The sequence below is a fragment of the Mangrovibacter plantisponsor genome, assembly GCF_003182475.1.
Classification (GTDB): domain Bacteria; phylum Pseudomonadota; class Gammaproteobacteria; order Enterobacterales; family Enterobacteriaceae; genus Mangrovibacter; species Mangrovibacter plantisponsor.
The window spans coordinates 1-57,671 of record NZ_QGTS01000016.1; the positions used below are offsets into that span (position 1 = coordinate 1).

Annotated in this window: 48 protein-coding genes and 1 pseudogene (1 of these 49 running past the window's edge); 8 read left to right on the plus strand and 41 right to left on the minus strand. The window is 53.3% G+C overall.

The genetic code is table 11. From position 1 onward, the window contains the following. The 27 genes from DES37_RS20950 to DES37_RS21080 all read right to left on the minus strand — a co-directional run. Nucleotides 1-3,536, minus strand: a 3,536-nt coding sequence (locus tag DES37_RS20950) for a DUF6531 domain-containing protein (protein WP_110027739.1), incomplete at its 3' end; no start/stop codon positions are given. Nucleotide 3,537: 1 nt separating this feature from the next. Continuing rightward, nucleotides 3,538-3,981, minus strand: a complete 444-nt coding sequence (locus DES37_RS20955; protein ID WP_110027740.1) for a DcrB-related protein — start codon at nucleotides 3,979-3,981, stop codon at nucleotides 3,538-3,540. Nucleotides 3,982-4,044: 63 nt separating this feature from the next. Then, entirely contained in the window at nucleotides 4,045-4,611 is a 567-nt protein-coding gene (locus tag DES37_RS20960) for a hypothetical protein (RefSeq protein ID WP_110027742.1), read from the minus strand. Next, nucleotides 4,608-5,450: an N-acetylmuramidase domain-containing protein gene (locus DES37_RS20965; protein WP_110027743.1), complete on the minus strand. Its 843-nt coding sequence runs from the start codon at nucleotides 5,448-5,450 to the stop codon at nucleotides 4,608-4,610. Before DES37_RS20965 ends, DES37_RS20960 begins: the two co-directional genes overlap by 4 nt. A gap of 56 nt (nucleotides 5,451-5,506) precedes the next feature. Beyond that, nucleotides 5,507-5,887: a DcrB-related protein gene (locus tag DES37_RS20970; RefSeq protein ID WP_110027745.1), complete on the minus strand. Its 381-nt coding sequence runs from the start codon at nucleotides 5,885-5,887 to the stop codon at nucleotides 5,507-5,509. Between the two features lie 156 nt (nucleotides 5,888-6,043). Then, a complete protein-coding gene (locus DES37_RS20975) occupies nucleotides 6,044-7,969 on the minus strand; it encodes a type VI secretion system Vgr family protein (RefSeq protein WP_110027746.1) in 1,926 nt (641 codons plus the stop codon). Nucleotides 7,970-8,222: 253 nt separating this feature from the next. Beyond that, complete coding sequence (locus tag DES37_RS20980) at nucleotides 8,223-9,650, minus strand: serine/threonine protein kinase (protein ID WP_110027748.1); 1,428 nt, start codon at nucleotides 9,648-9,650, stop codon at nucleotides 8,223-8,225. A 32-nt stretch (nucleotides 9,651-9,682) separates the two neighbouring features. Beyond that, a complete protein-coding gene (gene tssH / locus DES37_RS20985; RefSeq protein WP_110027750.1) occupies nucleotides 9,683-12,316 on the minus strand; it encodes a type VI secretion system ATPase TssH in 2,634 nt (877 codons plus the stop codon). Between the two features lie 74 nt (nucleotides 12,317-12,390). Then, nucleotides 12,391-13,455: a type VI secretion system baseplate subunit TssG gene (gene tssG, locus DES37_RS20990; RefSeq protein ID WP_110027752.1), complete on the minus strand. Its 1,065-nt coding sequence runs from the start codon at nucleotides 13,453-13,455 to the stop codon at nucleotides 12,391-12,393. Beyond that, nucleotides 13,452-15,323: a type VI secretion system baseplate subunit TssF gene (gene tssF / locus DES37_RS20995; RefSeq protein ID WP_110027754.1), complete on the minus strand. Its 1,872-nt coding sequence runs from the start codon at nucleotides 15,321-15,323 to the stop codon at nucleotides 13,452-13,454. The genes tssG and tssF overlap by 4 nt, the downstream gene beginning before the upstream one ends. Nucleotides 15,324-15,325: 2 nt before the next feature. Beyond that, a complete protein-coding gene (gene tssE, locus DES37_RS21000) occupies nucleotides 15,326-15,898 on the minus strand; it encodes a type VI secretion system baseplate subunit TssE (RefSeq protein ID WP_036113825.1) in 573 nt (190 codons plus the stop codon). After that, nucleotides 15,891-16,715, minus strand: a complete 825-nt coding sequence (locus DES37_RS21005) for a type VI secretion system accessory protein TagJ (RefSeq protein WP_036113828.1) — start codon at nucleotides 16,713-16,715, stop codon at nucleotides 15,891-15,893. Before DES37_RS21005 ends, tssE begins: the two co-directional genes overlap by 8 nt. Before the next feature lie 23 nt (nucleotides 16,716-16,738). Next, nucleotides 16,739-17,716 carry a hypothetical protein gene (locus DES37_RS21010; protein ID WP_110027756.1) on the minus strand — a complete coding sequence of 326 codons (978 nt, stop codon included), beginning with the start codon at nucleotides 17,714-17,716 and terminating at the stop codon, nucleotides 16,739-16,741. 21 nt (nucleotides 17,717-17,737) lie between these two features. Further along, nucleotides 17,738-18,532: a PP2C family protein-serine/threonine phosphatase gene (locus tag DES37_RS21015; RefSeq protein ID WP_036113834.1), complete on the minus strand. Its 795-nt coding sequence runs from the start codon at nucleotides 18,530-18,532 to the stop codon at nucleotides 17,738-17,740. Further along, nucleotides 18,529-20,496 (minus strand): type VI secretion system-associated FHA domain protein TagH, encoded by a 1,968-nt coding sequence (gene tagH, locus DES37_RS21020; protein WP_110027757.1) that lies wholly within the window; start codon nucleotides 20,494-20,496, stop codon nucleotides 18,529-18,531. Before tagH ends, DES37_RS21015 begins: the two co-directional genes overlap by 4 nt. 165 nt (nucleotides 20,497-20,661) lie before the next feature. Beyond that, nucleotides 20,662-21,018: a T6SS amidase immunity protein Tai4 family protein gene (locus DES37_RS21025; RefSeq protein WP_110027759.1), complete on the minus strand. Its 357-nt coding sequence runs from the start codon at nucleotides 21,016-21,018 to the stop codon at nucleotides 20,662-20,664. Nucleotides 21,019-21,353: 335 nt separating this feature from the next. Continuing rightward, a complete protein-coding gene (locus DES37_RS21030) occupies nucleotides 21,354-21,719 on the minus strand; it encodes a T6SS amidase immunity protein Tai4 family protein (protein WP_110027761.1) in 366 nt (121 codons plus the stop codon). A gap of 104 nt (nucleotides 21,720-21,823) precedes the next feature. Next, a complete protein-coding gene (locus DES37_RS21035; RefSeq protein ID WP_036113859.1) occupies nucleotides 21,824-22,306 on the minus strand; it encodes an Hcp family type VI secretion system effector in 483 nt (160 codons plus the stop codon). A 185-nt stretch (nucleotides 22,307-22,491) separates the two neighbouring features. After that, nucleotides 22,492-23,988, minus strand: a complete 1,497-nt coding sequence (tssC, locus tag DES37_RS21040) for a type VI secretion system contractile sheath large subunit (RefSeq protein ID WP_036113868.1) — start codon at nucleotides 23,986-23,988, stop codon at nucleotides 22,492-22,494. A 3-nt stretch (nucleotides 23,989-23,991) separates the two neighbouring features. Next, nucleotides 23,992-24,516: a type VI secretion system contractile sheath small subunit gene (tssB, locus tag DES37_RS21045; RefSeq protein WP_036113871.1), complete on the minus strand. Its 525-nt coding sequence runs from the start codon at nucleotides 24,514-24,516 to the stop codon at nucleotides 23,992-23,994. Nucleotides 24,517-24,590: 74 nt separating this feature from the next. Then, nucleotides 24,591-25,622 (minus strand): type VI secretion system protein TssA, encoded by a 1,032-nt coding sequence (gene tssA / locus DES37_RS21050; protein ID WP_110027763.1) that lies wholly within the window; start codon nucleotides 25,620-25,622, stop codon nucleotides 24,591-24,593. A gap of 10 nt (nucleotides 25,623-25,632) precedes the next feature. Continuing rightward, nucleotides 25,633-26,343, minus strand: coding sequence for a type VI secretion system-associated protein TagF (gene tagF, locus DES37_RS21055; RefSeq protein ID WP_110027764.1), 711 nt, complete (start codon nucleotides 26,341-26,343; stop codon nucleotides 25,633-25,635). Between the two features lie 16 nt (nucleotides 26,344-26,359). Further along, nucleotides 26,360-29,986 carry a type VI secretion system membrane subunit TssM gene (gene tssM / locus DES37_RS21060; RefSeq protein ID WP_110027766.1) on the minus strand — a complete coding sequence of 1,209 codons (3,627 nt, stop codon included), beginning with the start codon at nucleotides 29,984-29,986 and terminating at the stop codon, nucleotides 26,360-26,362. A 3-nt stretch (nucleotides 29,987-29,989) separates the two neighbouring features. Then, entirely contained in the window at nucleotides 29,990-31,228 is a 1,239-nt protein-coding gene (locus DES37_RS21065; protein WP_110027768.1) for a DotU family type VI secretion system protein, read from the minus strand. A gap of 20 nt (nucleotides 31,229-31,248) precedes the next feature. Further along, nucleotides 31,249-32,592 carry a type VI secretion system baseplate subunit TssK gene (gene tssK / locus DES37_RS21070; RefSeq protein WP_036113889.1) on the minus strand — a complete coding sequence of 448 codons (1,344 nt, stop codon included), beginning with the start codon at nucleotides 32,590-32,592 and terminating at the stop codon, nucleotides 31,249-31,251. Nucleotides 32,593-32,616: 24 nt separating this feature from the next. Then, nucleotides 32,617-33,120, minus strand: a complete 504-nt coding sequence (gene tssJ / locus DES37_RS21075) for a type VI secretion system lipoprotein TssJ (RefSeq protein ID WP_082917870.1) — start codon at nucleotides 33,118-33,120, stop codon at nucleotides 32,617-32,619. Nucleotides 33,121-33,146: 26 nt separating this feature from the next. Then, nucleotides 33,147-33,644: a hypothetical protein gene (locus tag DES37_RS21080; RefSeq protein WP_110027769.1), complete on the minus strand. Its 498-nt coding sequence runs from the start codon at nucleotides 33,642-33,644 to the stop codon at nucleotides 33,147-33,149. A gap of 1,061 nt (nucleotides 33,645-34,705) precedes the next feature. On the opposite strand from DES37_RS21080, the gene DES37_RS21085 reads away from it, so the two are divergent. Both DES37_RS21085 and emrD read left to right on the plus strand, forming a co-directional pair. Continuing rightward, complete coding sequence (locus DES37_RS21085) at nucleotides 34,706-35,167, plus strand: GNAT family N-acetyltransferase (RefSeq protein WP_110027771.1); 462 nt, start codon at nucleotides 34,706-34,708, stop codon at nucleotides 35,165-35,167. Between the two features lie 169 nt (nucleotides 35,168-35,336). Then, complete coding sequence (gene emrD / locus DES37_RS21090; protein ID WP_110027773.1) at nucleotides 35,337-36,524, plus strand: multidrug efflux MFS transporter EmrD; 1,188 nt, start codon at nucleotides 35,337-35,339, stop codon at nucleotides 36,522-36,524. 20 nt (nucleotides 36,525-36,544) lie between these two features. Here emrD and DES37_RS21095 read toward each other — a convergent pair. The 6 genes and pseudogenes from DES37_RS21095 to ibpA all read right to left on the minus strand — a co-directional run. Beyond that, nucleotides 36,545-37,573 (minus strand): annotated as a pseudogene (locus tag DES37_RS21095) (cellulase family glycosylhydrolase); the annotation flags it as partial. A gap of 126 nt (nucleotides 37,574-37,699) precedes the next feature. Continuing rightward, entirely contained in the window at nucleotides 37,700-38,065 is a 366-nt protein-coding gene (locus DES37_RS21100; RefSeq protein ID WP_110027775.1) for a DUF202 domain-containing protein, read from the minus strand. Next, on the minus strand, nucleotides 38,058-38,402 hold the full coding sequence (locus DES37_RS21105) for a YidH family protein (RefSeq protein ID WP_036113910.1): 345 nt from the start codon (nucleotides 38,400-38,402) through the stop codon (nucleotides 38,058-38,060). The genes DES37_RS21100 and DES37_RS21105 overlap by 8 nt, the downstream gene beginning before the upstream one ends. 113 nt (nucleotides 38,403-38,515) lie before the next feature. Next, complete coding sequence (locus DES37_RS21110; RefSeq protein WP_110027776.1) at nucleotides 38,516-40,174, minus strand: putative transporter; 1,659 nt, start codon at nucleotides 40,172-40,174, stop codon at nucleotides 38,516-38,518. A gap of 179 nt (nucleotides 40,175-40,353) precedes the next feature. Next, a complete protein-coding gene (ibpB, locus tag DES37_RS21115; protein ID WP_110027778.1) occupies nucleotides 40,354-40,782 on the minus strand; it encodes a small heat shock chaperone IbpB in 429 nt (142 codons plus the stop codon). Nucleotides 40,783-40,899: 117 nt separating this feature from the next. Beyond that, a complete protein-coding gene (gene ibpA, locus DES37_RS21120; protein WP_036113941.1) occupies nucleotides 40,900-41,313 on the minus strand; it encodes a small heat shock chaperone IbpA in 414 nt (137 codons plus the stop codon). 310 nt (nucleotides 41,314-41,623) lie between these two features. Between ibpA and DES37_RS21125 the strand changes: the two genes are divergently transcribed. Then, complete coding sequence (locus DES37_RS21125) at nucleotides 41,624-41,947, plus strand: YceK/YidQ family lipoprotein (protein WP_110027780.1); 324 nt, start codon at nucleotides 41,624-41,626, stop codon at nucleotides 41,945-41,947. Between the two features lie 33 nt (nucleotides 41,948-41,980). Here the strand turns inward: DES37_RS21125 and DES37_RS21130 are convergent, their stop codons facing one another. The 6 genes from DES37_RS21130 to dnaA form a co-directional block, all read right to left on the minus strand. Next, nucleotides 41,981-43,246 (minus strand): YidR family protein, encoded by a 1,266-nt coding sequence (locus DES37_RS21130; protein WP_110027781.1) that lies wholly within the window; start codon nucleotides 43,244-43,246, stop codon nucleotides 41,981-41,983. Nucleotides 43,247-43,314: 68 nt separating this feature from the next. Beyond that, on the minus strand, nucleotides 43,315-44,133 hold the full coding sequence (gene yidA, locus DES37_RS21135) for a sugar-phosphatase (protein ID WP_036113953.1): 819 nt from the start codon (nucleotides 44,131-44,133) through the stop codon (nucleotides 43,315-43,317). Between the two features lie 137 nt (nucleotides 44,134-44,270). Beyond that, on the minus strand, nucleotides 44,271-46,688 hold the full coding sequence (gene gyrB, locus DES37_RS21140) for a DNA topoisomerase (ATP-hydrolyzing) subunit B (RefSeq protein WP_110027783.1): 2,418 nt from the start codon (nucleotides 46,686-46,688) through the stop codon (nucleotides 44,271-44,273). 27 nt (nucleotides 46,689-46,715) lie between these two features. Continuing rightward, a complete protein-coding gene (gene recF / locus DES37_RS21145) occupies nucleotides 46,716-47,789 on the minus strand; it encodes a DNA replication/repair protein RecF (protein ID WP_110027823.1) in 1,074 nt (357 codons plus the stop codon). Nucleotides 47,790-48,099: 310 nt separating this feature from the next. Beyond that, on the minus strand, nucleotides 48,100-49,200 hold the full coding sequence (gene dnaN, locus DES37_RS21150; RefSeq protein ID WP_064597262.1) for a DNA polymerase III subunit beta: 1,101 nt from the start codon (nucleotides 49,198-49,200) through the stop codon (nucleotides 48,100-48,102). A 4-nt stretch (nucleotides 49,201-49,204) separates the two neighbouring features. After that, the gene (gene dnaA, locus DES37_RS21155) at nucleotides 49,205-50,587 is read right to left on the minus strand and encodes a chromosomal replication initiator protein DnaA (protein ID WP_036113956.1); all 1,383 of its coding nucleotides are present in this window, start codon (nucleotides 50,585-50,587) and stop codon (nucleotides 49,205-49,207) included. A 612-nt stretch (nucleotides 50,588-51,199) separates the two neighbouring features. Between dnaA and rpmH the strand changes: the two genes are divergently transcribed. The 5 genes from rpmH to mnmE all read left to right on the plus strand — a co-directional run bounded on the left by rpmH (nucleotide 51,200) and on the right by mnmE (nucleotide 55,076). Beyond that, nucleotides 51,200-51,340 carry a 50S ribosomal protein L34 gene (gene rpmH / locus DES37_RS21160; RefSeq protein ID WP_000831330.1) on the plus strand — a complete coding sequence of 47 codons (141 nt, stop codon included), beginning with the start codon at nucleotides 51,200-51,202 and terminating at the stop codon, nucleotides 51,338-51,340. Between the two features lie 14 nt (nucleotides 51,341-51,354). Continuing rightward, nucleotides 51,355-51,714, plus strand: coding sequence for a ribonuclease P protein component (gene rnpA / locus DES37_RS21165; protein WP_036113957.1), 360 nt, complete (start codon nucleotides 51,355-51,357; stop codon nucleotides 51,712-51,714). Next, nucleotides 51,678-51,935 carry a membrane protein insertion efficiency factor YidD gene (yidD, locus tag DES37_RS21170; RefSeq protein WP_072006999.1) on the plus strand — a complete coding sequence of 86 codons (258 nt, stop codon included), beginning with the start codon at nucleotides 51,678-51,680 and terminating at the stop codon, nucleotides 51,933-51,935. Before rnpA ends, yidD begins: the two co-directional genes overlap by 37 nt. 2 nt (nucleotides 51,936-51,937) lie before the next feature. After that, nucleotides 51,938-53,578, plus strand: coding sequence for a membrane protein insertase YidC (gene yidC / locus DES37_RS21175; protein ID WP_110027785.1), 1,641 nt, complete (start codon nucleotides 51,938-51,940; stop codon nucleotides 53,576-53,578). A 130-nt stretch (nucleotides 53,579-53,708) separates the two neighbouring features. After that, nucleotides 53,709-55,076 carry a tRNA uridine-5-carboxymethylaminomethyl(34) synthesis GTPase MnmE gene (gene mnmE / locus DES37_RS21180; protein WP_110027787.1) on the plus strand — a complete coding sequence of 456 codons (1,368 nt, stop codon included), beginning with the start codon at nucleotides 53,709-53,711 and terminating at the stop codon, nucleotides 55,074-55,076. Nucleotides 55,077-55,345: 269 nt separating this feature from the next. Here the strand turns inward: mnmE and DES37_RS21185 are convergent, their stop codons facing one another. Further along, nucleotides 55,346-56,371: a virulence RhuM family protein gene (locus DES37_RS21185; RefSeq protein ID WP_110027788.1), complete on the minus strand. Its 1,026-nt coding sequence runs from the start codon at nucleotides 56,369-56,371 to the stop codon at nucleotides 55,346-55,348. Nucleotides 56,372-56,902: 531 nt separating this feature from the next. Continuing rightward, nucleotides 56,903-57,671, minus strand: partial view of a LysR family transcriptional regulator gene (locus DES37_RS21195; RefSeq protein ID WP_036113967.1) — the 3' portion only. 113 nt of this gene lie beyond the right edge of the window; 769 of the gene's 882 nt are visible here — the last part of the coding sequence; the start codon falls outside the window, past its right edge; the stop codon is at nucleotides 56,903-56,905.

A 57,671-nucleotide genomic window follows, 5' to 3' on the forward strand; every position in this document is an offset into this window, starting at 1 on the left:
TCTTCCCGCACCTGCCAGCGCGTTTTGCTGATGCGCCTGCCCAGCGGGTCGTACTGGAAGCTCACATGCACCGCCGGGCGGTGCCGGGTTTCGCTTACCACGTCTGTCAGCCGGTGTTCCGTGTCGTAACGGTAGCGCCAGCGCTGCTGGCCGCTGATTTTCTCCACCGTGCGCCCGTGAATATCGTAACGCCAGCGAATACCGTTCAGTTCCGTCACCCGGTTGTGCAGTACACGGCCGCCACCCTGTGCCAGCGGGTTGCCCGCGCCGTCCTGCGGCCAGTTCACTGTGCCACTGCGGCTGTCTTCCTGCTGCTGCAGTTTGCCCGTGCTGTCGTAGGACCAGCGGCTGGCATCGAACGGGTCGCGGTTGCGCTCTTCACGCACCAGGTTGTTGCGGAAATCGTATTCCCAGCGCTGCCGCCAGTGCATGTCCCCCGGGCGTTGCGGGTGACCGCTGAACACATCACGGGCCTGCAGGCGGCCCAGCGCATCGTAACGGGTGTGGCTGCCCAGCACGCCCTGGGTACGGCTGGTTTCACGGTGCAGCACGTCCCGGGTGAAGTCCGTGACCGGCAGGCTGTCCAGCGCAATGCTCAGCAGGTGCCCGCTGCCGTAATAGAACTGTTTTAACTGCCGCCCGTCCGGCAGCGTGGTCTGCGTGCGGTTGCCCAGCGCATCGTATTCCCAGGCGAGGGTGGCGTTATCGCCGTCTTCACTCACCAGTTGCCCCAGCGCGTTATAGCCGAAGTGCAGCACCTGTTCGGCCGCATCGCTGTAAGCGCCGTCACCCAGAGCCGGGTGGCGGGAAACAGACACCATCTGGCCGCGTTTTGACCACTGGTAGCGGGTGCGTGCATCCGGGCTGGTGCGGGCCGTCAGCAGGCCCCGTTCATCATAATGGAAGCCGTGGATGATGGCGTCGGCATGGCCTGCCGCGAAGGTGCGCCGGAGTGTGCGCCCGCAGGCATCGTATTCATAGCGGGTGGACACACCGTCCAGCCCGGTTTCTGCCAGCAGCAGGTTGTCATCGCCCCAGGTGAAGCGGTATGCCTCGCCGTTTTCATTGCGCAGAGCCACCAGGCGGCTGCGGGCATCGTATTCGCGCTGAACAGTGTTCCCTTCCGGGTCCTGCGTGGCTGTCAGCCGCCCGGCGTTATCGTAGCGGAAACCGTGGCGCCGCCCGTCTGCCGTCTGGTGCCATTCCGGCAGGCCGCGCGCACTCCATTTCAGGCTCTCCTGCCAGCCTTCTGGCCGGGTCAGCCCGGTGGGGCGCCCTGCCGCATCGTACTGGTAGCCGGTCACCGTGCCGTCTGCCGCAGTTTCTTCCAGCAGCCAGCCCAGCGGGTGGTAACGGTAACGGGTGGTGCGCCCGGAGCAGTCCGTTGCCGCGCTTACCAGCCCGGCACGGTTATAATCGGTATGGCGGCGGCCGCCTTTCGGGTCCGTCTCACTGATAACCAGGCCGTATTCATCGCGCTGCACGGTGGTGGTGCCACCCTGTGCGTCAGTGATGCTTTTCAGGCCGTGGTGTGCGTCATAGGTGTAGTGGGTGCTGTTGCCTTCCGGATCCGTCACCTGAACCGGCAGGGCACGGTGTGCCAGCCATTCGGTGGACTGCACGTTACCTTGCGGGTCAGTCACGCGGACCTGGTTGCCGTTGATGTCGTACACATATTTCCAGGTGTTGCCCAGCGGGTCGGTTTCGCTGAGCAGTTGGTCGTTCTCATCCCATTCAAACAGCCAGTTTTCACCGCGTTCATCTTCCAGGCGGGTAACCATCTGGTTGGCATTCCAGTGGTGGCGGCGAACAGCACCGTTTTCCCGGGTGACAGTAGTGATACGCGCCACCAGGTCGTAGTCGATTTTGCTGTGTTCCCCGGTACTGGTGCGGTTTTCCACCACGCGCCAGTGGTCCTGTTTTTCCCAGCGGTATTCACTTTCCAGCCCGCCGGGCAGGCGGTGCCACACCATTAACCGGTCATCGTTGTAACGGTATTCACGGCGGGTGACGCCGCTGGCATCAGTGGCAGAAGCCAGCAGGCCGCGGCTGTCATAGCCCCACTGCATCAGGGGCCAGTGCTGGCTGCCGTCGAAATGGCTCAGAGCGGTGACACGCTGCGGGAAATCCGGGTGTGTATAGGCCAGTGTGACGTCCACCGCACCAGCGGCATCATGAATGCGCACCAGGCGGCCCTGCTCGTCGTAGCTCATTTCCAGGCTATTGCCGTAATCATCACACAACATGGCCAGTTTCAGGTACGACGGGTTCTCCCGGGTGGGTTTGAACAGCCGCCACTGGCTGCTGTCCTGGTCGCCTATCACCACATCGCCGTGTTCATTGCGGCGCACCAGGATCCCTTCGGCCGGGCTGAGCAGCATGCTGTCCGGTTTTGGCAGGGTGAACTGCACTTCGCGCCCGGTTTCTTCATACCAGGTGGCCTGGTCACCGTCGACGTGCAGGTAACTGTCGAAGGCGGTGCTCCAGCCGGTGCCGAACAGGCCGTCACGGGTGTTCAGGCTGTTGTAGGCGCGCTGCATGCGGAACGGGAAACGCCCCGGCAGCGCGACATCCAGTTCGTTGTCGTCATTCAGGACTTTTACGCCACTGGCAGCATGGACCGGGTTACCCGCCGCCATCACCGCACTGGTCAGCAGGTTGGTCATGTACCCCGTCACCCCGGACATCATAATACAGGGCAGGTTACGCAGTATTTTACTGGGGCGGCCCAACAGCATCATGATGACCGAAATGCCCAGGTCGAATCCGGGTAATTTACCGCTGTGGATCGGGCGTACTGTTAGTGTGCCGCCGCCGATGGTGACATCGGGCGACACACTGGTGGAGATGGTGGCGTCACAGGTCGTGCGGTCATTAGCACGCACGGCTGGCTGCCCGTTGATGAACACATTGCTGGAGCCTTCTGCCAGGTACTCCTGCGGGGAGTGTTTTTCACAATCAATGGTGTCCAGGGGTGAAGACTTGGTGTTTGCATCCGCGCCTGCGACTGTGGGTTGCCACATATTCGCTGCCACCGAGCTGGCAAAACCCAGCACACCCGCCGCCATATCAAGGAAGCTGATCCCCGAATCCGACTCTTCCTTCTTCTCCGGTTCAGTGGCGTGGCCCGCAGCCCGGGCCGCCGGTTTGCCATTGATATTCACATTACTGGAGCCAGAGTTGATTGTCCCGGCCGGGGATGGCGGTGAAATCAGGTTGCCCAGAGCGGTGGCAGATGAACTAATTTCATCAGCCAGACCCGTTACACTGGCAAGTACGCCACCCACCATTCCGGATAATACGCAGCCCGCACCGGCAGCAAGGCCAGTAGCACCTGCCGCCGTTCCACCCATGGTTGCCATTGCGGCGGTCAGTGCGCCACCTCCGGCCAGGGGAGCGGCGGCGGCAATGGCACCACCCACCACCATACCAATGGCAGCATAGGTAGCTATCTCCGCCACAGAACTGACAATATCTGCCAGCAGTGTGGTGTGAATAATTTGATCGCCCAGGCGAGCTGCGTGGTTGTCACTCATTTCAGGCGTCCTGCTCCGTAGGGTTAAACGTAATGCTGGCTTTTAACTGGCTCCAGTGTTGTTCATCCTGTTCGCTGAACGGCCGCAGGGCTGAAAAGGTAAACAGCAGCATTTGGGGTTTATCCGCCACCGGCACTGCCAGCTGTTTTTGCCACAAATCCACGCCATTACGCGCAAAGTGGCTTTCCACTTCCACACCGCGGGTCAGGTTGTCCGGGCCTATGCTCACCCGGGTGAATTCGCCCTGTTGCAGGGAAGTCATTTGCGGGCGCATGCCATCCCACTGGCGGTGAAATTCTTTCTCGAAGTCGCTGTCTTCCGGCACCGGCCCGCGGGTGATCACCACAGAAAGCCCGCTGTCGGTATCTCGCAGGATATGTGTTGAGGCATCCGCCCACTGGCCGGGGAACAGGGCTATCTGCCCTTCGTTAAAGGTGTAATTCATAGAGGTCTCTGGAATGGCATTATCTGTTGCGCCGGGCGCGCAGTAACCGGCCCGGCGGCGGTGTTAATGTGAAGCGCGGTAAAGGGTTTTCAGTGCCTGGAGCGTGGCCGCGCCCTGCGAACCCAGTTTTGCTGTCAGGGCATTGTCTGGAGTGAAAGCGCCAGTTGCTGTATTGACCGAGAAGATAACGGATTCAACCGCACTGGCGTTGGGCGACTGTGCATCATAAATAACGGCAAGCTTGATACTGTCTTTATCATCAGCCAGCACGCCCACAGCACGGGTTCCGCCACAAACCTCAGCTTCCCAGTTATCGAAACCAATGGTTGGCACCAGATTCTGAATTTTTCCGTCAGGGGCTGCCCATGAAACAAAACAAACATTGTCGTCGTTAGCATTAAAGCCCTGGCCTGCAAGAATATTCCCCAGAACCTTATCATCACTTTTTACTGAGAAAGCCTGTTTATCAACCGGCGCACCATTTTCAATTTGTTGTTTTGCTGCGGCCTCATAAAGGCTTTTTTCATAGCTGTGGGTATTTATTGCTTTGAGTGTCACGCCCGCTAAAGCAGAAACAGGGAAAAGTAGTGACAGCGCTAAGGCACATACACTTATGCGTGTTTGATTCATTCAGATAACGCCTTTTGGTAGTTATGAGCCAGTTTATTATCATAATTATTTTTACGATACGCTGGTCCATTATAATTATAAGCAAATGAAGCCCAGTTTTTATTAATCAGGGCATTTTTACGATGCGCATTATTCGCGATAAATCTGACAAAGGCATCCAGTTGTCCCTGGAGTGTTCCCATCGCTTTCACAAAATCATCAACCGAAGAAAAACCGGCTTCCTTGAAGTTGTTACCCATAATTTGAAAAGCGCCCCAGGATGCTGACCGGAGTGCAGCATTTTTATCGAGTTTCATGGCTTCTTCAAGCTTGCCATACTGGGCACTGTATTTTCCATACCCACCCGCTGTAGGGTTAGACAGCACCGGATTGCTGTCATACTTTCCGCCGGTTAACTTATGGAAGTAATGGCGTTCATATAAAATTGACGGGCGGCCTTTTTCATCAAATGCTCCACGGGGAGACTCGGTGTACACCACCGCTTTGATGGCAGCCACTTCACAGCCTAAAGTCGCGGCCGCCTGAACAAACTGTTCCTGAGTAATGCCAGGCACCCGTGTAGTGCGATTAACCGTAGTATGGAAATTGGCATGCAGGGTCAGGTTACGCATGGTGACACCGTTCGGGTCAATCACGCCATCCGGGTTACGCATCCGCACCACTTTTTCCTGAAACAACCGAATTCTGGCGATGGTATTTGGGCCAATTTTCCCATCTTCTGCTAATAAATTACCGGGTCTTGTAATAACACTATTTTTATTCAATAAGGTTTGAATTGTGCGAACATCACCATATAAATTACGTTGACCTTCACCAACAGGTGAATTTATCCTTGCCATAAAACCCTCAAAATATTTAATAAGTATTATTGTCTTAATGAATTAAATAAAAATATCTACTTCCCATGTTGAAAACGAATTCCGCGAATCATTTTACGGTACTGTTCGATATCGCTTTCGCTGTAATCACCCACGCAGGTACCGATATAACAGACCTTCTTTTTGCCCAGAGCCGGGTCATCCAGCAATAAAACGGTCTGCTTTTGGTGAACGGGTGTGTTGTCGCTTTTAAATTCGTAGAACAGTTCAGCGGCTGGAAGGCCGTCTACATCAATAATTTCAAAAGAGTTCAGCCTGAAATCGGCCAGGCTTTCTTCCAGTTCGCGGATCATGCTGGCCGCGACATCGTGCAGTTTGTCGTCAATACTGGCGGCGCTGCGTGAGACGCTGAAGGTAAAGGCTTCGGTGGATTGCTCACTACGCGTAGATTTCTTCATAGTACGGTCTTAACGGTTGCTGGCGACTAAAGTCGGGCCACAGGCAGTGATATAGCCACTCCCCCCACCCCGTGTCGATGAATAAAATAAACGTGCTGCCCTGTGGTATTAAGCACCGCCCGTTCCCGGGCGATTCAGGCAAATTGTCGGTGCTGGTTATTCTTCGCTGGCATTAAACACAAAGAAGCTGTCCAGATCTTGCTGGATGACGGATTTAAAATTTTCACCCGGTGCTGAGATATTAGAGCCATTACCTGAGTTCAGATTTAATGGCTGCGCATTAATATCTCCCTGGCCGCTTACAGTGATATTCAATTTGGTGCCAATAATCGTTACTGAACCGTCTTTGGCAAGCTCAATGGCGCTATTACCACATGCCAGGCGAATACCCTCTCCGGTGGTCAGAATGTAGTTATTAACCACTTCTTCCTTCATATTGCCGCCGGTGATGGTTTTCACTTCTCCCTTCACACCCACGGTCTGGTCTTTAACCACGCGTTGCACTTCATTTTCACCTACAAAATGGGTGTGGTTTTTGTCGATGCTATGGTTTTCATCGTTTTCCACATCCACGTCCAGGTTACGTTCGGCGTGGAGCCACACCTGCTCTGAACCGGCTTTATCTTCAAAGCGCAGGGCGTTAGCGGTACTGGCGGTGCCGTCTTTTGAGCGGCTCAGGAAACCCATTTGGGTGGCGGCAGCAGGCAGCGCCCAGGGCGGCATGCTGGCATCGTTATACACACGCCCGGTAATGATGGGGCGATCCGGGTCGCCGTTGATAAAGTCCACCACCACTTCATCGCCCACGCGGGGAATTTGTACGCCACCGTAACCCTGGCCTGCCCAGGCGCTGGAAACACGTACCCAGCAGGAGCTGGTGTCATCGCCTTTTGCCAGGCGGTCCCAGTGGAATTTCACTTTTACCCGGCCGTATTTATCGGTCCAGATGGATTCCCCGGACGGCCCCACTACTTTTGCCGTCTGCGGCCCGCCGGTTCGTGGCCACTGGGCGCTGAATGCCGGGCGGAACGGAATGGAAGACGGGATAACGGTAAAATCAGTACGGTGAATGGTTTCGCCGTCACTACCGCTGGCATAGCGGTTTTCTTCATACATGTAGTCTGCGCTAATGGTCAGGTATTCGCCGTTATCGCTGAAGAATGGCGCATTAAGCAGAGTAAAGGTATAACCCGGTGCAATACCAATTGCCGTACCGGTGCCGTAAACCTGTTGGTGTTCTACCTGCCAGCGTTCCTGGCGGATACGGGCGTAAAATTCACCGTGCCCATGTTCCACAAAGCGCCCCGGCCAGTCGTAAACGTCTATGCTGCCCGGTGCAGGGGAAACCGGGTTCTGCCGCGCCTGGTAAAGCCAGGCGTTGGGTTTGCGGAAGTCGTAATCATCCAGGCTGTAAATACCCGGCGTTACGCTGTCTTCCAGCGCCCACTGGCTGATACCTTCTTCATCGGTACTGCCGCCAGAGCCGGTTACATGGTACGGAATGTTTTCATACCCGGTGAACGGCACATGCTGCTCTACCGCATCTGTCAGCACCATCGTGTGCTTGTCTGCCTCGTGGCGGAAGTGGTAGCTGATACCTTCCAGTTCCATCAGGCGGCTGATAAACGCAAAACTGCTTTCCTGGTACTGAACGCAGTATTCCCACACCCGGTAGCTGCCGGTAAGTTTATCTTCAATGTTGACCTGATATTCGCCCAGCAGGGTTTTCACTATCTGCGGCACGGTCTGGTTCTGGAAAATACGCAGGTTGTGGTCGCGTTTCATCGGCCACAAATCGGGCTCCACTGTTAGCGCGTAAACGGCATAACGGGTGCCACTGATTTCCGTCGCGCTCACTCCCACCCGGGTGATTTTGCCGTTGATATAACGGGAAGTGAGCAGGTTTTCCGTTGGAATGGTGACGGTAATGGCTTTTCCCAACAAGCTGCTACGGTCGATACGGGCATCTGTGCCCAGCACAGTCACCGTCAGCGCAAAGGATTCCGATAACGCTTCACGCCCGGAAAGTTTCCAGAATAACAGCCCTTCAACCGGGAGCTGGACGGTAATTCGGTTCAACATAAATTCATTCCCAGGATGTGTTGTTTGCAACCGAGAACACAGCAGCACGCCTGTTGGCGGCACCACTGTCTACTGGCGAATCAGAGGACATACTCTTTTATATTTCACATTACAGGCAGGCCGCGCTTACGGAGCCTGTCACGCGAATTATTGGAGTAAAGATGAGTTAAACACAGCAAAACCGGGCATGAAGCCCGGTGAATTTACTGGTAAGAATCAGGCGGGCAGTTAACTGGCTGCCCGTTTCAGGTACTCAGGATTGCGGGTTGATAAACCAGGTGCCGGGGCGGTCAACGGTAATGTTTTCATTACGCGCATCGCCGTGGCCGGTCACTTTTAGTTCGTACTGCCCGGCTGGCAGTTGCAGTGAAGCGAAACCATTGCTGGCAGGAACAACCGCTTGTTGCTTGCCATTCAACGTCAACTGGTCGCCTTCGCGCATACGCACATAAACCAGGGCAACCGGCTCTGCGTTGGTGGCAACCGGCGCAGTTGTTGTTGCCGGGGCTGACGGTGTGTTAGCCGCCACCGCCGCGGTATTATCACTGGCAGTATCTGCCGGCGTTGCCGGTGTGGAGGCTTCGCCGGCGGTTGGCACAGATTCAGAACCACCACCATGGAATAACACGCCACCCAGCGCAATACCGACCAGCACCCCGGCGGCAACCAGGCCCGGCACCATAAAGCGTTTCAGCCCGGCAGGTTTCTGGGGTTCTTCTTCGGTTTCTACCGGCACCAGCATAGTGCCCGGGCGGTTAACCTGCGCGACATCATCAATACCGGCTACCGCGGTTTCCACCAGCGCCGCAAAGGCATCAACAGATTGCGGGCGGTCTTCCATTTTCAGCGCCAGCGCCTGGTCAATCGCGTTCAGCAACGCCGGTGAATAGCCCTGCGGGCGGCGTTTCATTAGTGGCTGGTAGTTATCTTCAATGCTGCGCACCACGCTGACTGGCGGCGGTGAGCCCACAACCAGGGTATGCAACACGGCACCCAGTGCGTAGATATCCGTCCACGGACCTTGTTCGCTGTCGTTGTCATCGGTGTATTGTTCGATGGGCGCGAAACCGGGGCGCAACATGGTTTCGGTTTCATCGGAAATATTGCCGATACTGCGCCGGGCAGAGCCGAAGTCCAGCAATACTGGCAGGCCGTTGTCCTGAATCTGGATGTTATCCAGGGAAATATCCCGGTGCAGGTAACCTTCCTGATGGATGGTTTTCACTGCGCCCAGCAGCATGGGCAGCATGCGGCGGATCCAGGTTTCATCGATACGTTCCGGGTGCTGTTCGCGCAGGCGGGACAAGGTAGTGCCGCTATAAAATGCGGTACCCATATATGCTGTATCGTTATGCACCCAGAAACGCAGCACATGCAGCAGGTTCGGGTGGTTAAAGCGGGCCAGCAGGCGCGCTTCCTGAATAAAGCTGTTCAGCCCGGCGGTAAAAGCTTTGCCGAAGCGTTCACTACGCAGCACCAGGCGCATATCGTCGTTGCGCACCGCCAGCGACGATGGCATGAACTCTTTAATGGCGATAGTGCGTTCCAGTTGATGATCCCAGGCGCGATAGACAATGCCAAACCCGCCACCACCAATGACTTCCTTAATTTCAAACTCATTGAAACGGTATCCAACGGGGAGTGCGTTAGATACGGTCCGATTGTTTTCGTATTCCGACATAATGGGAAAACTCGCTTCCTGTGGTAATGGCGTTACGCCTCAAACTGACACTGAAATTCGCCCTGTTCAACCGTGATACGCAACCGCCGGAATTGTTCATCCCGCGCACTGGCGCTCAGTAAAAGGGTACTCATTTGCGGCAGTAGCGTGTTAGTGAGAATGGCATCAACCATGCGCCCGCCAGACTCCACTTCTGTACAGCGTTGAACGATTTGGGTGATAACGCTATCGTCCACGTCTGAAATAATGCCATGGTTTTCTTCCAGGCGGCGCTGAATACGGCGCAATTGCAGACGGACAATTTCTGCCAGCATAGTATCACTAAGTGGGTAATAAGGTACGACCAGCAAGCGCCCCAGTAAAGCAGGCGGGAAAACTTGCAGTAACGGCTGGCGCAGCGCACCACTCAGGGCTTCGGGGTCTGGCATCAAATCCGGGTCAGCACACATGGCGCTGATTAAATCCGTCCCCACGTTGGAGGTCAGAATAATAATGGTGTTGCGGAAATCAATATGCCGCCCTTCACCATCTTCCATCCACCCTTTATCAAATACCTGGAAGAAAATTTCGTGCACATCCGGGTGTGCTTTTTCGATTTCGTCCAGTAACACCACGCTGTAAGGGCGGCGGCGCACTGCTTCTGTCAGCACACCACCTTCACCATAGCCAACATACCCCGGAGGCGCGCCTTTCAGGGTGGAAACGGTGTGGGCTTCCTGGAATTCACTCATATTGATGGTAATGATGTTCTGTTCACCACCGTATAAAGATTCCGCCAGTGCCAGCGCGGTTTCGGTTTTCCCGACACCAGACGGGCCACACAGCATGAAGACACCAACGGGTTTGTTCGGGTCGTCCAGCCGGGCTCGCGTGGTGCGCACCCGGCGGGCAATCATTTCCAGGCCATGGCGCTGGCCAATCACACGCTGGTTGAGTGTATCGGCCAGTTGCAGCACTGCGTCGATTTCGTTTTTCACCATGCGCCCCAGCGGAATGCCTGTCCAGTCGGAGACAACAGCGGCAACCACATTGGCATCTACAGCGGCAAACAGTAACGGGGCATCGCCCTGTAATTCACGCAGTTGTTGCTGGCGTTCGCTGAGTTGCTGATTAATGGTTGATGACCGGTCATCATCGGCCTCTGGCGTTTCTGGCAATGCGTGGCGCTCGGCACGTAACGCAATAATATCATCCACCAGAGTGCGTTCCTGCTCCCAACGCGCAGTCAGGGTTTCACGCAGGGCTTCTTCACGGGCTTTGTCTGCTTCCAGGGTTGCCACCCGGGTGCTGTCACCCAGGCCAATGCGCCCTTCGCGGTGGGCAATTTCCAGTGCCACTTCAATGGCTTCCAGGCGATGCAGGCAGTCTTCCAGTTGCGGCGGTGGCGCACTCTGGCTGACTGCCACACGGGCACAGGCGGTATCCAGCAGGGCAACGGCTTTATCAGGCAACTGGCGTGCCGGGATATAGCGGTGAGAGAGTTTCACTGCGGCAGCCACGGCTTCATCCAGCAGTAATACATGGTGGTGTTTTTCCAGCGGGGAAACCGTGCTGCGCAGCATTAACAGCGCTTTTTCTTCATCCGGTTCATGTACTTGTACAGTCTGGAAACGGCGGGTAAGCGCCGGGTCTTTCTCAATGTATTTTTTGTATTCCGCCCAGGTGGTGGCACCAATGGTGCGCAGTTGGCCACGCGCCAGCGCCGGTTTCATCAGGTTGGCGGCATCGCCAGTTCCCTGCTGCCCACCAGCGCCAATCAGGGTGTGGATTTCATCAATAAACAGGATGATGGGTTCCGGGCTGGACTGGACTTCGTTGATCAGGCTCTGCAGGCGGGCTTCAAATTCACCTTTCATACCAGCACCAGCCTGCAGTAAACCGATATCCAGCAGCCAGAGCTGTACCGCCTGTAAAGGTGCCGGGACATCACCTTGTGCAATCCGGCAGGCCAGGCCTTCAACAACCGCCGTTTTACCCACCCCGGCTTCACCAGTGAGCAGTGGGTTGTTCTGGCGGCGACGCATCAGGATATCCACCATCTGGCGAATTTCTTCATCGCGGCCAACCACCGGGTCGATTTTGCCGTCACGGGCTTTTTCCGTGAGGTTCTGGCCATATTGCGCCAGGGCGCTTTGCTGGCTGCCCGGCGCGGCCTGTTCGCTTTGTGGTGCGCTGGCAACTTGCTGGGTTTCTTTGCTGTTGGCAAAAATCGTGTCGAACTGGTCAATAAGCTGGTCGGCGTTCAGGCGGGTAAACTGGCCGGAAATCCCTTTGAGTACATTGGCAAGGTTCCAGGTTTTCAACAGGCCAATCAGCAAATGCCCGCCGCGAATGCGCCCGGCACCAAAAGTGAGGGAGGCATATACCCAGGCGCGCTCAACTGCTGTGTCCACATGTTCCGACAAGTCAGAAATCGCGGTTGCGCCACGGGGCAGGCTGTCCAGTGCGGCCACTATGTCGCGCGCCAGAGCCGCTTCGTCGAGGTCGAAGTGGCGAACCAACTGTTGTAAGTCGCCGTCCTGCTGCTGCATTAACTGATGCAGCCAGTGTGCAAGTTCAACGTAGGGGTTGCCGCGCAACTTACAAAAGGCGGTTGCGCTCTCCAGCGCGGTAAATAACAGCGTATCCAGTTTGCCGAACAAAACGGCGCGGCTGATCTCTGACATGATTATTCCTGTTGACGGTTGGCACCTGGTGCCTGAAATACAGTGTTGTTATTGTTGTAAACCCAACGCGTGTGTTAGCTGTGTTCTGGCTCAGGCATAAACACCAGATCATGGCGGTCGGGTTTTTCCGGGCGCTCGCCCAGCCAGGCGCTGTACCCCAGGCGGTTGTTGCCGCCCAGCTTCGCACCCGTTGCCTCGGCACCTTTAAGGATAAGGCGCACATCCCAGGCGTAGTCCGTTCCCAGGTACTGGCGCACCCAGTCACGTAATTCGGTTACTTCTCGCTCGCCTGGCAGAAAACGCTGGTAGTCCTGCAGGCTTAACGGGCCAATTTCGAGGCGGAATTTATGCTGCACATCGCGCACGGCAATGCCCACAAAGGTGGATTCCCCCAGGCGCGGTGCCCGCCGCCCCTGGCCCCCCAGCCGGGTTTGGTCTCGCTGGTCTATCGGCATCCAGTGCGGAATATTGCCACGCACCCGCACCGGTACCTGGAAATAGTGGCGCAGCATTTTTTCCAGCCCTTCGGCATCGCGACCACTGCGTGTCAGGTGGCCGGCCAGCCCAAACCGGGCATGTTCGCTCAGGCTTCCCCGGTGGCGTTGCCCGGGCAACCCCATGCCAGTGAGGCAGGCCAGGTATTCTTCGAAACGGCGGTTATCCGGCCTGTCCAGCGAAACGGTGGGTTGCGCATCAGCCCAGGCACGGTAAAACAACAGGCTCAGGCGGTGGTGAAACAGGTCGGCAAACGCGCTCAGTGAGTCGTCCTGGTGGTGATAGATACGTTCACGCACGTATTCTGTCATATGCACGGGTAACGGGCCGTTGGGGCCAAATAACCCGAAGCTGAAAATCGAAACTTCGTGTAAATCGCGGCCTTCGAGTTCTTTTACCGTTGCCAGTGTGGAGGGCGCAAATGCCATTGAAGGCTGTTGAGCAACCCGTAAGGCATCAAAACGGGGTAACGGCGCACGCCCCAGGGGATAACGCCCTCCGCCCTGGGCATCAACCCGGCGCAGTAATTGAAACAGGTCATAACGCCAGGGTGCGGCCATAACAGCCGGCCAGAAGTTATCTGCCAGGCGGGTTACCCGCTTAACAGTGGGTAGCCGGGTTTCAGGTGTTGAGGTCTCGCTCATATCAGTGCCCGTTTCCCCATGCGTGGCCCCCACCAGCCAATTTCACCGCGTTGCTGGCTGGTCAGTGTCACTTCCGTAAAACTGTTGATTGCCACCAGGCGGGAGAACACACGCTCGAGCACACTGCCGAGCAGCCAGGGGCTGAACCCGGAGAAATCCTGTTCATCCACTTGCAGGTCAATGGCGATACCCCGGGCGAAAACAATCGGGCCAGGTTCTGGTACCCGGCGGTGTACCGGGCGCAACTGGCAACGGCGCAGGCCATCTATCTGGCGGGCGACAGGCACTTCCGCCAGGTTGCCATACAGCCCGAGCAACTGGCGCAGGGCTTCAGCCCCTTCGCCGTTTTCGCTGTCCATCAGGCTGAGGTAGTTCATTTGCAGGTGGCTGATAAGCCGCCAGGTGGCAACCCCTTCGGCCAGCGCCGGGCGCGGCGGAGTGGGGCCTTTAAGCAAAGAGATACCGGCAACGGGTAGCGAATCTGGCATCACAAACTCGCCCAAATCTTGTTGCAGCATCAGCGGTAAATCCCGGCTGGTGCACAGCACTTCTGCTGTCAGGTGGCTCAGGCTGTCGGACCAGGGCGCATGGCTTTCATCTACCAGTGAAACAAACACTTCGGAACCGACATAGCCGGTACGGGTGCCATAACGCAGGGCATGTTCTGAAAGCGCGCGTTGTTCACGGCGCAGGGAGAAGTAAGTGCCATAGTTGCCGTGGTCACCACTGAATGATTGCCAGAACGGGCGGAATAGCTGCTCTTCCCGGCGATCAGAACGTGAGCCATAGATATTTTTTACCGCATAGATTTCGTAATCCAGTGGGCGAACATTATCAACCACCAGGTGGTATTCGCCCTGGCTGTCCTGAATTTTTTGCCGCTCGGCATATTTAGGGAACAGGTTAATGACCGGTGTGCAGTGCAGGGCAAAGTACGCTTTATCGATTATGCGCTCCAGTGCACTGTCGGCTTTATCCAGCAAAATAACGATATCAAAAGCACTGGCACCGGCGCTTTTCGCCAGCAGGCTGTGCAGCTGGCTGACTGCAATAAACTGGCAACGCGCCGGAAATGCGAAATATTCCTGTAGCAGGCGGTAGCCATCGAAGTTTCGCAGGTCATCGGGCAGCATAGCCTGTTCCGGTGCGAACCCTTCCTGGGTCAGGGCATCATCGCCCAGCACAATACGTTGCGGTGATGGCGCCACAGTCTGGCAAAACAGGCCCACAGAGTGCTGCATCACCAGCTCAAGTAATTTCTGTGCTTCTATGTCCGGGCCACTGAGGAAAAAATCCAGCCGGTCGAAGTTCAGGTTTTCCAGGGTATTTTTGCCATTGCAGCTAATGCGAATACGCAGTGCGCTGGCCGCGCCCCGCTGGCTCAGCCCCATCGCCATCAGTGGTGCATCGGCCGGTACGCCCCCCAGTTCCACATTGCTGATATGCAGTGGCAACAGCGTGACATCATGGGCAGTAGTCCAGGCACAGGTGACGCCATTTTTTTTCAGCGCCAGGCTGTCCATCATGGTGCCACGCGGCACGGTGAAGCCATCACTCAAGTCGCCTTTTTGCATATCTGGCTGGAGCTGGGCAATCGCCATAGAGGGCGTGGGAGCAAGGTAGTTTGGCGCGAACATTTCCAGCAAACGCTGAGAGAAGCGCGGAAATTCCGCATCCATTTTTAGCTGGACGCGCGAGGTCAGAAAGGCAAAGCCTTCCATCAGGCGTTCGACGTAAGGGTCTGCGACTTCGATACCCCGCATCCCGAGCCGACCGGCCACTTTGGGATAGCGGCTGGCAAATTCTGCGCCCATTTCGCGCAGATACGCCAGCTCGCGGTTGTAATAGTCGAGAAGTTTACTGTCCATAATCAGCCTGCGTCTTTTAACTCAAAATGCCCGTTTTCCAGATCCACATCGGTGCGGAACAGGAACTCCAGCGGCCAGGGTACACACCACAACCGGCCTTTTATTTCGATGGACAAAACGTTGTGTGCATCCAGCGATTGCGGGTCAGACAAGCAGCGCACTTGCAGCCCCTGCGGAATAATGCGGGGCTCAAAAGCCAGAATCGCTTCGGTGAGTTTGCGCTGAATATCCTGCCATTCAATTTCCGACATCCGTTTCCCGGCCAGTGGAGCGATACCGAAATTCACAACCGAACGGCGAATATGGGCAAAATCGCGCAGATCATTCTGCGCTTCATTGTTGATGGTGTTGAACAGCCACTGTAAGTCGCGCAGCACGTTGCGCCGCAGTGTGCTGTGGGAAATCAGATTATGGCTGGCCGGTTCTTTTTGCTGGTCGGGCGCGTCATCTGTCAGCCGGTCCAGCAGGGATGGCTGCATTTTGTCGCGCGCGCCTGGCGCCTGCTTACTGGCTCTTTGGCGGTAGCCGGTGCGCAGCAGATCAGAAGGGTTAGTGTTCTGGTCGCGATTACTCATGGTCAGATTCGGAGCCAGCGAATGCCAGCGTTTCCAGTGTCAGCAAGGAATAGGCATCATCGGCATTGAGCAGCACTTTCTGCCCCTGGCCGAGACAAAACGCACCGTCTTCGTCCAGTGCTGCCCAGTGGGTTTCGCGCCCCAGCAGAAAACGGTCTTCTGTGCGGGCATCCACCGGGTAACGTGCCGGGATTTGGCAAACTTGCTCACTGCCATCCACCAGGGTTATCCGCGCATGGCGCCACACCAGGTCGGTGACACTTGCCGGAGCCTGAAAAATGATTTCGCGAATGGCGCAAAATGGCGCCCAGAAGTAATGCCCGTTGACGATAAATTCGCACACCGGCCCCAGGCGGGCATCGCCATCCATCAGCCAGTCAAACGCCACGCTGTCCTCGTTAACCTGCAGCGTGCCCGGGTTCAGCTCAGCGGCTTCCAGTGCCTGTTCGCGCAGTGCCAGAGCGGCAGCGCTATCGCCAGCACTTTCCCGTGCCAGTGCGGCAACCAGGTGGTGAACCCAGGGCCAGGCTTCTTGCGGCATTCTGGGTGCGGTTTCACCGGCAAAAACCTGTGCGCGCGTTAACTCGCCTTCAATAGCCTGTTCCAGTAAGGTCACTGTGGGTTGTGCCTGGGGTTTCAGCGCCGCCCAGCTTTTCAGTTGGGTACGGGCTCGCTGCCAGTTGCCCGCCAGACAGAGCAACTGAACAAACGCTGCACGCAGGTCCGCATCCGCAGGCCGGGATTTGATGTCACTTTCCAGGCGCGTCAGGGTTTCTGCCAGCGAATCTCCGGCCATCTGTTGGTAGAGGGTGTGCATAATCATTCCTTGTGGTGGTTAGGTTACTTCAGCGTATGGTATGCGCCTGCTGCCGGGTCTTTGAGTTGCAGATGCACGGCTTCCACCAGTTGGATAGTCAGCGCGGTATTCGGCTCCAGGTATGGGCCCCATACTTTGCGCACTTCATCCAGGCGGGCTTTCAGTTTGTCGCCATCACTGGCCTGGTCACGCGGCATTTCTACCGCTACGGTGCCATCCACCTTCCAGCCGTTAATCCGCGGGACATACTGCATAATCAGCCAGCTTTGCGGTGAACGCTCGTCACTCACCACCATGCGTTCATTATTCACAGAGGCAATCAGCAACGTGTTGGTGTTGGCTGTTGGGTTAAGCCCGGCCACCGGGAAGCCGTGAACAAAGGTCATGGTGATAGTCTGGCTACCATTCTGGCCCTGTTGGGTAACTTTACCCCGGCCATTCAGCCAGCCACCTTTTTCACATTTCCCGTCGTCTTTTGCCGGAATAAACAAGGCCTGTGAGGCACTGTCGCCCTGCCAGAAAGTACGCAGGCGGCAGCCATCTTTTAAGTTAAATTCAAACCAGGGCGTGCGGTCTGCCTGCGGCGAGAGGTCCTCTGCGCGTTGGTTATTGGCAGGAGGAATTGCCGCAGCAATAACCTGGGCCGCCGGAGCAATATCGACACGCCAGTCATGTTTTTTCTCGGCGGTACCGGTAGCCAGTTTATTGCCATCCGGTGCTGTCATTTCCCAGCGCAGGGTATTCAGTGTGCCACACTGGCTTTGCAGCAATTTGCCAACCTGCGGCAGGAACCCTTGCAGGATTTCCGGTTTTTTCTCGCCATTCGCGACAATACGCAGCGGTAATTCATTGGTACACCAACTTTTTGCTGTGTTGTCCTGGATGTTGTCTATCCAGACATCCAGTTTCAGAGACGGTGACTGAACAATCCGGTAATTTTCTGCCCACGCGCTGGACGATGCCGCCAACAACGCCAGTAAACCCGAAAGCCAATATTTCATATAAATCCTTGTTCGTTTCAATCAATCACGAAGGGGGAAAAATTGTGCGGCTTCTGCCAGTGTGTGGATCAGCGTGGTTTCTTGTGGCTGACCAACCCATACGGCTATCGCACTGTAATTATCCTGTGTATCGTCACTGGCTTCGCCATGTTTTCGCAGGCTTTGGTGCATCAGTGTCAGCCACTCTTGTGGCGTGTTCACCATTTGTAACGACTGCTGCATCTGTTCTTGTGTTACACCATGCCAAAAGCCATCAGTACACAGCAAAAAAGCATCGCCGTCTTCTACAGGAACCACATCGCTGTAACTGGCTTCCCGGCGTTCATCGCCCATCCCTAAGGCAAAATAGAGCAGGTTGCTGCTGACACCTTCTGTCTGGTGCCCGGCATCTTTTAACTGCTGGATCAGGCTGTGATCGGTAGTGACCTGGTATAAAAAGCCACGCCGGAACAAATACAGGCGGCTGTCACCCGCATGTGCCCAGTACGCCAGGTGGTAATCGCGGTCAATAAACAGGCTGACCAGCGTGGTGCCCATTTTACTGTTGTCCTGGTCGTTTTTCTGTTCGCTGCGAATCGCCTGGTTGGCGTTATTCACATACAGGCGAATGAACTGCGGGTTAAGGTGCTGCTCGCCATCAAACTCCGCCAGGATAGTATTACGGGCGATACGCGCGGCGACCTCGCCACCTGAGTTACCCGCAACACCATCGCACACCAGAAAGCATGCCGCGCGCTCACCAATCACCTCACCGGTTTGATCCTGGTTGCTTGTCCGCTCTCCTTGTTGGGAGAGCGATGCCATGGTGATATTCATTCTTCTTCTGATCCACTTTGTGAGTCTTTGTACTGGTTCACTTCCATGTCGTAAGCGTGCAGGAATGCTTCACCAAACAAGGTGTGGAAGTCATCTTCAATTTCCCCGGCAGTTTCGCCGTAGGTTTTCACAAAGTAATCCCACAGGGCAGCTTTGCGGCTGCCGGGTAAACCAATGCGCGACACCACACCATCTTCCCGGGCCTGCTCTTCGAGCTGTTCCGGGTTAAACGACTGCAGCATAGCGGCAATAATGGCCCGGATACCGGAGATCATGCCCAGTTGGTGAGCCTGCAAGTCTATCAGGGCATCACGCACGGACTTACGCGGCGGCATAAAGCCCGGCATACGCGTGCCGAACATTTGCATTAACACCGTTTTACCGGATGGCAGCAGTTTGAACGGGTTGTTGGCGTCGTCCAGCACCATGGTCATATCGGCTTTGACACCGCGTTTGAGAATGGAGCGGGAAGAGAGCAGTGCCACCGTACCCTGCGAAAACATGCTCAGCATTTGCCCAAACTGGCGCATGTTTTCTTTGTCGAACTGCGGTACGGGTTGCATGTCGCCAAGGCCCATACCTTCCAGCAATGCAGCCAGTAACTCACCCTGCAATACATCGCCTTCACCCTGCTGGCTGGTGACTGGCGCAGATTTGTCGGCAGACGACGGTGAGGCAACCGGGTCAATACGCAGGCGGCCTTTAGGGGTCTGCACATGGGCGCGTTGCACAGTCTGCGGAGTGGGCAGAGTGATGCCTTCGTAGCCGCTGGTAGCTTGTGTTGCACTGGCTGGTATGGTTTCTTCTGCGGTTTCCTGTACCGGCGGCGGCGTTACCAGTATATCGGCTGGCGTGACAGTCGTGGCTGTCTCGTCTTCAGCAAACAAGGGTGAAGACGCCAGTGATGCCGTTTCAAACAGTGCAGAAACCGGGTTTTCGTTGTTTGTGGCTGCAGAGTGTGTGGCCACAGGTTCGGGTTCTGCTACCGAGGGTTTTGCGACCAGCGGCTCTGCTGCATGATGCCGTTCTGCCGGTGTTACTGCTTCCTGCGGTTGAGTGATGCTGTCTGGTGCCGTTAATGGCACTGCATTACCCATCATCAGGCCCAGTGGGTCATCGTGGTTACGTGCCGCGGGTGCGGCTTCGCTGGCACCGAATAAAGCCAGTGGGTCCAGTTCACTGTTACCAGGCGCAGGTTTATTTTCTGCGGTTTCCGGCTGAACCAGCGAAGACGGGGTATTGTCTTCAAAAATGCTGTCGCCACTGAACAGTGAAGACTCGGCGAATAAGTTATCAGTCTGCGGTTTTTTCTCGTTAAACAGCGGCTCGCTGGTATTGAACTGAGCGAGCGGGTCTTCCGGGTTACGCTCAACACTTTCTGGTTCAGCGAAGGGATTGTGGCCAGACTCCGTTGTGGTGTGCTCGCCTTTCCCACTCACCGGGCTGCTGGAAATGTTGTCGGAAATGGAGAATTCCTGCATCAGGCTGTCCCAGATTTCACTGGGAACCGCCGCTGTACCATCGGCGTTAACCGCTGATGGTTGCGCTGGCGCAGCAGGCACCGGGCGAACCGGCGCAGGTGCTGCCTTATGAGGAACGGCACTGGCGGCATGGTGTGCAGCAGGTTGTTGAGGCGCAGTCGGCTGCGCCCCCAGTGCCGTAACTTGCAGGCGGTATTCGTCAATGCCCAGAATATCGCCATCTTCGAGCTCGACCTGGCGGCCGCGATCCAGCGGAATATCATTCAGCAGTACGCGGGTGATGTTGCCACGGTTAGTAATGCGGCAGGTGCCCTCTGCTGTGATATGCACTATCGCCTGCAGGCGAGAAATGGTGCGCGTTTCATCTGGCAGAACCAGGTTGTTATCGGAACCGCGCCCAATGGTGCCGCCTGGCGGATAGAAATCGCAACTGGTCTGCGGCGGTTGTTGACCCGGTTTATTGGTGATTATCGTGAATCGCATAGCGTATTCCTGCCTGGGTATGATTAGCGCTCAAACGTTGCAGGTCTTTCGGTAAGGCCTGCAGCGTTTGGGGAGCGGAGGTAGAATATCAAAATGAAGTTGAGATTTGTCTCACTTTGTAAGATAAAACGTGCTGCCCAGATAGTGGGTAGAGTTTAATAACGATCAGTTTGCAAATGATTTATAGATTTTGACTGCACCAGTGCTATTGGCAATCAAAGTACAACGCAAAACGTTATATTCCCCCTTGACTGAACCAGATAAACTAATTTTTCCTTCTTCATTAATCAGTTTCTCTGCATTATTAAATGCATCTACAGGTAACTGGCTGTACTCTAACCATACCGCCGCACTCTGGTTTGCATCCTGCTTCAGGCGTTCTGTCTCGGCAATTTTTGCGATGCAGCGATTTTCAATCCAGTGAGTGAATATTTCCTGCTGCGAAAACGTTGATAAATTTGGCAAGGCGCTTCCTGCAGGCGATGCAAAAAGGATAAAAAACAAAAAACGATTAATTTTCATCAACCTTACCTAAGTTGAATATTGCCAAATAATAAGAGCGACTGACTATAGTTTTTTCAGGAGTATCAACTCTGTCTTGTATTGATTTCTTATGCAAGCATAACTATCAGCACAACTATTTTTGTTCTTAACCCATAATAATTATTATACTCTCAACTTTGAGATGGAAGTTTTTTTATTAACGTTAGTTCTGGTTAACAATACAATAGCTGTTTCATATGCTGCTTGTACACTGCTATCCCATTCAGTGGCATAAAAACATCACTCAGGATAAAATCTTGTTTATTTCTCACCAAGGAGTTACTGAGAGAAAAGATGATAAAATCACAACCATGTTAATTATCCTGCACGCCTTTATATTTCAGGATGATATCTGATAACTCTTTACTATGATATAAATCAATACATTTGGCAGCAATCATAGAAACGCCGGCTTTATTTGGATAATCTTTTTTCAAATACTCTTTTGCTAATTCCCTTACTGCAGTGTGCGCTGATAAAGAGTAATCACCAAACTCCAAATATCCTCGGGCTGCTGCAGATGCATCATTTTTAACTTCCTGGGATGAGTAACCCATAGCAAGGCAAGCGCTGAGAGCATAGTTTTTCAAATATACTTCAGGGCTATAATCAACTCTGGCTATAGCAGGTGCAGACAGAAGCAAGCTTAGCAGAAATAGCTTCCCGATTTTAACAGCCATATTGAGTCTCAGTAGCCTGTAGGAAGAACTGCCTTGAAAATATCTGATTTACCGAAAATTATGGTTAAAAGCGATCCCTTCCGGGATCGCCATCAACAACAAGCTTACGCTTCGCTGTTTTCTTTGATATTCCAGCCAACGGAGCTTTCAGCGCCTTTGCTACCGGAAGAAGTTTGTTCCCAGTACTGCTGTTTCACTTTACCAGCCTGGAATGCATAGGTAACACCAACGGTGTCGCCGTTATCAGCGCCAGTGTACTGAACAGAAGTTACCAGAACTTCTTCCAGAGTGATGCGTGCGTATTCCACCTGCTGACCACCTGCTTTACATACAGACAGTTCAACTTTGGTCAGGTGTTTACCGTTTGCACAGTATTTCATGATAGCGGTTGCTGATTTGTCGATCAGGGCATTAACGTGCAGGTCGTTAAAGTTTACTTTACCGGCACCGCCGCCACCGCCAACGCTCATGTTACCCGGCTGAGAAGCACCCCAGGAGAAAGAAGTGATATCAGTCCAGCCAGAGTGATTAGAGTCTTTGGACTCACCCGTCACACCGTCGACTTTCAAAAACATATCAATAGCCATAATAATCTCTACTCTTTGATTGGTTAGTTTTGCTTTTAAAAAGCGCTAATATGGCAAATGGAAATCAGAGGTGCGTCTACACAGTCCCTGTATCCTCTGCCTTGAGCCTGAACCCCCTGAATAAGGTTCAGACCTGGCGGCCGTGTATTTCGCCAAAAATACACGGCCGAATTTTTACCTGTGCATTACGCATCATTGGTTTTCAGTGATGGCAGTTTGGAAACCAGACGCAGCGAAACAGTCAGGCCTTCCAGTTGGTAATGCGGGCGCAGGAAGAATTTCGCGGCGTAGTAGCCCGGGTTATCTTCAATTTCTTCCACCTGCACTTCTGCCGCGGCCAGCGGTTTGCGGGATTTGGTTTCCTGCGAGGAGTTCGCCGGGTCACCATCCACATAGTTCATCACCCAGCTGTTCAGCCAGCGTTCCATATCGTCGCGTTCGCGGAATGAACCAATTTTGTCGCGCACAATACATTTCAGGTAATGCGCAAAACGGCAGCAGGCGAACAGATACGGCAGGCGGGCGGCCAGACGGGCGTTCGCAGTTGCATCGGCATCGTGGTATTCCGCCGGTTTTTGCAGTGACTGAGCGCCAATAAAGGCTGCAAAGTCAGAGTTTTTGCGGTGAACCAGCGGCATAAAGCCGTTTTTCGCCAGTTCTGCTTCGCGGCGGTCGCTGATGGCGATTTCAGTGGGGCATTTCATATCCACACCGCCATCATCACTTGGGAAGGTATGGCAAGGCAGGTTTTCTACTGCACCACCAGATTCCACGCCGCGAATAGAGGTACACCAGCCAAATTCTTTAAATGAACGGTTGATGTTGGCCGCCATGGCGTAAGCGGCGTTGCTCCAGGTGTAACTGTCGTGGTTAGCGCCATCCACCTGTTCTTCGAAATCGAAGCTGTCCACCGGGTTAGTGCGCACACCGTAAGGCAGGCGGGACAGGAAGCGCGGCATGACCAGGCCCAGGTAGCGGGCATCTTCGGATTCACGCAGGCTGCGCCATGCAGCATATTCCGTGTTCTGGAAGATTTTGGTCAGGTCGCGCGGGTTAGCCAGTTCCTGCCAGGATTCCATTTGCATCACGCTCGGCGCAGAACCGGTAATGAACGGGCAGTGTGCTGCGGCACCAATACGCGCCATTTCGCTGAGCAGTTCAACATCCTGCGGGCTGTGGTCGAAGTAGTAATCGCCAACCAGGCAACCAAAAGGTTCGCCACCGAACTGGCCGTATTCTTCTTCGTAGATTTTTTTGAACACCGGGCTCTGGTCCCAACCCACGCCTTTGAAGCGTTTCAGGGTACGGCCCAGTTCCTGTTTGGAGACGCTCATAAAGCGGATTTTCAGCATCTCGTCGGTTTCGGTGTTGTTCACCAGGTAGCTCAGGCCACGCCAGGCGCTTTCCAGTTTCTGGAATTCGTCGTGGTGAATAATCTGGTTAACCTGTTCGGAAAGTTTTTCATCAATTTCCGCGATCAGCGCCTGAATGGTGCGGTAGGTATCGCTGGAAATGGTGACGGTATTTTCCAGCGCCTGTTGTGCCAGGGTTTTTACCGCGCTTTCTACTGCTTCACGCGCCTGGTCTGTTTTCGGGCGGAATTCTTTGCTCAGCAGCGCGCTGAATTCATCCTGGGTAAACGTCTGAGCGCTGTTTTGCTGTTGTTCAGTTTGGTTACTCATCGATTACTCCTCGTCACCTTTGGCGGTGTCTGCCGCTTTGGGTGCCTGGCTCAGGGATTGCAGTAATGTCGGGTCCTGCAGCACTTTCGCAATCAGGGCTTCCGCGCCATTTTTGCCATCCATGTAGGTCAGCAGGTTGGACAGTTGGGTGCGGGCTTCCAGTAATTTGTTCAGCGGTTCAACTTTGCGGGCAACGGCGTCTGGCAGGAAGTCATCCATGCTGTCGAAGGTCAGTTCGACATTCAGTTTGCCGTCACCGGTCAGCGTGTTGTCGACCTGGAACGCCACACGCGGTTTCAACGCTTTCATCCGTTCATCAAAATTATCGATATCAATTTCAAGGAACTTACGTTCATCTACCGGGGCTAAAGGCTCGACAGGTTTACCAACTAAATCTGCCATCACGCCCATAACGAAAGGAAGCTGGATTTTGCGCTCCGCACCGTAGATTTCTACGTCGTACTCAATCTGTACGCGGGGTGCGCGGTTACGGGCAATAAACTTCTGCCCACTGTTACTCATTGCCATGGTGTTCTCCATCGAATATGCGCGGTGAAGGTGAGGCGACGGCGCTGTGCCTTCGCCACAAGAGGGTGCGCCGGTTAATCACGGCGCCCAAAAATATTTTCCAGTTGGTGGACACCATCGGGCGCGAGGTCGCGAATGATGTCCATAAAGTTCATTTCAATCAGCCGCTGTACGCGTTCAATCAGCAGCGGTGCCGGGTGGCTCGGTTCATACAGCAGGAAATACTGGCGCGCTTTTTCCAGCATCAGTTGTGCATCTTCACGCGTTGCCGGTTGAACACTGCGCCAGTCCACATTACGTGGTGCAGCCGCAGCGGGTTGTTGCTCATCAGATTCAGCCACTGTGTTGCCCTCCGTCTGGCTTTCGCCTGTCAGGCCGGGGATCAGGGTGGATAAATCCGTTGCATCGCAAGCCTGAGCCACCGTATTGACTGTTTTCAGCAGCACTTCCATTTCCGGCAGTGCGCTTTCGCCCAGTTGCTCGCTGAGCACTTCACGAATGGTGAGCAGGCGTTCACGAATATGCAGCAAGGCTTCAATGCCTGGCTGCCCGCCGCGTGCCAGTTCATCTACCAGGCGGGGACGCCCGCCGGGGTAATCCGGGCATTCGGTTTTGCTGCCATCCAGTAAACTACAGGCATCGCGTAACGAAAGTGTGTCGGCCGCGCTGCGCAGTAATGCGGCCTGGCGTACAGCAGTAGTAAGTTCGGAACCATCACCCAGTGCAGCCAGCGCGTTTAAGCGGTAAAACGGATCCCGTTCGCCATATTCTTCCAGCAGGGGATACAGTGGCTCCCAGTAGAGCACCAGTACCTGTTGAATCAGCAGCAGGCCATCTGCATAACCTTGCAGGCCGCGTCGCCGGGTCCAGGCATGGATAAGCGCCATAATTACCCGCAGGTCTTTACTGCGTTCCAGCAGGCTGGTGGCCAGTTTCTCGACTTTGGTCCAGTCTGCCGGTTCTGCCGGAATGATGGTGTCGCCAAACTGTTGCTCTGCTTTCCCCTGGCTTGCCTGTTCCATTGCCTGGAAATCGGCATCGTACTCCAGGTTATCGCCACAAGGTTTGTCGGCGCTGACCGGGGCCAGAAAAGCGTCTATGTTCATGAATTACCTGTCAGTCAAACATGGGAGGATACAACCCGTGGCGGCCAGGTTGAGCACCACCTGCCGGGTCAAACAGCATGGAAAATAACTGGCTGGTGAAATTGCCACTGTGTACATGGGTGTACAGCGGGTAGCCATCGCAGCGGTTAGTCCACCAAAAGCTGGTTTGCCGTTGTGGTTCAAAACATTCAGCAGCCTGGCGCCAGCTCAGTGCTGCGGGTGCATCGTCATAACCAATGACATCCAGAATGTCTGACTGGGCATCCCCGTCCGGCACCACTGGCGACGGAATGCTTAATATCGCCTGGTCAAGTTGCTCACCGGCAAAACCGTTTCTGACAGCGGTCATCAGGGTGCGGCCCAGTTGTTGGTACCAGGGCTCCGCCAGCGCCAGGCACTGGGGCGACCATTCGGCCGGGCTGAATGCGCTCAGGGCGCATACCGGATACTGCCGCCCAACACTGTCTCGCCCGGGGAGCAGGCAACCCAGTTGGATAACCTGGCTGCCCAGCATGGGCGGTACTGCAAAATTCCACACGGGTGCTTTATGGAATTCGCGCTTTGCACTGTGGGGCGGGTCACTCTGGTTTTGCCAGTTATGCAGGCCGACCTGGAACCAGTGCGACCACTGGCGTTGCAGCGCATCGGGAAAGCGGCGCTGCAAAAAGTCACCGGTGCTGGGCAATTTCCCAAACCAGCACGGTACAGGGTAGTTGCTCATTCAACATTCCTTGCGGTTAAGGGCATGAGAAGCCAGAAAGCTGGAACGGGTTACGAATGCTGTTTGGGGTGAACTCAAGCGTCACACTGTGCCCGTCAACAGTAAATGTTGCCTGGCGGCTCAGGCTGTTGCTGCCAGGGGACTGTTTCGCCCGGTCAAAGAACCGGTTCAGTGCCCATGGGCCGCTGCTTACCAGCGTGGATGTCGTGCCATTGGCGAGCCCCAGTTGCATGCGCACCTGGTTGGTGCCGCCGGTACCCGGCCAGCTCACCAGTTGTACCGCCTGTGGCCCATGGCTGTAACGCAGCAGTTGCCCGTCTACATCCAGCGAAAGGGTCAGAATATCGTTATCCATACGGATGGTGCGTATCGTCACTTTGTAACCCGGTGTGGTTGCACCATTCGAGAAGAAGGCATCGCGAATGTATTGCGCCTGCTGGAATGGCCGCAGGATAGCTTCACCGCCTGGCAGGGTTTTGCCATCAATGCCTGGGGTAAACCGCCAGCGCGCCTGGGTGGTATCGACCCGGTTTGTCAGGTTGTCCCGGAAGAAGGCATCCATTAAGCCAGTTCCCGGCGCAAACATGCGCGCCAGGTCATCCGGGGTGATATCCGCATGCGCACTGCGCACCAGCGGGTAGCGCCCGGCAACAGCCTGGCGGCAGAAGCTGCCAATTTCGACATTCAGGCGTTTGCGAATGTTGTCCATGTCGCGGCGCTGGGTATCTGAGCTTGCGCCCACCGCCATGCTGGTAAACATGTTATTGAGGCCACCAGGTAAGCGCCCGGCGCTGGCCTGCAGGCGGCTGATGGCATCGCCACCAGGTGCTGGCATGCCGCTATTTGCGGCGTCCTGCACGGCAGTCAGGTAACGGTACAGGTCATCAATCTGTTTGAGAAAATCATCAAACACGATGGCTTTGCCGCCTTTTTCCAGCGGCTGCGCCAGCTCAATGATTGGCTCATAGTGATCGGTAACTTGTTGTTCCGGTGTTTGTGCTGCGGCAATAGCACCGTTACTGGTTGCGCCAAATAAATTATTCAGTGAACTGCTGTTGTCATCCGCTGCGGCTTTTTTATCTTCCGGCGCATCACTCGCCCGGGAAAGCGTGAGCACTTTGCTCAGGTTCATGACTAACTGGCGTAACGGTGAATTGTTGCTGGATAACACGCGGGCCGTATTAATGCGGTGAGTCAGGTCTGCACTGTTATTCAGCTGGATATCTGCCAGGTAGTTATCCCAGGCCGCCATAAAATCACGCGCATAAAGCTGGCGTACAGCTTCATTAATGGCTTTTTGGTCTTCTTTCTGTGGTGCGCCAAGCACCCAGGCATCGTCTTCGTGTAGCGATGCAGTCACACTGGCGATTTGTTTCTCAAAGTGGTTCCAGTAGCCTTCCGGGGTATACAGGCCTGGTACGCCTTCGGTGATTGGCTTGCCTGTTTTGCGCGAGAACACCAGTTCACTTTGTGGCCCACCCAGGGTTGCCAGCGAGACCGGCTGCAAAGAGTCATCGTGCTCCAGTAAGCGTTTCAGGCGGCCATAAACCCTGACTGACAGCGGGTTTTGGTTAATCAGTTGCTGCTCGCGCTGGATGAGTTCGTCGTCTTTGGCGTAAGGCGAAGACTGAATCTGGCTTTCCAGCAGTTGGGTCAGGTGCCACTCCATTTGGTGCAGTTCATTCTGCGTTACATTGCGCGGCAAATTACGCGACAGGTTGAACATCACCCAGGCATGGAGGAATTTGCCATCGTAATGTTTCGGCTGGTACAGCATCTGGTAGGCTTTCAGCGCTTCATAGCTGTATTCCACATCACTGCCGTTGTCGTTACGTAACCAGGTGGTAATCCGTTGAGCGACTGCCGGCAATACCATTTCCTGCAACGCTTTTTGGTACAACGACTGGGTGGCATCGCTGACTTCGTTACCGCGATACAACCCCATACGCCAGGTGATGCCCGGCGAGTTAATATCTACAGCATCGCTTTTCGGCAGGTTCTGCAGGCTGTTGAGGAATGGCAGGAGATCGAACAAATCGCTGCTGTCGCTGGTTTGTAACGCTTTACTCTGCGCCTGAACCCCTGGTACTTTCGCCTGCACCTCGGCCAAATAGCCTTTGTTGTTGCCGTAACTGGTGAGCCATAACCCGGCAAGTACCACCAGCACGGCAGCCAGGGCAGCATAGCCCGACCAGATAACCGCCCGGTTACGAATAGCCCACCAGCGGTTTTGCCCGGCAATCCCGGCTTCCTGGAAAATCACCCGTTGCAGCAGGTTTTTAATAAAGTAACTCTGGCCTTTGTTGCCAGGTATTGGCGCTTCTTTGCTGACACTGTCCCAGGCATCATTGGTCTGTTTCTTGTCGCCGCCGCCGTTATCCTGCGGTAAGTTCAGGGCGCGTGCCAGGTCACCCATTACGCGGTCAAAAGGCAGGCCTTCCTGAGTACCACTGGCAAAGTAAATGCCGCGCGGAGAAAATTCGGTTTCGAAGTTGGAGCGGGCAAAAACGGTGCTCAGGTAATCAGCCAGCAGTGGGCGCAGTGCCGCAAACTCCTGCGGGAACAGGTAGCTTTCCGCGCGGGTTTGCGGGTCGCTTTCCTGTAGCATGATGTCGGGCAGCCCGGCATCAAGGCGTTGTTGCAACAGCGCATATTCTTGAGTAAATGCGCCCATCAGGTCGAAACTGGCCAGGCTTGATTGCGACCAGGGGAAGGTGAATCCCCAGATTTGCTCACGCTGGGCTTTATCCAGCCCGGCGAAATAGGCACTGAACCCTTTAAGTAAATCCGCTTTGGTGACCATGACATACACCGGGAAGCGAATACCCAGTTGCTCATGGAGCTCTGCCAGGCGCTGGCGCAGGTTGGTTGCCTGCTGTTGCATCGCTTCCGGCGACAGTGTCAGCAAATCAGAAATACTGATAGTCATGATGACGCCGTTGATAGGCTGGCGGCCACGGTATTTACGCAACAGCCCCATAAAACGCTGCCACTCGCTGGCATCCAGCGCTTGCTGGCTTTCGTGGGTTGAATAACGCCCGGCGGTATCCAGCAGAACGGCTTCGTTGGTAAACCACCAGTCACAGTTACGGGTGCCGCCTATACCGCGCAGCGCCGTTTTCCCGAATTTGTCCGCCAGCGGAAATTGCAGGCCGGAGTTAACCAGCGCCGTGGTTTTCCCGGCACCCGGTGCGCCAATCATGACATACCAGGGCAGTTGGTACAGGTACTGCTGGCTGAAGCGCTGTAGCCACGGGTGACCATGCTGGCTGCGGCTGAAATGCGCTTTTTTCAGGAACTGGGAGGCATCGTTAAAGCGTTCTGCCAGAACCTGTTCTTCATTGGTCAGGCGCTGGCGGTTTTCCGGTGCAGTGGTATCTTCACCGGCCGCATTCTTGTTGATGTTCTCCATCATTTTGCGGTTAAGCCACGCGTTATAAATCCGCGGAATGATATGGCTGTGGATCCACACCAGGTAGATAAGGCCAATACTGATCACCCGGTTTTGCACCGACTCCAGCGGGCGAGTATCCACAATGGAAAACAGGGGGCCAATCATCCAGATAACCGCCGCAAATGCAGTTACCCCAACAAAACCCCATAAAATGCGGTTAGTGAGTATGGAAAGGAGAACTCTCAACATCCTTTAGTTTCCTTGCGCAATGCCGTTCAGCTCAGCCTGGGTGTTTTCCGGCGAGACAAGTAAAGTGATTTCAACACGGCGGTTACGGGCGCGATTTTCTGCTGTGTTATTCGGTGCCACCGGGTTGGTGTCGCCACGCCCTTCCGCTTTCACCCTTTCCGGGCGGGAAAGCTGTTTTTCCAGCATGTCCGTGACTGACTGGGCACGCTCAAGAGACAGTTCGTAATTCGAGGCAAAACGCGCACTGCGAATCGGTACGTTATCGGTGTAACCGACAACCAGAATTTTACCGCTGACGTTGTCCATCGCTTTCGCTACCCGATCAATCACCGGTTTATAGCGGTCGCGCACTACAGTGGAGCCTGAAGCAAACAGGCCATCACCTTTGAGGATTACCACACTACGGTCTGATTCATCGCGTACCGCGACCAGGCCTGCTTTGATTTCCGGGCTCAGGAATGCCCGCAGGTTAAGGACTGGCGGGTGGCGCGGTGCCGGATTTTTAATAGTGACGTCTGGCAATGTGGTCTGGTACACCGCGGCGAGCACCGGGCTGGTGTAATCACCAAGCCGCCAGTTCAGGCCGATATAAAACAGGCAGGCAAGGAACCCGGCCAGGGCTGTACACGCCCATACAGGCACTACCGGGCGCCATAACTTGCGCATCACCGGCTGGTCTTCCGGGTGAACAGAAAGTGGTGAAGCATACTGGCCGCGTACACCACGGATCATCTGCCATAAACGCTGTTTAATGGTTTCCAGTTGCGTGCGGCCGTTGTCCAGCACGCGGTAGCGCCCTTCGAACCCCAGCAACAGGCAGGTGTTGATCATTTCCAGTAAGTTGATGTGCTCACGCGGGTTTTGTGAAAGCCGGGCCAGTAACTGGAAGAACTTTTCACCGCCCCAGGTTTCATTATGAAAAGTAACCAGCAAACCACTGCCTGCCCAAACACTGCGGCTGCCCCAGGGAGTGAGCGACGCGGCTTCATCCAGTGCGGTGCACAAGCAGTAGCGCGCACCAACAATCACTTCATACGCCAGGCCTGATTGCTGGCAACGTACTTCGAAGCGGCGAATTTCGTCTATCAACCGTTGGCGTAATCCTGCCGGGTCGTTGTGTGAAACAGAGTGGCGGATTTGAACAATGGCATTGAGTAAAGGATTGGCTGCCGCCACCAGCGGATTAGCGCTGCTGGCGCCTGCAAACATGGCATCACCGGCTGTGGCTTGAGATTCCTGCATAATTGGCGCGTATCCTTGAATTATTCTGCGTGGCTACGAATAGCCCAAAATTCCATATCCAGCCCGGGGAATTCACCGGCCAGATGCAGCGCAAATGCGCCTGATTTCTCCATCTCTTTCCATAATTCCCCGCCCTTCTCCAGTTGGAAGTAGCTGTAACCGGCGTGCCAGGGAATTTGCGGAGGAGCAACCGGCATTGCGCGCAACACCATGCCGGGTAACTGGAGCTGCACCAGGTCGCGAATTTTGGTGACCGGTGCAATCTTCATTTGTGCCGGGAAATGGGTTTGCAGGGCGTCGCCCGGGACATTGGCCCGCACTGCCAGCACAAAGCCAAACTCTTTCACCATGCTGGTTTCCGGTACGGTGGCAACATTCAGGCCATGAGAACGTTCGTTAAGCGGTAACTGAATCGCGCTTTCTTCCATCACCTGCGACAGCCCCTGGCGTAACAGCAAAATCAGTTTGCTAAAGCACCATGCCAGGTCGTCATGGTCATAAACAGGCAGACCAGCGGCAGGAGCACGTTGCGGCATCCAGGTGGCAAGTTCAGTTGCGAAACCAATCCACTCGCGCCACAGTTGTTCCGGGTGGAGTAATGGCAGGCTGCGCAGGTGTTCAGATAACCCAAGGTGGCGGTTTACTAACGCCAGCAGGCTGAACTCAATCATTTCTGAGGTATTAAACCGGCCAGGTTTACTCAGGCGCTGGCCGATTTGCTGGCTGCGTTGTGCCAGCAGGCCGTGCATGTCTGTCAGGTAAGCAAATAAATGCTCATTATTAATAGCGTTGAGCATTGGGGGAATGTAGCTGTTTTCCAGGCGGACCTGGTTGTCGTTGCGCTTTTCGATAACCTGCGCCACACCAACCGCTGTCCATTCTGCTGTCAGGTCACTTTCCAGCATCAGGCGCAGGCGTAATTTGCCAAACTGGACGGTGGCGCTGCCCACCGCCATGTCGTTGTCGTCGTCCACATCGGCTTCCCAGGCGATATACCGCGCCAGGGAGTCAGATGCTTCACTGAATATCACAGCTTCACGGCCGGAACGGCTTACAGGTAAAGCCAGAACGACACGCGCGTTATTGACGTTATCGCCAATAGCCAGCGGAGCCGGGCCATCTTCCGCCCGGGTGAAAGAGAATGTTGTACCGTCTGGTAACAGGCCCGTTGCGCTGCTCAGCGCCACACAACCCTGGCGCAGTAAAGCTTCGTCAAATTCAATGTGCTGGAAACCCCACATGTACGGACGGGTTTGCATACCCCAGTCGCGTAACTGACTTTTCAGGTAGCTTTCCGCACGTTGAAAATGATGGGGGCGCAGGAACATACCTTCTGTCCACACGACCTTTTCTGCTTTGTTCATACTGCTTTCCTGTTGTAAGACGGGTTATTCGTTAACAACGCGTATGCCATTGATATCCAGGAACAGGTGCGCCTCAAGGGTGTCTGACGACCATTTCCAGAACTTGTAGAAGCTGTCTTCGCTGGGCGCGGGTAACGGCAAGGAGACACGCCATTTTTTACCGTCAAGGGACTGGTATTCAGCCATAATGCCAATAAAGCGGGCATCCGGAGTGCTCTGGCCTGTCAGTTGTTTATTCTGCTGGCCGGGCATCAGGAAGAACTGATCGCTGTTGAGCAGGTTGGCGCCCAGAACGCCCTGAGGGTTGTTTTGTAACGAATAAAAGTCGGCTGACATAAAGTCAGCGTCTGATTTGAGCAAAAAGACCCGGATTTTAAGCGGTGCAGACTGGTTTATCTGCGGGTGCGCCATAAACACCAGGTTGTATTTGGCAGGCACAGTGCGCGATGAAGAAACACAACCTGATAACAGTGCCAGCGCCACCATGAAAAACGCCAGGAGTCCCTGGCGCATCAGACGAGTTTTCATCATGAGGATTCACACGAGAAAGCGGCTTACTGGATTATCCAGGTTCCGCTGTTGGTGTTTTTGCATGCCTGGCTGTTGTTATCAACAGACACACAGTTGGGTTTTTTCGCTGCAGCACGGCGTTTGCGCGGGCGATCTTTACGCAGGGTGGATTCGTACAAATCGCTTTTTACGACAGCACGCAGAGGAACATAACCAATCAGCTCATCTTTACCTTGTTCAGCAACCGCCATCCAGTAATCCTGAACGCGACCGAGAACCTGGTAAGTGCCACCGTTATCCAGATAGCGCACAACGTTACCGCCAAAATCAGGGCGGCTCATTACAGAGGCTTTGTACAGCGCACGGTACTCTTCATTAATCGGGTGGAATTCAGTCGGCGGCGTAATGGCATGACGGTAAGTCAGTTTCACACCGTCAACGGTGCTGCTGACGATAGTGTCATCATTCACTGCAGGTGGATGCTTCACACAACCAGACACACCGAACACAAATAACAGAGCAAGGACGATTCGTAATTTCATCGTATTCTTCCATTGAAAGAGGGAGTGACAAAAGTTTGATGCCGTACCTGAAGCGTTGTATGCACAGGCATGGACGAAAGCGATTGCCTTCACCGTCGCGCATAACGGCAAACCAACCATAAAAAACTTCATGCAGATTGCGGTGACATCACCACGAGTAACCCCGCTAAAAAGCCACAATGCCAGCAAACAATCTGAAGGTATAACGCGTATAAGATTAATCGACCAGCGTATCTGGCACTATACCTTTGCAACATTATTACACAGTGCTGTGATGCTCCGGCGTGAAATAATAAACCACCGAAACAATCTGCAGACACAATCTTAAAGGCAAAGCTACCGCACGAACCTTACTCAATAAGGACCGGGTTACAACATCAGATTTTATTTTCACTGCCACAAAGGCAACACAACAACCAGATGGATATATTCACCCCACCGGTTTTAGCATGGATATATTTTACTTAAGGAGCCAAAAACCCTTGTATGTAATTACAAACTGAGGCGCTGTTTGCTGGAGGCACTGCTGTGTGCTCTACATATGTCCACAAGGGGATTTTGACACGCTTATGCATCAGAAAAGTCATTCAAGCTACTGATATTTATTAAATATCAGTATGAAGTACATTTACATGCACAAAAAATACACATAAAAAAATGTGTAATCAGGTATTAATTTTATAGGCCATACGATATTTTATCACGACCACAAAAATAACCAGGAATAGTCCTAATAGTACGAAGGAATGAGGCCCAAAAAGCCCATACCTACAATATTTAGTAGGCTTTTTTAGTAACTTTTCTACTATGATAGAAATATTGCGAATATATTTCGTATGCGTTTTATCCGAATATATCCTTCCAGTTGAAAGGCAATGTGATATTAATAATGAGCGGGTAAAAGGATTAACCTATAGATCATTTTTTTATGTGATTAAGATCACAGTTCCCCATCACACAGACCCGCAAGGCTGAAATATGTACACAATTCAGACAATCCGCATACTCGGTATTCCAGCCAGTACCCCCCCACAAAGACCTGAACCGCAGTGATACAGAAGATGATTACCCCCGTTACTCTGCCGCTGCCGGGTTTTGCCGAACTCTGTGCAGCCAGCCAGACAGAAGGTTTCGCTATGCTCATGCGCCTTGAACAACACTGGCAGGATGGGAGTAACCGTTTTAATAAGCCAGGTGAAATTCTGCTGGCTGCCTGGTCAGGCAATGAGCTGGCTGGTATTGGGGGCCTCAACCGGTGCCCGTTCGACACACACCCACAGGCAGCAAGATTACGCCATCTTTATATCAGCCAGGCGTTTCGCCGCCAGAAAGTGGGCCTCGCTCTGGTTAATGCACTGGAAGCCCACGCGAAGCTTGCCGGATTTCACCACCTCAACACTCATGCGCCTGAAACAGCTTTTGCTTTTTACCAGTCACTGGGGTTTCTTCCCGTAACCGGGCAAGAACGGCTGACGCACCAAAAACACCTCACGCCTGCCACACACCACAACTGGCAACAATAGACTGGCAACAATAGTTGCCAACCCCTGTTTTCAGCCAAATACGCCCGAAAATTAAGAATTACCCGCGCCGAATAGAGGCATGAATATTTTCATGGTAGATTCCTCGACAAATTAAGCATCATGAAGAATCATAACCTGCAATTACAGAATAATTATCTAACCAATTTCCATGAAAACGCTTACGCACAAACCGCAGTTAATACTGCTTATTTTGCTGACAGGTGTCGGCCAGATGGCGCAAACCATTTATATTCCGGCAATGAGTAACATGGCGGCCAGCTTCCAGGTTCGGGAGGGCGCTATCCAAAGTGTCATGGCTGCGTACCTGCTGACTTACGGTCTTTCGCAACTATTTTATGGCCCAATATCAGACCGGACAGGGCGCCGCCCGGTAATTCTGGTGGGTATGAGCGTATTTATGCTGGCCACTCTCATTGCGGCAACAACCCCACACTTTTTGCTACTGGTGCTGGCAAGCGGGTTGCAGGGAATGGGCACCGGTGTGGCGGGAGTGATGGCCCGAACCATGCCGCGTGATTTATATGAAGGGCAGTCTTTACGCAAAGCTAACAGCCTGTTAAACATGGGCATTCTGGTTAGTCCGCTATTGGCACCGTTACTGGGTGGTGTGCTTAATACTTTTGCCGGGTGGCGTGCCTGTTTTCTTTTTCTGCTGCTGCTGTGCCTGGCGGTTACCCTGTGTATTGCGCGTTTTATGCCAGAAACCCGCCCTCTGGCGGCACACCCTTCGTCGTTGCTGCGCAATTACCAGACCTTATTCAGCCAGCGCGCATTCTGTTGCTACCTGCTGATGCTGGTTGGTGGTCTGGCTGGTATTGCGGTGTTTGAAGCTTGTGCTGGTGTGCTGATGGGCAGTGTGCTTGGGCTTAATAGTATTACTGTCAGTATTCTGTTCATTCTGCCCATTCCCGCCGCCTTTTTTGGTGCCTGGTATGCAGGCCGGGCAGGAAAGCGGTTTGCTACGTTAATGTGGCAGGCCGTGCTCAGTTGCCTGGGTGCGGGTTTGCTGATGTGGCTCCCCGGCTGGGCCGGAATAATGAATATCTGGACACTGCTGGTACCTGCCGCACTGTTTTTCTTCGGCGCAGGGATGGTTTTCCCGTTAGCCACCAGTGGCGCTATGGAGCCCTTTCCGTTTTTGGCAGGTACTGCCGGGGCGCTGGTAGGTGGGTTACAAAATATGGGCGCAGGTTCAATGGCCTGGCTCTCGGCGCTGTTACCGCAAACCAGCCAGAGCAGTGCTGGTATGTTGATGACCGCGATGGGCCTGGTGATGCTGGGTTGCTGGTTACCCCTGGCTTTGCGCCAGCAACACCGCCACCAGCAACCGGTTTAAGCTCAGTGATGGTGTGCTTTGGTTTTCCCGGGTGTTTTCACTTCTGCGGGTGGGCACTCGGGTTTTATCATTGCCTGGAGTAATGCGGCAGTCGCTGGCCGCCACGCGCCTTCTTCCCCATCGTAAAACAGGTTATCAACATTGAGCGCATAGGGAATGTGTGCCTGCTGGAGCTCACATGCCATAAAAGTCGCGAAAGCGATTTGGGAAGGCTGAACCGGGTTTTTCAATGTTGCCCCAGCAGACCAGCCACCAAGCCAGGAGGCATGCCCGGTTTTTTGCTGCCAGTGCAGCGCAACGTTGATTCGGTTACGAATTGCAGCTTTTTCCGCAGCAGTTCCTGTGGTCCACGGGTATTTATTACCCACTTTAACCGGGCCCCAGGGGAAAATATGCCATTCGGCCAGCACATGGCCGTTACTTTGGGAAGGCCACTTGAGGTTGACCAGGTCTTCCGGGGTGGCGCGCTGGCGTGGCGCAATAAACACCATGCGTTGCGGGTCTGTATGGTGAATATCCCGCACGACTTTTTCATACAGGCGGTTTAGTGCCTGCTGGTCATGATTCAGTTTTTCACCGGGTTCATAAATGATATCGAACCCCAGTTCTGGGTGTGTGTTGCCAAAATAACGGCTGGCGGTATTCCACCAGGCAATAACTTTGGCTTCATTACTGTTGCTGGGGTCGTTTTTGAATTCATCTGCCTGGTAAGCAATGATGGGTATCACGCCGTATTGTTCGCAGGCCTCTACAATTTTACGCAAATGGAGCAGGTGCTGTTCAGTTGCGTCATCTGCCACCCGAATACGCACATGCCCCAGGCCACGCTGCTGGTAGTCGCGCACCACCAGCGGGTCAAACTCACGAATGCCTTGTTCGGTTCTTGCCCAGTCAACATCCATACCCGTACCCAATGCCGCCGCATATTGCCGGGCAGTAAACCCTTCCGGCAAGGGAGAAGGCGCCGGTGTAGCAACCGGTGCAGGCACAGCCGAAGGCAATGCCTCCGTTATTGGCGCGGTGGCGGGCAATGATGTGGCACAAGCCATTACACTGACTGACCCTGTCATAAACGCGATGAAAGTCTTCAAGGCACTGACCTTCCGGCAATTGATATCAGAAATATATGTATTTATTTAGCATGCTTTGGGGAAGTATGTGCATAAATAAAATCGTTACTCTGGCGGCCCAAGATGTAACCAAATTTGGTGAATATGCACAGCAGCAAATAATAATGCCAGCCCGAGAACCCCCAACGCAATCATACATTTGCCACGAACAGTTTGCGCGCCAAGTAAATCCTGACGGGCGATGTCCATAAGCTGGCGTTGCCGGGCCCAGGCGTAAACCACGCCAACCAGGACAGCCAGCACTAACAACGACACCCAAAATAACGGGCCTGCCCGGTGCCAACTGTGGCGTAATGCCAGTGCCAGCAAAGCACCGTACCCCAGTAATGTGCGATACCAGGCAAGCGCGGTGCGCTCCGGTTGCAGCCCCGGGTCTTGTTCACGGCGCTGGCGGCGTGAAGATTCAGGCATAAACCATCATCACCATTGCGATGACCACCACCGCGACCATCACCAGGCTTATCAACTTCAGGCTGCCGGTGTAGGGCAGGTCTTGCTTCAGGCGCATCGCTTTTTCATTGCGTAACCAGCGTATATAGCTGTAGACCGCAAGGCCACCGGCAAACAGGCACAGAAACAGCGACAAGATTTCACGAACCAGAGGGGTAGCCAGGTCGGGAGCCAGTTGGTCCAGCCCGACACCAGCAGCAAGGAAACCTAAGGCGGTACGGATCCAGGCAAGAAAGGTGCGCTCATTCGCCAGAGAAAAACGGTAGTCAGGCGCTTCGCCCAGTTGGGTGATTTTCATTGTGCTTCTTGTGCTCCTGATGCATTTGCAGAGTGAGGCCCGGCCATCCGCTTATATCAACATGTTATGGCCAGGAAATCACCAGGCAAAATGCTCCGGCAAGCCGGGCTCTTTCAGGAAACGCCCCACAGCAGAATTGCCAGTAATTGTGGCGTGATAATACGCAAGAACATTACCAGTGGGTAAACCGTGGCATACGAGAGCGCGGCAGCTCCGCTGGTAGTGTGAAGATTATTGGCAAAAGCCAGCGCTGGCGGGTCTGTCATGGAGCCGGCCAGCATCCCGCAAATTGTCAGGTAGTTCATTTTTGCCAGCAACCGCGCCGTAAAACCCACAACCAGTAGCGGAATGGCAGTGATTAGAATGCCGTACCCCATCCATAACACACCATCTCCCTGGGTCAGAGTGGCGACAAAGCCACTACCGGATTTTAGCCCGACAACAGCCAAAAACAGCACAATACCCAGTTCCCGCAGCGCCTGGTTGGCACTGGGGGGCATAAACCAGTAGAGCGTGCCAATACTGCCGATTCGGCCAAGGATCAGCGCCATAATTAGTGGGCCGCCAGCTAACCCGAGGCGCAGAGCCACCGGGAAGCCTGGAATAAACAACGGGATTGACCCCAGCAACACGCCCAGAGCAATACCAATAAACACGGGCAACATTTGCACCTGCTGGAGTTTTTGTTGCGCATTGCCCAGTAACGCGGCAACGGCGTCAATATCCACCTGGCGCCCAACCAGGTTGAGAATATCACCGAACTGCAGGCTGGAGTGGCTGCTGGCGACCAGCTCAACCCCGGCACGGTTCAGGCGGGATATCACTACGTCATACTTCGTTTTTATGCCCAGGTCGCGGATTTTTTTCCCCAACACTTTTTCATTGGTCACGACAACCCGTTCTACCCGCAAGTCTGTGCCGGTGGTGGAAAGCCCGGCATCAACTTGCTGGCCTATCACCAGTTGCGCACTGTGCAGGTCTTCCTGGCTGCCAACCAGGTACAACAAGTCTCCGCGCTCAATTAATGTGGAAGAGGAGGGCACCATCAGCGTGTCGCCGCGTTTTAACCGGGAACAGACAATGCTGTCGCCATTAAGTAGTGGGATATCCTCGAGTGCCAGATTATGGAGGTTAGGGTTCTCCACCTGAACGTTAATGGCGCTCAACTGCTGGGCCTGGCCGTTAACTTTCTGGAAGCGTGCAGCTTCACGGTTGACGTTAATGCGCAGTACTACGCGTAACAACCACATACTGAACAAAATGCCGCAGATACCAAAAGGGTACGCCATGGCATAGCTCATGCCCATTTCGTTACGCAGCGCCGCCGGGACACCCAGGTCAGTAAGAATTTGCTGCCCGGCACCCAGTGCCGGTGTGTTGGTCACGGCACCCGAGAAAATCCCCAGCACCACGGGCAGAGGGATATCAAACAGCCAATACAGTAATGCGGTCACCAGCCCACCCAGCACCACAATCAACACGGCAAACAGGTTCAGCCTTAAGCCGGAAACCCGCAAAGAAGAGAAGAAACCGGGGCCCACCTGAATACCGATGGTGTAGACAAACAGAATCAGGCCAAACTCCTGAACAAAGTGCAGGATATCGCTGTTGATATGTATACCGGCCATATACAAAAAATGCCCGACAATAATCCCGCCGAACAACACACCACCGACGCCAAAACCAATACCACGGATGCGAATATTGCCAATCCACAGACCAACGATGGCAACCAGTGCCAGTATGCTGACAGTCAGCGCGATGTCACTCATCATTCAGCTCCTGTTTCTGCGTTGGTTTGATTGTGGCAGAGCGTTACAAATATAACTGCCTGATAGCGCACAAAAGACCATGTATTACTCATGGTTAAGTACAATACTTACCGGCAAAAAACAGGCAAAAAAAAAGCCGCACCGGGTTACCGATGCGGCTGGGGATGCAAGTGCCAAAATTAGCTGTTGAGTGCCGGGCGCTCGCTAATGGCGATACGCTGCGGTGCCAGGGCTTCAGGTACTTCACGGGTTAAATCAATATGCAGCAACCCATTGTTGAAGGTTGCGCCAGATACCTGAATATGGTCGGCCAGGGTAAAACTTAAACTAAACGGCTCTGTTGCCAGGCCATGGTGCAACCAGGTGGTTTCATGTTCGGGTTTTACCGGCGTACCTTTAATGGAAAGCCGTGGCCCTTCAAGCTGAATATCCAGGTCTTCCTGGCGGAAACCGGCCAGTGCCAGTGTGATGCGGTAATGGTTATCGTCCGCTTTTTCAATGTTATAGGGAGGGAATGACTGAGCTTCGCTGCTGTTCAGCATGGCGTTAGCCAGTTTGTCAAAACCGATCCACTGACGGAATAAGGGGGAAAAATCGTAATTACGCATAAATAATCTCCTTCTTTGAAGCGAGTTGATACTGCCGGTATACGTAACCGGCCTGTGCTCCCTGACGGCAAGCACGTAACAGGCTGCACCACCCACAGCGGCGCAGCACAAACAGAATTAGTTAATGGCGATGCGACGCGGTTTGTTGGCTTCGGGAATAACGCGTTCCAGTTCGATATACAGCAAGCCATTCACCAGGTTAGCCCCTTTAACGTGAATGTTGTCAGCCAGTTGGAATTTGCGCTCGAAGTTGCGTTCGGCAATGCCCTGGTACAGATAGGTGCGTTCTTTTTCTTCCGCTGCGTGTGCGCCTTTCACTACCAGCAGGTTGTCCTGCGCAGTGATATCCAGTTCGCTCTCAGCAAAACCGGCAACGGCAATCGCAATGCGGTAGTGGTTTTCATCAACCAGTTCAACGTTGTACGGAGGGTAACCCCCATTGCTTTGAGTCTGGCTATTTTCCAGGTGGTTAAACAGGCGGTCAAAACCAATGGCAGAACGGTAAAGTGGGGAGAAGTCAAAATTACGCATCGTTAATAGCTCCTGAAATCAGCGAGAATGTTTTATGGCCTTCCTGTTGGACAGACCGCAGAACCCGGATACCCATCTGGCCTATCCGTTTTTGGCTCTGAATATAAGATGGTGACAGCCTCGTTGTTTTCAAGTGTGCAAATTGCACTTTTTTTGCACTTTATTACACTTCGCGTAGACTAAACAAAAATCATGTAGCACCTGGCGCAAATGAATGTGTCTTTTGCATGGAAGCAGGTGCGTTATGGACTGAGCGACCGCGGTTTGCTTCTGCCGTGTCAGAAGCTTCAGCTACAATGACGATAACACAATGAAATTACGACAATTACAGCACTTATTTTTAGGGAGTGGGCTGGTCGCTTTGTGCGGCTGTTCCAGTATGATGACGCATACCGGTGGCCAGGAAGGGTATTACCCCGGCACCCGGGCAAGTTATGAGTTACTGAAGGATGACGATACCAGTTGGGGGATTAAGCCGTTTGTGGCACTGGATATGCCATTCACGGCAGTGGCAGACACACTGTTGATTCCCTGGGATGCGTTTCACACCCATGATTCTGTCCGTGCGCGGGTAGAAAAAAGTGAGCAGAAAAACCTCGCAACCAATTCGGTTATCCCCCCCGCGGCGCCCTGATGTTATTGCCGGGTAACGTTACCCGGCAGAGTTTCAGCAGCCGGTCTGGCAGATATATATTTGCCGGAAGCCTTGTTTATCGGGCTGCATCCAGGCAATAAACTGCCCGTCAGGCGAGAAGACAACTGCATCACCGGAAATTTCTTCTTGCGGTGCGGTAAGTTCACGTATTTTCCCCTCCGGATAGCTGCACATCACGATTTTTCGCTCACAGATAAAGCCCAGCCATTTGCCTGTTGGGTGCCAGTTAATCGCCGACTGTACATCATACTCAAGGCGGGTTAACTGCCGGCATTCGCCCCCGTTGGGTGAAACCAGCCAAACCTGAACCACGCCGTTATTATCTCGCATCAGAAAAGCGATATTTTCGCCATCCGGGCTGGCACGCACCCAATGGCGCGGCTGGTTCACAAGACCTGGCCAGGCACGCTGATGCGTGTGCGTCAGGCGTTTTTGGGAAACGCTGGCTGGTGGTGCAGGCATGGTTTCGGGGGTACCAGCCAGGGGGGCGTCGCCCGGTGTTTTCCAGGCGTCTTCGTTATCGGGTAAGTCGGCAATAAATAGTTCAGGTACGGTTTCGCCCTGCGCTGAACGGGTGTCGCCAATAAAGGCCAGGGCATAACGCTGGCGTTCACCGTTGGGCTTCAGGTAGCCCTGGCTGCCCACCCAGCCCTCTTCATAGGCCCGGTTAATGTCATCGCTTCCTGGTTGAGGCTCCGGTGTGGTACGCGAAACCAGCGTACACCAGTGACTACCTGCATATTCCCGCGAATGGCGCAGCGATGGGTTTACCGGGCCGAAAGGCACTGCGACACCAACATTACGCAAATCCAGCGCCGGATCCCGCTCGTGGAGCACATGGTCGTTATAAGTAAAGCTCAGGTATTGCCCGTCCGGGCTCCAGACATGCACATGGCTGCCGCCACGCAGTGCGCCGGGGAAATAAGGCGCGGTAATGGAAAGGGCATCCAGGTTAGCCGCCTGGCCGCCACAGACCGTTACACCACGCCGGTGATGAAAACTATACTGCCAGTTTTCATCCGGGTTTTCCGGGCCATGAATAAATACGTAGCGCTCAGGCAGTTGCGGGTTCACCGTAATAACCCCCACATGAGCACCCTGCTGCGCTCGCCAGATAACTTCGGTAACACCAGAGTGAATATGGGTGCGCTCTACGGTTTCACTGGTAAATGATGCGCCAGACGGGCGAACATCAAACACCAGCCACTGGCTGTCTGGCGTCCATGTATTGATATTGGTCAGTTGGTGGTGACGGGGTGAGAAAGTGACTTGTTTCACGGGATTACCCTGGCCTTAAGCGATTATGGCTCAGGGTAATCGATTCTGGCGGGTGTTGCCTGGTTTTCTCAGTTAACGCCGGGAACAAATTGTTCGATAGCCCAGGCGACACCGTCTTCCGCGTTGGTTTTACTGATAAAGTTTGCCATCGCTTTAACCGGCTCGATGGCATTACCCATCGCCACGCCCACACCTGCGTACTCCAGCATAGCCATGTCGTTTTCCTGGTCACCAATCGCCATTACGTTTTCTGGTTGCAACTGCAGGCGCTCTGCCAGTGCCTGTAAACCGGCACCTTTGTTTACCCGTTTATCGAGTAATTCGAGGTAAAACGGCGCGCTTTTCAGGATGGTATAGCGGGATTTTGCTTCCTGAGGGATCCGGGTAATTGCTTCATCCAGCAATGCGGGCTCATCAATCATCATCAGTTTTGGAAAGCGAATAGCCGGGTCCATACGGTCAGCTTCGCAGAACTGCAACGGCATACCCGTCAGTGCGGCTTCATGCACGGTATAACGGCTGATATCCCGGTTGGCGGTATACAGAATGTGGTGATCGAGCGCATGAAAGTGAACACCCAGTTCGCGGGAAAGCCCTTCCAGATAACGGTAATCATCGTGACCCAGAGTAGTTTCAGCAACACATTCGCCACTGGCCGCTTTTTGCACTAATGCACCGTTGTAAGTTATGCAGTAGTCGCCTGCGGACTGCATATCCAGCTCTTCGAGGTAGCGTTTTACACCAATGTAGGGCCGGCCGGTTGCCAGCACAACCACCACGCCTTTTTCCCGGGCTGCACTAATGGCCCGGTGGACACCAGGGGTAATGACATTATCGGGGTTAAGCAGGGTGCCATCCATATCGATAGCAATCAGTTTTATCGCCATGACAGAAATCCATAATGGGTCAGGAAGGGCATCGTAACGCGACTTTGGTCACAAAAACAACGCAGAATAAACTCACTTTCGTGCAGAACAAAAAAGCCAGTGGTATTTCACACTGGCTTTTTCCGGCTAACCGGTCATCAGATATCGATATTCGCCGCTTTCAGGGCGTTTTCTTCGATAAAGGCGCGGCGTGGCTCTACCGCATCGCCCATCAGTGTTGTAAACAACTGGTCGGCGGCAACGGCGTCTTTCACTGTAACGCGCAACATGCGGCGGCTGTCCGGATCCATGGTGGTTTCCCACAGCTGTTCCGGGTTCATTTCGCCCAGACCTTTGTAACGCTGTACAGAAAGACCACGGCGTGACTCCTTCACCAACCAGTCCAGCGCCTGTTCAAAGCTGGAAACTGGCTGACGGCGCTCACCACGCTCAATGTAAGCCCCTTCTTCAATCAGACCGCGCAGTTTTTCGCCCAGCGTGAAGATACGCTTGTATTCCCCGCCCTGAACGAAGTCCTTGTCCAGAACATAGTCGGTATCCACACCGTGCGTACGCACCCGAACAACGGGTTCAAACAGAGAGAGTTCTGTGTTTTCGCGGATATCGAATTTCCAGATGCTGCCATGCTGCTCTTTCTCAGTCAGCTCAGCTACCAGCGAAGAAACCCAGCGGGTTACTTTTTGCTCGTCGGACAGGTCATCAGCCACCAATGTTGGGTGGTAAATTAACTCGCCCAACAATGCGCGGGGATAACGGCGCTCCATACGATGGATCATTTTCTGGGTACCGTTGAATTCGGCCACCAGTTTTTCCAGCGCTTCACCTGCCAGAGCCGGAGCACTGGCATTGGTGTGCAATGTGGCACCATCCAGCGCAATGGAAATCTGGTACTGATCCATGGCTTCATCATCTTTAATATATTGTTCTTGCTTGCCTTTTTTCACTTTATACAGTGGAGGCTGAGCAATAAAGACGTGCCCACGTTCAACGATTTCCGGCATCTGGCGATAGAAGAAAGTCAGCAGCAGTGTACGGATGTGCGAACCATCGACGTCAGCATCGGTCATGATAATGATGTTGTGGTAACGCAGTTTATCCGGGTTGTATTCATCGCGGCCGATGCCACAGCCCAGTGCGGTAATCAGTGTCGCCACTTCCTGAGAAGAGAGCATTTTGTCGAAACGCGCTTTTTCGACATTCAGGATTTTACCTTTCAGCGGCAAAATAGCCTGGTTCTTGCGGTTACGCCCCTGTTTTGCAGAGCCGCCCGCTGAGTCCCCTTCCACCAGGTAGAGTTCAGACAGAGCCGGGTCGCGCTCCTGGCAGTCTGCCAGTTTGCCCGGCAAACCAGCCAGGTCCAGCGCACCTTTACGGCGGGTCATTTCACGGGCACGACGCGCCGCTTCACGGGCACGTGCCGCATCAATAATCTTGCTGACAACGGTTTTGGCATCGCCCGGGTTTTCCTGCAGGTAATCAGCCAGACGCTCGTTCATCTGGGATTCCACAGCTGATTTCACTTCAGAAGAAACCAGTTTGTCTTTGGTCTGAGAAGAGAATTTCGGGTCCGGAACTTTTACTGAAACCACAGCAATCAGGCCTTCACGGGCATCATCACCCGTCGCGCTGATTTTCGCTTTTTTGCTGTAGCCTTCGTTATCCATATAGGTGTTCAGGGTACGCGTCATCGCCGCACGGAAACCGGCAAGGTGGGTACCGCCATCACGCTGAGGAATGTTGTTGGTAAAGCAGTAAATGTTTTCCTGGAAGCCATCGTTCCACTGCAGCGCGACTTCCACACCAATCCCGTCTTTTTCAGTAGAGAAATAGAACACATTCGGGTGGATAGGTGTTTTGTTCTTGTTGAGGTATTCAACAAAAGCTTTGATACCGCCTTCGTAATGGAAGTGGTCCTGCTTACCTTCAACACGCTTATCAATCAGGCGAATGGAAACACCAGAGTTCAGGAAGGAGAGTTCACGCAGGCGTTTTGCCAGAATTTCATATTCAAATTCAACCACATTGGTGAAGGTTTCCAGACTTGGCCAGAAACGCACCATGGTACCGGTTTTTTCGGTTTCCCCGGTAACGGCCAGTGGCGCAGTCGGCACACCATGCTGGTAAACCTGGTTGTGGACTTTGCCATCGCGACGAATCACCAGTTCCAGTTTCTGGGACAGGGCGTTAACTACCGACACACCCACGCCATGCAGACCACCGGAAACTTTATAGGAGTTGTCGTCGAACTTACCACCGGCATGCAGCACAGTCATGATAACTTCAGCGGCAGACACGCCTTCTTCCGGGTGAAGACCGGTAGGAATACCACGCCCGTCATCCTGAACGGAGACAGAGTTATCTTCGTGGATAGTGACAACGATATCTTTACAGTAGCCTGCGAGCGCTTCGTCGATAGCGTTATCCACGACCTCGAATACCATATGGTGCAGGCCGGTGCCGTCATCCGTGTCGCCGATATACATACCCGGGCGCTTACGCACCGCATCCAGCCCTTTCAGGACTTTGATACTGGAGGAGTCATAAGAATTCGACATCAACGTTTCTCGCTCATTTAAACTAAGTTAATCCGTTATTTTACCCTGATCCACAGCGAACATCCTGGAATTTTTATCCGCCATGTCCATCACATGTTCTGCGCTAATGGCACTCACAAAAACTTGTGACTGTGTGGCCTTCAAACGGCTGGCAAGTAAACCTCGCCGGCGGTCATCAAGCTCAGAAGCAAAATCATCTATTAAGTAGAGGCAGTGCCGCCCGCTACGCCGGGTGAGAAATTCACCTTGCGCCAGCCGCAGGGCACACATCAATAACTTTAACTGCCCTCTCGACAGGGTATCTTCCACTGGCGCGCCATCAGCACGAATGCGGAAATCTGCCTTGTGAGGGCCATGAGAGGTGTAGGTCAGCGCACGGTCGCGCTCAAAACTGCGTGCCAGCACCTCACTGTAAGGCGTCTCTTTTTCCCAGCCGCGCTGGAAAGAAAACGCCAGGTGAAACTCGGGTAAAAACTGGGCGCAGGTTTGTGCCATATCTTCGGCAATCGCTTCGCTGTACTGCGCCCGCCACTGGCTGATTTGTTCCGCCAGCGGAGCCAGTTCCTTATCCCAGGGGAGTAACTGGTTATAGTGCGTAACCTGGCGCAATGCGGCATTTCGTTGCCGGAGCAGGCGTTTAAGGTTGCTCCATGCATTGAAAAACGCCGGTTCATCATGGAAACAGCCCCAGTCGATAAACGCCCGGCGAAACTTCGGCCCGCCATTAAGCAGGGTGAAGCCTTCCGGAGTAATCAACTGCATGGGCATTAAGTGCGCCAGTTCAGCAACTTTATGCCCGTCCGTGCCATCAATTCTGACTTTGCTGTCGCCCTGGCGGTCTTTTGTCAGCCCAACGGCGATTTCCCGTGAATCCCCCTGTAACCGGCCATGCAGCACAAAATCTGGCTGGTCATGGCGAATCACCCGGCCGGTTTGCAGGCTACGAAACGCCCGCCCGTGCCCCAGGGTGTAAATCGCTTCCAGCACACTGGTTTTACCGCTGCCATTGGCACCGACCAGGAAATTAAAGCCGGGAGATAACAGGAGATCCGCGCTTTCTATATTACGGAAATCTTTGATAAGTAAACGAGACAGCGACATGATTAACGCATCACCCGGAGGTATTTGTTGCCGTTTTCCGGAAAATGGCTGGCTACCCACAACCAGTATAAACCGGGAATGGATAAACAACGGGCCTGAAGCGCCACTAAAAACCGGTGCTGAACGTGCCGGAATAACAAGTCAAATAACCCCAGGCTGATGACCCGCCTTACCCTGCCGCTGGTAAGGTTTCAGGTGGTAAATAAAACACACTAAAAATCAATTCATTGATTTCTATTTACTGGCTTACTGGCAAAGAGAAGGTGTTTGCACGCTTAACCTTCTCTCTTTAGCCATTTACCCAGTAGTTCTACAGGCGCATTGGCATAACAACGTATGCCGCGGTCTGGCTTGCTGCATCTTCAATTTGCACACTGGAAACAGAATCAGTAAGCAGGATACGCACATTTTCGCACTTCAGCACGTTAAGTACATCCAGCACGTAACTTACGTTGAAGCCGATTTCCATTTCTGTGCCTGCGTAGGTCACATCCAGAATCTCTTCCGCTTCTTCCTGTTCCGGGTTGTTGGCTGTAATTTTCAGTTGGTTCTCACTGACATACAGGCGAACACCACGGAATTTTTCATTGGAAAGAATGGCTGCGCGGGCAAAAGCCTGTTTTAACAAATCGCAACCCGCTTCCAGGGTTTTATCCGGGTTCTTCGGCAATACGCGGCGGTAATCCGGGAAACGGCCATCAACCAGTTTCGAAGTGAAAATGAAGTCACCAACATGGGCACGGATATTGTTGCTGCCAATTTGCACCTGCAACGGTGTATCGCCGCCATCCAGCATACGCATCAACTCAATAACGCCTTTGCGCGGTACTATTACAGAGTGAGCGGGCAGTGTTTGCCCAACTGGCATGGCACATACCGCCAGGCGGTGACCATCGGTTGCCACAGTACGCAGTTCTTCACCTTCGGTTTCAAACAGCATGCCGTTCAGGTAGTAGCGCACATCCTGATGAGCCATGGAAAATTGCGTGGCTTCGATCAGGCGTTTCATGGTGGCCTGCGGCAGTGTGAATTCCACTTCACTTTGCCAGTCATCGAGATTCGGGAAATCGGCGGCGGGCAATGTAGACAGCGAAAAACGGCTGCGCCCGGAACGCACCAGCATGCGGTCGCCTTCCAGCGTAACCGCGATTTCCGCACCTTCCGGCAGGCCCCGGCAAATATCAAAGAATTTACGGGCTGGCACCGTGGTTGCCCCCGGTTCATGAGGCTGAACCAGGCTAACACGAGCCACCATTTCCATTTCAAGGTCAGTACCAGTCAGCGACAGCGCCCCTTCCGTAACCTGCAACAGCAAGTTACCCAGGATAGGTAACGTCGGGCGACCACCTAAAGGACCGCTCACTTGTTGGAGCGGTTTTAATAAATGTTCACGTTCAACGGTAAATTTCATAGTGTCACGAAGATAGTGTTCTGATTAAATTGGAAAAATCTTCTTTGATGTCGTGACTCTCTTCACGCAACTGCTCGATTTTACGGCAGGCATGAAGCACAGTTGTATGGTCACGACCACCGAAGGCATCACCGATTTCCGGCAGACTGTGGTTGGTTAACTCTTTTGCCAGAGCCATTGCCATTTGCCGGGGACGCGCCACAGAGCGTGAACGCCGTTTGGACAGCAAATCGGCCACTTTGATCTTGTAGTACTCTGCCACTGTCTTTTGAATATTGTCGATAGTGACCAGTTTTTCCTGCAAGGCCAGTAAATCTCGCAGCGCTTCACGGACGAAATCAATAGTAATTGCCCGGCCAGTAAAATTGGCGTTAGCAATAACACGGTTCAGAGCCCCTTCCAGCTCACGCACATTTGAACGCAGGCGTTTGGCAATAAAGAAGGCCACTTCACCGGGCAGGCGAATATCGTTTTCATCTGCCTTTTTCATCAGGATTGCCACGCGGGTTTCCAGCTCTGGTGGCTCAATGGCAACCGTTAACCCCCAGCCGAAGCGGGATTTCAGACGATCTTCAACGCCATTGATCTCTTTCGGGTAACGATCTGACGTCAGGATGATCTGTTGGTTGCCTTCCAGCAGTGCGTTAAACGTATGGAAGAACTCTTCCTGTGAACGCTCTTTATTGGCAAAGAACTGGATATCATCGATAAGCAGAGCATCAACCGAGCGGTAATAACGCTTGAACTCTTCAATTGCGTTATTTTGCAACGCCTTAACCATATCCTGAACAAAACGCTCTGAGTGCATATACACCACTTTCGCATTGGGTTTACGCGCCACAATGCCATTGCCAACAGCGTGTAACAGGTGGGTTTTCCCTAAACCTGTACCGCCATAAAGGAAAAGTGGGTTATATGCGCCACCAGGGTTATCCGCCACCTGGCGGGCTGCAGCACGAGCCAGCTGGTTAGACTTACCTTCAACAAAGTTATCAAACGTATGTTTCAGGTTAACGTTAGAGCGGTAAGAAGGCTCAGCCGGTGCCGGGACGTTATCCCAACTGGGGCGCACGGGTACCGCCGCCGGACGTGGCGCAACGGCAGGCGCTGCTGCCGCAGAAGCGACAACAGGCTGAACAGCAGGACGGGCCCCTACTTCAAAGCGCAACTGGGGTGCATCTGCACCGCAGAAATCGTTTAACAATCCGTTGATATTATTCAGGTACTTATCCCGCACCCAGTCGAGCACAAAACGGTTTGGCGCATAAAGGGCCAGCGTGTTATCGCTCAGTTCCGCCTGTAGTGGACGTATCCACATGCTGAATTCTGTGGCGGGTAACTCATCCTGCAATCGGGCAAGACACTGCTGCCAAAGCGAAAGTGACACGGCGGACTCCACTCGAACAAAGTCGATAAATGACAAAGACTGATACATTCATGATTGTTGACACACGCCGACAGCCCTGATTCTGGGTAGCGTGCGAACCGCTATTCTGTTTGCGGTTTTCCCTTTTACAGGATCCCGATCCTGAGAAGGGACCGCGGATCATAGCGTAAAGTGGGCCAGAGATCTTCTGTTTCTCACAGTTTCTTCGTGATTTATCCACAGGCCCCTGTCTGACTGATCCAGTGTAATCGATCCCAGCTTAGTGGCGGCACTATTTCAGCCACAAATTGGAAAATTCAATGACCCGTAGCAAAATTTATCTTTAGTGATCTGATTAAAGATCCCTGTGATCCTTGCGCTTTATACCGGACCCCGTATAATTTGCGACCCGACGCGTCATCGCTCCGGTTTTTGTTGCAGGTAATTCGTTTGTTTTTCAAGCGAAAAGCTACTGTTACCTGTGTGCAATAAGGAAAGTGAATTGACTCTGGAGTGTACAATTATTACAATCCTGCCTCTTTATTTAGCCACACTGAGGCGTAAGTCGTTCGCAACTTGTCCGGGCATACGCAAAAGTAAGTGTTTTTTTTCCAAGCTTAGGTAGAAATCGCCATGAAACGCACTTTTCAACCGTCTGTACTGAAGCGCAACCGCTCTCACGGCTTCCGCGCTCGTATGGCAACTAAAAATGGTCGTCAGGTTCTGGCACGTCGTCGTGCTAAAGGCCGCGCTCGTCTGACCGTTTCTAAGTAATAGCTAACCCCTGAGTGGTTAAGCTCGCTTTTCCCAGGGAGTTACGTTTGTTAACTCCCAATCATTTCACTTTCGTCTTCCAGCAGCCACAACGGGCTGGCACGCCGCAAATCACCATCCTCGGCCGCCTGAATTCGCTGGGGCATCCCCGTATCGGTCTTACAGTCGCCAAAAAGAATGTTCGGCGCGCTCATGAGCGTAACCGTATCAAACGTTTGACGCGTGAAAGTTTCCGTTTACGTCAGCATGAACTGCCTTCCATGGATTTTGTGGTGGTAGCGAAACGCGGGATTGCCGACCTCGATAACCGTACGCTAATGGAAATACTGGAAAAGTTATGGCGCCGTCATTGTCGCCAGGCTCCCGGCTCCTGATAGGCCTGATAAAGGTCTATCAGCGCCTGATTAGTCCGCTTCTCGGGCCGCATTGTCGTTTCACACCAACCTGTTCGCAATACGGAATTGAGGCATTGCGCAGGTTTGGAGTAGTAAAAGGCAGTTGGTTGACAATAAAACGCGTATTAAAATGCCACCCTTTACACCCGGGTGGTGACGACCCCGTCCCGCCAGGACCTTTTGATACCAGAGAACACTAACGATGGATTCGCAACGCAATCTTCTTATCATCGCTTTGTTGTTCGTGTCTTTCATGATCTGGCAGGCCTGGGAGCAAGATAACGCTCCGCAGACCCAACAGACCACGCAGACTACGACTACCGCAGCGGGTAGCGCCGCCGACCAGGGCGTACCGGCCAGTGGCCAGGGAAAACTCATTACAGTTAAAACGGATGTCCTCTCTCTGACCATCAACACGCGTGGTGGTGATGTTGAGCAGGCGCTGCTGTTAACTTATCCCAAAGACCTTGGCTCCAACGAACCGTTCCAGTTGCTGGAAAGCACTCCTGATTTTATTTATCAGGCACAAAGTGGCTTAACCGGCCGCGATGGCCCGGATAACCCGGCTAATGGTGAACGTCCTCTGTACAATGTTGGGAGTGACAGCTTTGCTCTGGCTGACGGCCAGAATGAATTGTCTATTCCGATGACCTGGACCGATGCCGCAGGTAACGTTTTCACCAAAACCTTTGTTCTGAAACGGGGTTCATTTGCGGTGAAAGTGGATTACAGTGTGAAAAACGCCTCTGAGAAACCACTGGAACTCTCTGCATTTGGTCAGTTGAAACAATCTATCAACTTGCCAAAACACCGCGATACCGGCAGCAGCAACTTTGCTCTGCACACATTCCGCGGCGCGGCTTACTCCACGTCTGATGCGAAATACGAAAAATACAAATTCGATAAAATCGCAGATAACGAGAACCTGAACACCACATCTCAGGGCGGCTGGATTGCTATGTTGCAGCAATATTTTGCTACTGCATGGGTTCCGGACACCAAAGGCGTGAACACCTTCTCGACAGCTGATCTCGGCAATGGCGTTGCGGCAATTAACTATAAATCTGCACCGGTTGTTGTTCAGCCCGGCCAGACTGGCACACTGGGCAGCACCCTGTGGGTTGGCCCGGAAATTCAGGATAAAATGGCTGCAGTTGCACCGCACCTGGATTTAACTGTGGATTATGGCTGGTTGTGGTTTATCTCTCAGCCGTTGTTCAAACTGTTGAAATTTATCCACAGCTTCCTGGGTAACTGGGGCTTCTCCATCATCGTTATTACCTTTATCGTGCGTGGCATCATGTACCCGCTGACCAAAGCGCAGTACACCTCCATGGCGAAAATGCGTATGCTGCAGCCAAAAATTCAGGCAATGCGTGAGCGCCTTGGCGACGATAAGCAGCGTATCAGCCAGGAAATGATGGCGATGTACAAGGCAGAGAAAGTTAACCCGCTTGGTGGTTGCTTCCCGCTTGTTATTCAGATGCCTATCTTCCTGGCGCTGTACTACATGTTGATGGGTTCCGTTGAGCTGCGCCATGCGCCATTTGCTCTGTGGATCCACGACTTGTCAGCACAGGACCCGTACTACATTCTGCCTATCCTGATGGGCGTGACGATGTTCTTCATTCAGAAGATGTCACCGACCACAGTGACCGACCCGATGCAGCAGAAGATAATGACCTTTATGCCGGTCATCTTCACCGTCTTCTTCCTGTGGTTCCCGTCTGGTCTGGTGCTGTACTATATCGTCAGCAACCTGGTTACCATCATCCAGCAGCAATTGATTTACCGTGGGCTGGAAAAACGTGGTTTGCATAGCCGCGAAAAGAAAAAATCCTGATAAAATTTAGCGCAGGATAACAGCACCACAGAAGGCGGTCAGATGACCGCCTTCTTTATTTTTATGCCGTGCCACCACTGTTAACCAACAGGCTGGTGGGGAATAAACGAAACATCACAGAGAAAGACTTATGAGCCATAACGATACCATTGTTGCACAGGCAACGCCCCCAGGCCGGGGCGGTGTGGGTATTTTGCGGGTTTCCGGTAAACAAGCCCAGGACGTAGCCAAAATCGTGCTGGGTAAACTGCCAAAGCCCCGTTATGCCGATTATCTGCCTTTTCGCGATGTGGATAATTCACCACTGGATCAGGGTATTGCGCTGTGGTTTCCTGGCCCCAATTCGTTTACTGGCGAAGATGTTCTGGAACTGCAGGGCCACGGCGGCCCGGTTATTCTCGATTTACTACTGAAACGCGTTTTGACCATTCCCGGTGTGCGTATTGCCAGGCCGGGTGAGTTTTCAGAACGGGCATTTTTGAACGATAAACTGGATCTTGCCCAGGCGGAAGCCATTGCAGATTTGATTGATGCCAGTTCCGAACAGGCGGCCCGTTCTGCTGTCGGATCACTGCAAGGGGTGTTTTCCAGCCGGGTAAACCAACTGGTGGAAGCCCTGACGCATTTGCGTATTTATGTGGAAGCCGCCATTGATTTTCCGGATGAAGAAATTGATTTTCTGTCTGACGGGAAAATTGAAGCAGAATTAGCAGGAGTGATGAGCGACCTGGAGCAGGTTCGCCGTGAAGCGCGCCAGGGCAGCCTGTTGCGTGAAGGCATGAAAGTAGTGATTGCCGGGCGCCCCAATGCCGGTAAATCCAGCCTGTTAAATGCGCTGGCAGGGCGTGAAGCCGCTATCGTTACAGATATTGCCGGTACCACCCGCGATGTACTGCGTGAACATATCCATATTGATGGCATGCCGTTGCATATTATAGATACCGCCGGGCTGCGCGAAGCCAGTGACGAAGTAGAGCGTATTGGGATTGAGCGTGCATGGCAGGAAATCGAGCAGGCGGATCGTGTGCTGTTTATGGTCGACAGCACCACCACTGATGCCACAGACCCGGCACAAATCTGGCCCGATTTTATTGCCCGTTTGCCGGCACATTTGCCCATTACTGTAGTGCGTAATAAAGCTGATATCACCGGTGAAACAGCAGGCCTCACAGAAGTGAATGGTCACTCACTTATCCGGCTTTCTGCCCGCAATGGCGAAGGTGTGGATGTACTGCGCGACCACCTGAAACTCACAATGGGTTTCGATACCAGCACTGAAAGCGGTGGTTTTCTGGCTCGCCGCCGCCATTTGCAGGCTCTGGAAACCGCGGCTCAACACCTGGAGCAAGGGAAAGAACAGTTGCTTGGTGCCTGGGCGGGTGAGTTACTGGCAGAAGAGCTGCGCCTGGCACAGCAGGCATTAAGCGAAATTACCGGGGAATTCACTTCCGATGACCTGCTGGGCCGGATTTTTTCCAGCTTCTGTATCGGGAAGTAAAATAGTAAAACGCATCAAACCAAATCAAAACAACATTATGATTTTAAAATAATTTTGTTTTACCTGGTGGGAAGTGATTTGAAGGGTTTTGTCGATTCTTGCGCCACGTGTGCTCTACAGATAAATTCTGGCGCACATATGGCGCACAAGAAGAGAAAAACCAATGAAAATCAGCATACTATAACGATACTCAGATAAGAATGGCATACGCGCTATCAGGCTTGTGTACTATCATTCTCTCCACCGTCTTTTGAACAGAAAGATAGCAGCTATTGGTCTTTTTTGAGTATAGCTTTGAGTGCTGCAATGTTGGCCCGTGCGCCTTCAGCTTCTTTTAAACAACGGCGCTGTTCTGCAAAGCGGTCAAACTCCAATTTCGCTTTTTCATCAGCGTCTTTCTTGGATATTTTTCCTGCTCCGCTTAATACATCCCGATCATTAAAACTTAAAAACTGGTCTAGCTTATCGGCCCAGTCCTGCAAGAATACCTGCTTGCGGCGCAGCGCCTGGTCCTCGGCAAAGTCGAGCCACATATTGACGATGCGATTAAGCTCTTTGATTTCGTCTTCATGCAGGTAGTTCTTGGCAACAGTAACGTCTGTCTTGCGTACTTCATCGCCTTTATAGCTGGTTAAGCCCATATCTGGCTTACTGGCATCCACACGGCTGGCAATAAGCTCAGCGGCGGTCATATGCGTACAAGCATGATGCAGCTTGTTCTGAATGGTTTGGAAGAAGCGGTTGGTCTCTTGGTTAGATGGCTCGTAATCGGCAGCCATGGTAAAGATTTCTTTCACCCGCAGATAAACGCGACGCTCACTGGCGCGGATATCACGAATGCGTTCCAGCATTTCATCAAAGTAATCTGGCACCGCAGAATGGCCAACGGGGGGATTTTTCAACCGCTCGTCGTCCATGGCAAATCCTTTGATCAAATACTCTTCCAAGGTTTGTGTTGCCCATTGGCGGAATTGAGTACCACGGCTTGAACGGACGCGATAACCAACAGCCAATACTAGTGGTAAGCTGAAGTATTGAACGTTGTATGATTTACCATCAGCCGCAGTTGTTCGGTAAAACCGAACAACTGCATTTTCGTCCAATTCGCCTTCCGCAAAGATATTTTTTATATGCTCGCTAATAGTTGCTTTTGCCTTACCATAGAGCTCGCCAATCATTGCTTGTGAAAGCCACAAGGTATCTGACTCAAAGCGACACTCTACGCGAGTTCTACCATCGGCACTGGTAAACAGGACAAATTCACCATGCGGAGCTTGTGGGGTGTTATCAATCATTGAATCAACCTTCTTACTTTACTGATGGGTGGCTATTTTTATCCATAGAGGTGACAGAGTTTAAACTTCTGTTCACCACAGTAACCGTCGATGTAATCAAGCATGTTGGCTTTATCGTCTGCCGACATATCATCAAGTGTTGCCATAGCAAGGCCAATACGTTTTCTATTGGGTTTGGAGACGCTATCTACGTTGTAGTCTTTACCGAGCGCTATAAACTGTGCATCTAAAAACTGCTCAGCCTCTTCTTTTGTTGCTTCTGTGTACAGCTTATCAATACCGTTAAAAATGCTCGATATTGTTGCCAGATTTTTGAATATCAGGGTATCTGCTGCTTTGAAGTACAGCGCATCTGGTAAAGCGTTTATTACTAAACGCGTTTGGCTTTTCTTTATCTTTGCGACTTCACCAAAACGAGCATTCTACGTTTTACAAACAGGCTAGCGAATGCTTGTGCGTAAACGTTCACTAACCCGTATTAGCTATTTGTTAATACGGGTTTTTGTTTTTATAAGCACCCATTCCACTCAGTTACTCATCCACCAGCGGCCTGAGCAACATGCCCAGTTTGGGGTGAACAACACGCCGTTGGGCGGAAACCGCATAGAAGTTTTCGTATACATTAGGCAGCAGCATATAGCTTTTCAGCTCGCCGGAATCCAGCTCATCCTTCACCACCACTGGTGGCATCACAGCCAGTGCGCCGGTATCGCGGGTTAACAAGCGCAGCATTGCCATGTCGTCAGACTCAGCCACGATTTCCGGTAGCAGGTGATATTGTGCGGCAAAGGCATCAAATGCCGCACGCAGCGGGTTCTCGCCATACGGCAATACCCAACGCTGGTGGCGATAGCTTTCACCAAACTCTTCAGTTAATGCGAGCCCTGGCGGGCCAATAATCGCCACCGGCTGGCGCGCCAGAACCCGGCTTTGCCAGTTATTGGTGCTGGCACTTCTGACGGGAATATTGGTGAGCGCCAGGTCGAGCTGTAGTTCTGCCATGGCATTCAACAACCCCGTCTGGCTCATGGATTGCAGTGAAAAGCGGCAGTCATTCTGCTGAATCAATGGCTGGATGAACTGATCAATAAAGTTACGTGAAATCGTGGAAAGAATACCAATTCGCAATGGCGCGCTGGGTAGCGCGGTACCCGTTGTCAACAGTTGTTCCAGCTCTTCACCATTTTTAAAGATCTCATCGGCATAGTTCATGGCGTGGTAGCCACTCTCAGTCAGAGTCAGTTTACGGCCTTCCCGGGTGAACAACTCAACGTTCAGGCTTTTTTCTAACTGTTTGATT

Bases quoted from the DNA above. Each gene is read 5' to 3' on its own strand.
- DES37_RS20955 (WP_110027740.1), bottom strand. From the start codon at position 3,981: ATGAATTACACCTTTAACGAAGGGCAGATAGCCCTGTTCCCCGGCCAG.
- DES37_RS20960 (WP_110027742.1), bottom strand. From the start codon at position 4,611: ATGAATCAAACACGCATAAGTGTATGTGCCTTAGCGCTGTCACTACTT.
- DES37_RS20965 (WP_110027743.1), bottom strand. From the start codon at position 5,450: ATGGCAAGGATAAATTCACCTGTTGGTGAAGGTCAACGTAATTTATAT.
- DES37_RS20970 (WP_110027745.1), bottom strand. From the start codon at position 5,887: ATGAAGAAATCTACGCGTAGTGAGCAATCCACCGAAGCCTTTACCTTC.
- DES37_RS20975 (WP_110027746.1), bottom strand. From the start codon at position 7,969: ATGTTGAACCGAATTACCGTCCAGCTCCCGGTTGAAGGGCTGTTATTC.
- DES37_RS20980 (WP_110027748.1), bottom strand. From the start codon at position 9,650: ATGTCGGAATACGAAAACAATCGGACCGTATCTAACGCACTCCCCGTT.
- tssH (WP_110027750.1), bottom strand. From the start codon at position 12,316: ATGTCAGAGATCAGCCGCGCCGTTTTGTTCGGCAAACTGGATACGCTG.
- tssG (WP_110027752.1), bottom strand. From the start codon at position 13,455: ATGAGCGAGACCTCAACACCTGAAACCCGGCTACCCACTGTTAAGCGG.
- tssF (WP_110027754.1), bottom strand. From the start codon at position 15,323: ATGGACAGTAAACTTCTCGACTATTACAACCGCGAGCTGGCGTATCTG.
- tssE (WP_036113825.1), bottom strand. From the start codon at position 15,898: ATGAGTAATCGCGACCAGAACACTAACCCTTCTGATCTGCTGCGCACC.
- DES37_RS21005 (WP_036113828.1), bottom strand. From the start codon at position 16,715: ATGCACACCCTCTACCAACAGATGGCCGGAGATTCGCTGGCAGAAACC.
- DES37_RS21010 (WP_110027756.1), bottom strand. From the start codon at position 17,716: ATGAAATATTGGCTTTCGGGTTTACTGGCGTTGTTGGCGGCATCGTCC.
- DES37_RS21015 (WP_036113834.1), bottom strand. From the start codon at position 18,532: ATGAATATCACCATGGCATCGCTCTCCCAACAAGGAGAGCGGACAAGC.
- tagH (WP_110027757.1), bottom strand. From the start codon at position 20,496: ATGCGATTCACGATAATCACCAATAAACCGGGTCAACAACCGCCGCAG.
- DES37_RS21025 (WP_110027759.1), bottom strand. From the start codon at position 21,018: ATGAAAATTAATCGTTTTTTGTTTTTTATCCTTTTTGCATCGCCTGCA.
- DES37_RS21030 (WP_110027761.1), bottom strand. From the start codon at position 21,719: ATGGCTGTTAAAATCGGGAAGCTATTTCTGCTAAGCTTGCTTCTGTCT.
- DES37_RS21035 (WP_036113859.1), bottom strand. From the start codon at position 22,306: ATGGCTATTGATATGTTTTTGAAAGTCGACGGTGTGACGGGTGAGTCC.
- tssC (WP_036113868.1), bottom strand. From the start codon at position 23,988: ATGAGTAACCAAACTGAACAACAGCAAAACAGCGCTCAGACGTTTACC.
- tssB (WP_036113871.1), bottom strand. From the start codon at position 24,516: ATGGCAATGAGTAACAGTGGGCAGAAGTTTATTGCCCGTAACCGCGCA.
- tssA (WP_110027763.1), bottom strand. From the start codon at position 25,622: ATGAACATAGACGCTTTTCTGGCCCCGGTCAGCGCCGACAAACCTTGT.
- tagF (WP_110027764.1), bottom strand. From the start codon at position 26,343: ATGAGCAACTACCCTGTACCGTGCTGGTTTGGGAAATTGCCCAGCACC.
- tssM (WP_110027766.1), bottom strand. From the start codon at position 29,986: ATGTTGAGAGTTCTCCTTTCCATACTCACTAACCGCATTTTATGGGGT.
- DES37_RS21065 (WP_110027768.1), bottom strand. From the start codon at position 31,228: ATGCAGGAATCTCAAGCCACAGCCGGTGATGCCATGTTTGCAGGCGCC.
- tssK (WP_036113889.1), bottom strand. From the start codon at position 32,592: ATGAACAAAGCAGAAAAGGTCGTGTGGACAGAAGGTATGTTCCTGCGC.
- tssJ (WP_082917870.1), bottom strand. From the start codon at position 33,120: ATGAAAACTCGTCTGATGCGCCAGGGACTCCTGGCGTTTTTCATGGTG.
- DES37_RS21080 (WP_110027769.1), bottom strand. From the start codon at position 33,644: ATGAAATTACGAATCGTCCTTGCTCTGTTATTTGTGTTCGGTGTGTCT.
- DES37_RS21085 (WP_110027771.1), top strand. From the start codon at position 34,706: ATGATTACCCCCGTTACTCTGCCGCTGCCGGGTTTTGCCGAACTCTGT.
- emrD (WP_110027773.1), top strand. From the start codon at position 35,337: ATGAAAACGCTTACGCACAAACCGCAGTTAATACTGCTTATTTTGCTG.
- DES37_RS21100 (WP_110027775.1), bottom strand. From the start codon at position 38,065: ATGCCTGAATCTTCACGCCGCCAGCGCCGTGAACAAGACCCGGGGCTG.
- DES37_RS21105 (WP_036113910.1), bottom strand. From the start codon at position 38,402: ATGAAAATCACCCAACTGGGCGAAGCGCCTGACTACCGTTTTTCTCTG.
- DES37_RS21110 (WP_110027776.1), bottom strand. From the start codon at position 40,174: ATGAGTGACATCGCGCTGACTGTCAGCATACTGGCACTGGTTGCCATC.
- ibpB (WP_110027778.1), bottom strand. From the start codon at position 40,782: ATGCGTAATTACGATTTTTCCCCCTTATTCCGTCAGTGGATCGGTTTT.
- ibpA (WP_036113941.1), bottom strand. From the start codon at position 41,313: ATGCGTAATTTTGACTTCTCCCCACTTTACCGTTCTGCCATTGGTTTT.
- DES37_RS21125 (WP_110027780.1), top strand. From the start codon at position 41,624: ATGAAATTACGACAATTACAGCACTTATTTTTAGGGAGTGGGCTGGTC.
- yidA (WP_036113953.1), bottom strand. From the start codon at position 44,133: ATGGCGATAAAACTGATTGCTATCGATATGGATGGCACCCTGCTTAAC.
- gyrB (WP_110027783.1), bottom strand. From the start codon at position 46,688: ATGTCGAATTCTTATGACTCCTCCAGTATCAAAGTCCTGAAAGGGCTG.
- recF (WP_110027823.1), bottom strand. From the start codon at position 47,789: ATGTCGCTGTCTCGTTTACTTATCAAAGATTTCCGTAATATAGAAAGC.
- dnaN (WP_064597262.1), bottom strand. From the start codon at position 49,200: ATGAAATTTACCGTTGAACGTGAACATTTATTAAAACCGCTCCAACAA.
- rpmH (WP_000831330.1), top strand. From the start codon at position 51,200: ATGAAACGCACTTTTCAACCGTCTGTACTGAAGCGCAACCGCTCTCAC.
- yidD (WP_072006999.1), top strand. From the start codon at position 51,678: ATGGCGCCGTCATTGTCGCCAGGCTCCCGGCTCCTGATAGGCCTGATA.
- yidC (WP_110027785.1), top strand. From the start codon at position 51,938: ATGGATTCGCAACGCAATCTTCTTATCATCGCTTTGTTGTTCGTGTCT.
- mnmE (WP_110027787.1), top strand. From the start codon at position 53,709: ATGAGCCATAACGATACCATTGTTGCACAGGCAACGCCCCCAGGCCGG.
- DES37_RS21185 (WP_110027788.1), bottom strand. From the start codon at position 56,371: ATGATTGATAACACCCCACAAGCTCCGCATGGTGAATTTGTCCTGTTT.